The 55,763-nt window shown below is 42.9% G+C and carries 62 protein-coding genes and 1 riboswitch (1 of these 63 only partly in view); of the genes, 47 read left to right on the forward strand and 15 right to left on the reverse strand.

Annotated elements, in window-relative coordinates:
* From NRIC_RS13710 to NRIC_RS13730, 5 genes are all read left to right on the forward strand, one after another.
* A protein-coding gene (locus NRIC_RS13710; RefSeq protein ID WP_146623268.1) for a 6-phospho-alpha-glucosidase crosses the window boundary here: on the forward strand, positions 1-60 show its end. 1,272 nt of this gene lie to the left of the window's left edge; only the last 60 of its 1,332 coding nucleotides appear in the window; its start codon lies beyond the left edge, outside the window; its stop codon occupies positions 58-60.
* A 79-nt stretch (positions 61-139) separates the two neighbouring features.
* Positions 140-1,714 (forward strand): alpha-glucoside-specific PTS transporter subunit IIBC, encoded by a 1,575-nt coding sequence (locus NRIC_RS13715; protein WP_146623269.1) that lies wholly within the window; start codon positions 140-142, stop codon positions 1,712-1,714.
* Positions 1,715-1,756: 42 nt separating this feature from the next.
* Positions 1,757-2,512, forward strand: a complete 756-nt coding sequence (locus NRIC_RS13720; protein ID WP_146623270.1) for a MurR/RpiR family transcriptional regulator — start codon at positions 1,757-1,759, stop codon at positions 2,510-2,512.
* A 12-nt stretch (positions 2,513-2,524) separates the two neighbouring features.
* Positions 2,525-2,950: a hypothetical protein gene (locus NRIC_RS13725; RefSeq protein WP_146623271.1), complete on the forward strand. Its 426-nt coding sequence runs from the start codon at positions 2,525-2,527 to the stop codon at positions 2,948-2,950.
* A 15-nt stretch (positions 2,951-2,965) separates the two neighbouring features.
* Positions 2,966-3,427, forward strand: a complete 462-nt coding sequence (locus NRIC_RS13730) for a PTS sugar transporter subunit IIA (RefSeq protein WP_146623272.1) — start codon at positions 2,966-2,968, stop codon at positions 3,425-3,427.
* A gap of 81 nt (positions 3,428-3,508) precedes the next feature.
* Here the strand turns inward: NRIC_RS13730 and NRIC_RS13735 are convergent, their stop codons facing one another.
* On the reverse strand, positions 3,509-4,750 hold the full coding sequence (locus NRIC_RS13735) for an MFS transporter (RefSeq protein WP_146623273.1): 1,242 nt from the start codon (positions 4,748-4,750) through the stop codon (positions 3,509-3,511).
* Positions 4,751-5,032: 282 nt separating this feature from the next.
* Between NRIC_RS13735 and NRIC_RS13740 the strand changes: the two genes are divergently transcribed.
* Genes NRIC_RS13740 through NRIC_RS13755 form a run of 4 tightly spaced genes read left to right on the forward strand, consistent with a single transcriptional unit; the run spans position 5,033 to position 8,342 of the window.
* Positions 5,033-6,145 carry an ABC transporter ATP-binding protein gene (locus tag NRIC_RS13740; RefSeq protein ID WP_146623274.1) on the forward strand — a complete coding sequence of 371 codons (1,113 nt, stop codon included), beginning with the start codon at positions 5,033-5,035 and terminating at the stop codon, positions 6,143-6,145.
* Positions 6,146-6,154: 9 nt separating this feature from the next.
* Positions 6,155-6,781, forward strand: a complete 627-nt coding sequence (locus tag NRIC_RS13745) for an ABC transporter permease (RefSeq protein WP_146623327.1) — start codon at positions 6,155-6,157, stop codon at positions 6,779-6,781.
* A gap of 4 nt (positions 6,782-6,785) precedes the next feature.
* A complete protein-coding gene (locus NRIC_RS13750; RefSeq protein ID WP_146623275.1) occupies positions 6,786-7,697 on the forward strand; it encodes an osmoprotectant ABC transporter substrate-binding protein in 912 nt (303 codons plus the stop codon).
* Positions 7,698-8,342, forward strand: coding sequence for an ABC transporter permease (locus tag NRIC_RS13755; protein ID WP_146623276.1), 645 nt, complete (start codon positions 7,698-7,700; stop codon positions 8,340-8,342).
* Positions 8,343-8,370: 28 nt separating this feature from the next.
* On the opposite strand, the gene NRIC_RS13760 is transcribed toward NRIC_RS13755, so the two are convergent.
* Positions 8,371-9,084: a MurR/RpiR family transcriptional regulator gene (locus tag NRIC_RS13760; RefSeq protein ID WP_146623277.1), complete on the reverse strand. Its 714-nt coding sequence runs from the start codon at positions 9,082-9,084 to the stop codon at positions 8,371-8,373.
* 210 nt (positions 9,085-9,294) lie between these two features.
* On the opposite strand from NRIC_RS13760, the gene NRIC_RS13765 reads away from it, so the two are divergent.
* The 5 genes from NRIC_RS13765 to NRIC_RS13785 all read left to right on the forward strand — a co-directional run bounded on the left by NRIC_RS13765 (position 9,295) and on the right by NRIC_RS13785 (position 14,970).
* Positions 9,295-10,782, forward strand: a complete 1,488-nt coding sequence (locus NRIC_RS13765) for an FAD-binding oxidoreductase (protein ID WP_146623278.1) — start codon at positions 9,295-9,297, stop codon at positions 10,780-10,782.
* 70 nt (positions 10,783-10,852) lie between these two features.
* The gene (locus tag NRIC_RS13770; protein ID WP_146623279.1) at positions 10,853-11,656 is read left to right on the forward strand and encodes an electron transfer flavoprotein subunit beta/FixA family protein; all 804 of its coding nucleotides are present in this window, start codon (positions 10,853-10,855) and stop codon (positions 11,654-11,656) included.
* Positions 11,641-12,567, forward strand: coding sequence for an electron transfer flavoprotein subunit alpha/FixB family protein (locus tag NRIC_RS13775; RefSeq protein WP_146623280.1), 927 nt, complete (start codon positions 11,641-11,643; stop codon positions 12,565-12,567). Before NRIC_RS13770 ends, NRIC_RS13775 begins: the two co-directional genes overlap by 16 nt.
* Positions 12,568-12,660: 93 nt before the next feature.
* Entirely contained in the window at positions 12,661-13,437 is a 777-nt protein-coding gene (locus tag NRIC_RS13780; protein WP_146623281.1) for an SDR family oxidoreductase, read from the forward strand.
* Positions 13,438-13,524: 87 nt separating this feature from the next.
* A complete protein-coding gene (locus NRIC_RS13785) occupies positions 13,525-14,970 on the forward strand; it encodes an FGGY-family carbohydrate kinase (protein WP_146623282.1) in 1,446 nt (481 codons plus the stop codon).
* Between the two features lie 39 nt (positions 14,971-15,009).
* Here NRIC_RS13785 and tenA read toward each other — a convergent pair whose 3' ends face one another.
* Positions 15,010-15,663, reverse strand: a complete 654-nt coding sequence (gene tenA, locus NRIC_RS13790) for a thiaminase II (protein WP_146623283.1) — start codon at positions 15,661-15,663, stop codon at positions 15,010-15,012.
* A 131-nt stretch (positions 15,664-15,794) separates the two neighbouring features.
* Positions 15,795-15,886: riboswitch (TPP riboswitch) on the reverse strand.
* Positions 15,887-16,059: 173 nt separating this feature from the next.
* On the opposite strand from tenA, the gene NRIC_RS13795 reads away from it, so the two are divergent.
* Positions 16,060-16,920, forward strand: coding sequence for a Cof-type HAD-IIB family hydrolase (locus NRIC_RS13795; RefSeq protein ID WP_146623284.1), 861 nt, complete (start codon positions 16,060-16,062; stop codon positions 16,918-16,920).
* Between the two features lie 317 nt (positions 16,921-17,237).
* On the opposite strand, the gene NRIC_RS13800 is transcribed toward NRIC_RS13795, so the two are convergent.
* Positions 17,238-17,477, reverse strand: coding sequence for a DUF3788 family protein (locus NRIC_RS13800; protein ID WP_227873810.1), 240 nt, complete (start codon positions 17,475-17,477; stop codon positions 17,238-17,240).
* Between the two features lie 315 nt (positions 17,478-17,792).
* Between NRIC_RS13800 and NRIC_RS13805 the strand changes: the two genes are divergently transcribed.
* From NRIC_RS13805 to NRIC_RS13820, 4 genes are all read left to right on the forward strand, one after another.
* Positions 17,793-18,779, forward strand: a complete 987-nt coding sequence (locus tag NRIC_RS13805) for a DUF4767 domain-containing protein (RefSeq protein ID WP_146623286.1) — start codon at positions 17,793-17,795, stop codon at positions 18,777-18,779.
* A gap of 156 nt (positions 18,780-18,935) precedes the next feature.
* On the forward strand, positions 18,936-20,180 hold the full coding sequence (locus NRIC_RS13810) for an MFS transporter (RefSeq protein WP_146623328.1): 1,245 nt from the start codon (positions 18,936-18,938) through the stop codon (positions 20,178-20,180).
* Between the two features lie 77 nt (positions 20,181-20,257).
* Complete coding sequence (locus tag NRIC_RS13815; protein WP_146623287.1) at positions 20,258-20,779, forward strand: GNAT family N-acetyltransferase; 522 nt, start codon at positions 20,258-20,260, stop codon at positions 20,777-20,779.
* Between the two features lie 8 nt (positions 20,780-20,787).
* Positions 20,788-21,360 carry a GNAT family N-acetyltransferase gene (locus tag NRIC_RS13820; protein WP_175580110.1) on the forward strand — a complete coding sequence of 191 codons (573 nt, stop codon included), beginning with the start codon at positions 20,788-20,790 and terminating at the stop codon, positions 21,358-21,360.
* Here NRIC_RS13820 and NRIC_RS13825 read toward each other — a convergent pair.
* Positions 21,357-22,820 (reverse strand): helix-turn-helix domain-containing protein, encoded by a 1,464-nt coding sequence (locus NRIC_RS13825; RefSeq protein ID WP_146623289.1) that lies wholly within the window; start codon positions 22,818-22,820, stop codon positions 21,357-21,359. The genes NRIC_RS13820 and NRIC_RS13825 overlap by 4 nt on opposite strands.
* 217 nt (positions 22,821-23,037) lie before the next feature.
* Between NRIC_RS13825 and NRIC_RS13830 the strand changes: the two genes are divergently transcribed.
* Positions 23,038-23,607, forward strand: coding sequence for a hypothetical protein (locus NRIC_RS13830; RefSeq protein WP_146623290.1), 570 nt, complete (start codon positions 23,038-23,040; stop codon positions 23,605-23,607).
* Positions 23,608-23,862: 255 nt separating this feature from the next.
* Here the strand turns inward: NRIC_RS13830 and NRIC_RS13835 are convergent, their stop codons facing one another.
* Complete coding sequence (locus NRIC_RS13835) at positions 23,863-24,192, reverse strand: hypothetical protein (protein ID WP_146623291.1); 330 nt, start codon at positions 24,190-24,192, stop codon at positions 23,863-23,865.
* A 331-nt stretch (positions 24,193-24,523) separates the two neighbouring features.
* Here NRIC_RS13835 and NRIC_RS13840 point away from each other — a divergent pair, with 331 nt between their 5' ends.
* The 8 genes from NRIC_RS13840 (at position 24,524) to NRIC_RS13875 (ending at position 31,301) form a co-directional block, all read left to right on the forward strand.
* Complete coding sequence (locus NRIC_RS13840) at positions 24,524-25,012, forward strand: hypothetical protein (protein ID WP_227873811.1); 489 nt, start codon at positions 24,524-24,526, stop codon at positions 25,010-25,012.
* 6 nt (positions 25,013-25,018) lie between these two features.
* On the forward strand, positions 25,019-26,245 hold the full coding sequence (locus NRIC_RS13845) for an efflux RND transporter periplasmic adaptor subunit (protein WP_146623292.1): 1,227 nt from the start codon (positions 25,019-25,021) through the stop codon (positions 26,243-26,245).
* A complete protein-coding gene (locus NRIC_RS13850; protein WP_146623293.1) occupies positions 26,246-26,932 on the forward strand; it encodes an ABC transporter ATP-binding protein in 687 nt (228 codons plus the stop codon).
* Positions 26,929-28,128 (forward strand): ABC transporter permease, encoded by a 1,200-nt coding sequence (locus NRIC_RS13855; RefSeq protein ID WP_146623294.1) that lies wholly within the window; start codon positions 26,929-26,931, stop codon positions 28,126-28,128. Before NRIC_RS13850 ends, NRIC_RS13855 begins: the two co-directional genes overlap by 4 nt.
* Positions 28,129-28,222: 94 nt before the next feature.
* Positions 28,223-28,453, forward strand: a complete 231-nt coding sequence (locus NRIC_RS13860) for a hypothetical protein (protein WP_146623295.1) — start codon at positions 28,223-28,225, stop codon at positions 28,451-28,453.
* Between the two features lie 96 nt (positions 28,454-28,549).
* Complete coding sequence (locus NRIC_RS13865) at positions 28,550-29,044, forward strand: Lrp/AsnC family transcriptional regulator (protein WP_146623296.1); 495 nt, start codon at positions 28,550-28,552, stop codon at positions 29,042-29,044.
* Positions 29,041-30,201 (forward strand): aminotransferase class I/II-fold pyridoxal phosphate-dependent enzyme, encoded by a 1,161-nt coding sequence (locus NRIC_RS13870; RefSeq protein WP_146623297.1) that lies wholly within the window; start codon positions 29,041-29,043, stop codon positions 30,199-30,201. The genes NRIC_RS13865 and NRIC_RS13870 overlap by 4 nt, the downstream gene beginning before the upstream one ends.
* Positions 30,202-30,353: 152 nt before the next feature.
* On the forward strand, positions 30,354-31,301 hold the full coding sequence (locus NRIC_RS13875) for a hypothetical protein (protein ID WP_146623298.1): 948 nt from the start codon (positions 30,354-30,356) through the stop codon (positions 31,299-31,301).
* A gap of 154 nt (positions 31,302-31,455) precedes the next feature.
* On the opposite strand, the gene NRIC_RS13880 is transcribed toward NRIC_RS13875, so the two are convergent.
* Positions 31,456-34,047, reverse strand: a complete 2,592-nt coding sequence (locus tag NRIC_RS13880) for a transglycosylase domain-containing protein (RefSeq protein ID WP_146623299.1) — start codon at positions 34,045-34,047, stop codon at positions 31,456-31,458.
* A 184-nt stretch (positions 34,048-34,231) separates the two neighbouring features.
* Between NRIC_RS13880 and NRIC_RS13885 the strand changes: the two genes are divergently transcribed.
* The 5 genes from NRIC_RS13885 to NRIC_RS13905 all read left to right on the forward strand — a co-directional run bounded on the left by NRIC_RS13885 (position 34,232) and on the right by NRIC_RS13905 (position 37,840).
* A complete protein-coding gene (locus NRIC_RS13885) occupies positions 34,232-35,188 on the forward strand; it encodes a hypothetical protein (RefSeq protein ID WP_146623300.1) in 957 nt (318 codons plus the stop codon).
* Positions 35,189-35,421: 233 nt separating this feature from the next.
* On the forward strand, positions 35,422-35,778 hold the full coding sequence (locus NRIC_RS13890; RefSeq protein WP_175580106.1) for a hypothetical protein: 357 nt from the start codon (positions 35,422-35,424) through the stop codon (positions 35,776-35,778).
* 150 nt (positions 35,779-35,928) lie between these two features.
* On the forward strand, positions 35,929-36,048 hold the full coding sequence (locus NRIC_RS19590) for a helix-turn-helix transcriptional regulator (protein WP_227873812.1): 120 nt from the start codon (positions 35,929-35,931) through the stop codon (positions 36,046-36,048).
* 455 nt (positions 36,049-36,503) lie between these two features.
* A complete protein-coding gene (locus NRIC_RS13900; protein WP_146623302.1) occupies positions 36,504-37,058 on the forward strand; it encodes a helix-turn-helix domain-containing protein in 555 nt (184 codons plus the stop codon).
* Between the two features lie 101 nt (positions 37,059-37,159).
* Positions 37,160-37,840 (forward strand): CPBP family intramembrane glutamic endopeptidase, encoded by a 681-nt coding sequence (locus NRIC_RS13905; RefSeq protein ID WP_146623303.1) that lies wholly within the window; start codon positions 37,160-37,162, stop codon positions 37,838-37,840.
* A 46-nt stretch (positions 37,841-37,886) separates the two neighbouring features.
* On the opposite strand, the gene NRIC_RS13910 is transcribed toward NRIC_RS13905, so the two are convergent.
* Entirely contained in the window at positions 37,887-38,423 is a 537-nt protein-coding gene (locus tag NRIC_RS13910) for a prolyl-tRNA synthetase associated domain-containing protein (RefSeq protein WP_146623304.1), read from the reverse strand.
* A gap of 131 nt (positions 38,424-38,554) precedes the next feature.
* On the opposite strand from NRIC_RS13910, the gene NRIC_RS19330 reads away from it, so the two are divergent.
* Positions 38,555-38,725 carry a hypothetical protein gene (locus NRIC_RS19330; protein ID WP_175580107.1) on the forward strand — a complete coding sequence of 57 codons (171 nt, stop codon included), beginning with the start codon at positions 38,555-38,557 and terminating at the stop codon, positions 38,723-38,725.
* A 97-nt stretch (positions 38,726-38,822) separates the two neighbouring features.
* On the opposite strand, the gene NRIC_RS13915 is transcribed toward NRIC_RS19330, so the two are convergent.
* Complete coding sequence (locus NRIC_RS13915) at positions 38,823-39,191, reverse strand: YccF domain-containing protein (protein ID WP_146623305.1); 369 nt, start codon at positions 39,189-39,191, stop codon at positions 38,823-38,825.
* A gap of 84 nt (positions 39,192-39,275) precedes the next feature.
* On the opposite strand from NRIC_RS13915, the gene NRIC_RS13920 reads away from it, so the two are divergent.
* Entirely contained in the window at positions 39,276-40,211 is a 936-nt protein-coding gene (locus NRIC_RS13920) for an alpha/beta fold hydrolase (protein ID WP_146623330.1), read from the forward strand.
* Positions 40,212-40,257: 46 nt separating this feature from the next.
* Entirely contained in the window at positions 40,258-40,905 is a 648-nt protein-coding gene (locus tag NRIC_RS13925; RefSeq protein WP_146623306.1) for a carbonic anhydrase family protein, read from the forward strand.
* Between the two features lie 82 nt (positions 40,906-40,987).
* On the opposite strand, the gene NRIC_RS13930 is transcribed toward NRIC_RS13925, so the two are convergent.
* Both NRIC_RS13930 and NRIC_RS13935 read right to left on the reverse strand, forming a co-directional pair.
* Positions 40,988-41,398, reverse strand: a complete 411-nt coding sequence (locus tag NRIC_RS13930) for a YjdF family protein (protein WP_146623307.1) — start codon at positions 41,396-41,398, stop codon at positions 40,988-40,990.
* A gap of 132 nt (positions 41,399-41,530) precedes the next feature.
* Positions 41,531-42,163 carry a pentapeptide repeat-containing protein gene (locus tag NRIC_RS13935; protein WP_146623308.1) on the reverse strand — a complete coding sequence of 211 codons (633 nt, stop codon included), beginning with the start codon at positions 42,161-42,163 and terminating at the stop codon, positions 41,531-41,533.
* Positions 42,164-42,359: 196 nt separating this feature from the next.
* Here NRIC_RS13935 and NRIC_RS13940 point away from each other — a divergent pair, with 196 nt between their 5' ends.
* The 4 genes from NRIC_RS13940 to NRIC_RS13955 all read left to right on the forward strand — a co-directional run bounded on the left by NRIC_RS13940 (position 42,360) and on the right by NRIC_RS13955 (position 47,132).
* Positions 42,360-43,733: an InlB B-repeat-containing protein gene (locus NRIC_RS13940; RefSeq protein ID WP_146623309.1), complete on the forward strand. Its 1,374-nt coding sequence runs from the start codon at positions 42,360-42,362 to the stop codon at positions 43,731-43,733.
* A 420-nt stretch (positions 43,734-44,153) separates the two neighbouring features.
* Positions 44,154-45,149 (forward strand): YeiH family protein, encoded by a 996-nt coding sequence (locus NRIC_RS13945; RefSeq protein WP_146623310.1) that lies wholly within the window; start codon positions 44,154-44,156, stop codon positions 45,147-45,149.
* Between the two features lie 169 nt (positions 45,150-45,318).
* Positions 45,319-46,368, forward strand: coding sequence for a YibE/F family protein (locus tag NRIC_RS13950; RefSeq protein WP_146623311.1), 1,050 nt, complete (start codon positions 45,319-45,321; stop codon positions 46,366-46,368).
* Positions 46,365-47,132 (forward strand): YibE/F family protein, encoded by a 768-nt coding sequence (locus NRIC_RS13955; protein ID WP_146623312.1) that lies wholly within the window; start codon positions 46,365-46,367, stop codon positions 47,130-47,132. The genes NRIC_RS13950 and NRIC_RS13955 overlap by 4 nt, the downstream gene beginning before the upstream one ends.
* A 35-nt stretch (positions 47,133-47,167) precedes the next feature.
* Here NRIC_RS13955 and NRIC_RS19335 read toward each other — a convergent pair whose 3' ends face one another.
* Genes NRIC_RS19335 through NRIC_RS13965 form a run of 3 tightly spaced genes read right to left on the reverse strand, consistent with a single transcriptional unit; the run spans position 47,168 to position 48,223 of the window.
* On the reverse strand, positions 47,168-47,332 hold the full coding sequence (locus tag NRIC_RS19335) for a hypothetical protein (protein WP_175580108.1): 165 nt from the start codon (positions 47,330-47,332) through the stop codon (positions 47,168-47,170).
* Positions 47,329-47,913: a DUF1700 domain-containing protein gene (locus NRIC_RS13960; protein ID WP_146623313.1), complete on the reverse strand. Its 585-nt coding sequence runs from the start codon at positions 47,911-47,913 to the stop codon at positions 47,329-47,331. Before NRIC_RS13960 ends, NRIC_RS19335 begins: the two co-directional genes overlap by 4 nt.
* Positions 47,900-48,223: a PadR family transcriptional regulator gene (locus NRIC_RS13965; RefSeq protein ID WP_146623314.1), complete on the reverse strand. Its 324-nt coding sequence runs from the start codon at positions 48,221-48,223 to the stop codon at positions 47,900-47,902. Before NRIC_RS13965 ends, NRIC_RS13960 begins: the two co-directional genes overlap by 14 nt.
* A 162-nt stretch (positions 48,224-48,385) precedes the next feature.
* On the opposite strand from NRIC_RS13965, the gene NRIC_RS13970 reads away from it, so the two are divergent.
* The 6 genes from NRIC_RS13970 to NRIC_RS13995 all read left to right on the forward strand — a co-directional run bounded on the left by NRIC_RS13970 (position 48,386) and on the right by NRIC_RS13995 (position 53,562).
* Positions 48,386-48,967, forward strand: a complete 582-nt coding sequence (locus tag NRIC_RS13970) for a DUF6434 domain-containing protein (protein ID WP_146623315.1) — start codon at positions 48,386-48,388, stop codon at positions 48,965-48,967.
* A complete protein-coding gene (locus tag NRIC_RS13975) occupies positions 48,968-49,681 on the forward strand; it encodes a DUF5131 family protein (protein ID WP_146623316.1) in 714 nt (237 codons plus the stop codon).
* Between the two features lie 24 nt (positions 49,682-49,705).
* Complete coding sequence (locus tag NRIC_RS13980; RefSeq protein WP_146623317.1) at positions 49,706-50,152, forward strand: GNAT family N-acetyltransferase; 447 nt, start codon at positions 49,706-49,708, stop codon at positions 50,150-50,152.
* 549 nt (positions 50,153-50,701) lie between these two features.
* Positions 50,702-51,754, forward strand: a complete 1,053-nt coding sequence (locus NRIC_RS13985; RefSeq protein ID WP_146623318.1) for an ornithine cyclodeaminase family protein — start codon at positions 50,702-50,704, stop codon at positions 51,752-51,754.
* A gap of 167 nt (positions 51,755-51,921) precedes the next feature.
* A complete protein-coding gene (locus tag NRIC_RS13990) occupies positions 51,922-52,584 on the forward strand; it encodes a response regulator transcription factor (protein ID WP_146623331.1) in 663 nt (220 codons plus the stop codon).
* A gap of 84 nt (positions 52,585-52,668) precedes the next feature.
* Positions 52,669-53,562, forward strand: a complete 894-nt coding sequence (locus NRIC_RS13995) for a D-alanyl-D-alanine carboxypeptidase family protein (RefSeq protein WP_175580109.1) — start codon at positions 52,669-52,671, stop codon at positions 53,560-53,562.
* A gap of 24 nt (positions 53,563-53,586) precedes the next feature.
* Here the strand turns inward: NRIC_RS13995 and NRIC_RS14000 are convergent, their stop codons facing one another.
* The gene (locus NRIC_RS14000; protein WP_146623320.1) at positions 53,587-54,702 is read right to left on the reverse strand and encodes a sensor histidine kinase; all 1,116 of its coding nucleotides are present in this window, start codon (positions 54,700-54,702) and stop codon (positions 53,587-53,589) included.
* Between the two features lie 204 nt (positions 54,703-54,906).
* Here NRIC_RS14000 and NRIC_RS14005 point away from each other — a divergent pair, with 204 nt between their 5' ends.
* On the forward strand, positions 54,907-55,179 hold the full coding sequence (locus NRIC_RS14005) for a hypothetical protein (RefSeq protein ID WP_146623321.1): 273 nt from the start codon (positions 54,907-54,909) through the stop codon (positions 55,177-55,179).
* Positions 55,180-55,763: the final 584 nt, after the last annotated feature.

The following is a 55,763-nucleotide window of genomic DNA, read 5'->3' on the forward strand; positions in this document are numbered from 1 at the left end:
AAACAATTATTGGATGATCTTTATGAAGTGAATAAGGAATTTTGGCCAACGTTGAACTAGACCGGCTGGATAGAAGGTGTTGAGGGGCATCTTCTATCTTTGATCAAATTGTAAAGGCATTCAAAGGAGGAAAAAAGCTATGATGGAAAAGTTTCAAAAATTTGGTGGAGCTATTTTTACCCCGGTCCTGTTGTTCACATTTTCTGGGATTATGGTGGCACTCAGTATCGTGTTCACCAATCCAACCATTGTTGGCGGCATTGCCAATGAGGGAACATTATGGACCAGTATCTGGACTATTTTTCAAAATGGGGCGTGGACTGTCTTCACGCAGATGGAGATCTTATTTGCGATCGGTCTGCCTTTAGGATTAGCGAAAAAAGCTTCAGGCAGAGCAGCATTGTCATCATTCGTGTTATACATTACATTCAGTTATTTTGTCAGCTCGTTTATTGAATTATTTGGGCCGTTTTTCGGAGTTGATTTTGCAGCCGAGCCTGGTGGACAAAGTGGATTGAAGCTGATCGCAGGTATTAAAACGTTAGATACTGGTGTCTTAGGAGCAATCTTGGTTGCGGCAGTGGTGGTTTGGGTCCACAATCGCTATTTTGAAAAGAAATTGCCGGACTTTTTAGGGATTTTTCAAGGGTCCTCGTTTGTGTGTATCGTTGGCTTTTTCGTGATGTTTGCATTGGCCTTTGCGACTTGCTTGATTTGGCCTAAAGTGCAAAACGGAATTGTTTCTTTGCAAAGCTTGATGACCAGCTCGGGAGCATTTGGGGTTTGGCTCTTCACCTTTTTAGAGCGAATATTGATTCCGACCGGGCTGCATCATTTTGTGGCTACTCCGTTTCTTTATGGTCCTGCAGTCGTTGAGGGCGGGATCACACGGTATTGGATGGAACATGTCAATGAGTTCGCCCAGAGCACACGACCAATGATCGAATTGTTCCCAGAAGGTGGCTTCGCATTGACTGGAAATGGAAAGATCTTTGCACCACTAGGAATCGCTGCAGCCTTTTACGCGACTGCTATGCCTGAGAAAAAGAAAAAAGTATTGACACTTTTGATTCCGATTACCTTGACAGCCGTTGTTGCTGGAATCACCGAACCGCTAGAGTTCACTTTCCTGTTTGTGGCACCGATCTTGTTTGCAGTTCATGCCTTTTTGTCTGCGACTATGGCTGTGGCCATGTATAAGTTTGGAGTCGTTGGTGATTTGGGAGCCGGCATGATCGAACAGGCCGCCAAAACTTGGATTCCTTTGGCCCAAAATCATTGGCAAACTTATGTCTTGCAAGTGATCATCGGGTTGGTTTTCGTCGGTATTTATTTCATCGTCTTCCGAACATTGATCTTAAAGCTCAACCTGGCTACGCCTGGAAGAGAAGTCGATTCAGGGGATGTGAAGTTTTACAGCAAGAAAGAGTACAAAGAAAAACAAGCACAAGCAGGCGGAGACGCTTTTCAGCAACAAGCGCAGGGATTTATTGACGCGTTGGGCGGCAAGGAGAATATCGAAAGCATCGCGAATTGTGCAACGCGACTGCGTGTGAAGGTGCTCGATGGAGAAAAAGTTGACTCGGATGCCGCATTTCGCGAGTTGGGTGCACATGGAGTGGTCCGTAAAGGAAACTCGATTCAGATCATTGTTGGATTGGACGTGCCAATGGTCAAAGCGCAGGCAGATTTGTTGATGAAAGGCGCAATTTAGCAAACCTCTTTTGGTATAATAAAAATAAAAGGGTGTTTTCTAATGGACATTGAAACCAGGGCCCGAGCCTATTCTTCAGAATTAAGTACCACAGATAAAGAGATTCTGGCTTACATCTTAAATCATAAAGCAGCGATCATATCGATGGGCGTCAGTGAATTATCTAAGAAGGTCCACGTCTCCAATTCTTCGATTGTTCGCTTGACCAAAAAGCTGAAATTTAAAGGTTTTTCAGAAATGAAATTTTATTTAGAACAGTCACTCAAGGTGAAAACAGAGGAACCCACTCAAAGTACACTGGATTTGCAAACAAAGGATTTGGAGCAGACACAGCGGTTGCTGCAGCAAACGGATTTTAGCGAGCTGGTGGAAAAGATGTATCAGGCCGAAACGATTTATTGTTACGGGACTGGTTTTTCTCAGAAAAACTCGCTGTCGGAACTGTCACAAGCCATGATGTATATGAATAAACGAGTATTATCTTTTCCAGCAAAACGAGAATTCGACATGAATATGCCGCTGATTACACAAAAAGACCTCGTGATCATCCTTTCCTTAACTGGAGAGACCGATGAAATCAAAGAGAATATACACATGCTGAAGCTGCGCAGCATTCCATTGGTATCGATCACCAATCTTGCAAAAAACTATTTAGCAGAGCAAGCCGATTTTAACTTGTTTTATGCCGCCACACCGTTTCCTGGCATCGCTAATCAGCAGGAAAGCTTTTATTCATTTATCTCTTTAAAATTAGTCATTGACACATTGATTAGGAAATATTTTGAACGGTTAGAATGAAAGGGGACCACCATGTACCAATCGATGATTCAACGCATTTCCACAAAGCAGTTGACCGGATTTTTGATTTTTTTCTGGTCATTGACCATGATCGCCTCGGGACTTTGGCTCTTTTTGCAGGTTCAGCAGCAGGGATTAGTCACCCTATTGCAGCATTCTGTATTTGCTTTGTATATTTTCTTGCTCCTATTTTTATCGCTTCTGAAGCTGCTGGTATTGGTTCAGTTCCAATCTACCGTATTTAGTGCAACTGTTCTTTTGCTGGTGGAGCTATTATCGTTGAATCTCATGATGATTTTGCCGCTTTGGCTGTTGCGAAATCGCATGTCGAATCAAGAAAAGCATCGATCAGTGCAGGATATCTGCCTCTTAGTCTTGTTGTTGGCAGCCGTACTTTTGCAACTACTGCTGCTTCTGCAACTTTGTCAGTTAAACTAAAAAAGGAGGAAGCGTATGTTCAATAAATTATTCAAAAAGAAAACCTCTGTTTACCAACCCGTCTCTGGGACAGTCATTTCCTTACAGGAGGTCGACGATGAAGTCTTCTCCAGTGAAATGATGGGGATAGGCTTTGCTGTCAGACCAGATAGCAGTGAAATCGTTTCTCCGATTGCGGGAACGATCGATAGTATTTTTCCGACGAAACATGCCTTCACGATGAAGGGGCCGCAGGGAATCGAGCTGCTAGTCCATATTGGAACAGATACCGTCGAACTAAACGGTGAAGGCTTTGAACTGTTGGTCAAAGCAGGCGATCAAGTGGCTGCGCAACAGTCCATTATGAACGTTGATTTCAAAGCAATAAAAGAGGCAGGAAAGGGGACCGAGGTTATGGTGGTTTTTCCTAATCTTGAAAAAAACCGAAACGAACAATTCGACGTATCCAATCAGAGAACATTGGTAGCCGAATTGTAAAAGAAAATAGGAGAAAAACCGATCGAGGGCTTATTACAAGCACTCGGTCGGTTTTTTGGTCAATCCATCGTAAAAGATTATTTATTCAGGCAAGTTTTTGCCTTTTTTAATGACGTTTGAAAGGATCATACAAGATACGATACAGCCAACCGCCATCACGATCGCGTAAATGAACATCATGTTAAAGCCAGTTTTCCCCTGATTGTTGTCCAACCAGCCGCCGATCATAGTGTACATGAAAATATCCGGCGTATACCCAAGACAAGATACGATTCCGGAAACACGCCCGGTTTTTGACATCGGAATTCCTGCGTCATCGATAATTGCAAAATATTGGCTGCGCAACAGGTAAATAAAGAACATACCGGCAACGAAATTTCCCAAAATGATCGGCAATAATGAAGCGTTAGGCGGCAACACCAGGAACAAACCATAAGAAGCAGCAGTCAGAGCTGCACCACCAATGATCACCTTCAAACGAGAACCGATTTTATCTGCTAAAAAGCCGCCGATGATTCCGCCGAACGCTTGGATAATATAACGTGTTCCTCCTAAAGTAGAACCACCAGCTACCGATAATCCATACACATTGATCGCCAATGTGTTGATGTAGCCGAAGATACCGTACAAGCTGTACCCAAAGAATACAATTGCGACCAGCAACCAAACGCGGGGTAAAGCCAGTTGCTTGAAGGTGCCGAGAATCACGTCTTTCAATGGTTCGACATTGTCTTCACGGGCCGTATCTTCAATGATAAACCAATTTAAAATTCCAATAATAATAACAACAATAGCACACGTCCGAATCGCCCAAGCTGTGCCGAGAATATCGTTGGCAAAACGTCCATACACGGCAGTCATCCCAAATACCAGCAGAGCATTTAAAATTCCCCGCAGACCTTCCTGCAGCCCGAATAGACGGCCTTGTTCAGAAGAGTCTCCCAGCATCCGCGTAGCTTTGATCATCGCAGACCAATAGGTGATGATTGTCGATACTCCCATTAAAATGAAGATCAAACGAGCGGTATTAAAAGACGGGAATGTAGAAAACCAGATCCCTAAAGCACCAGTGGCTAAAAAGGAGATTGTCAACAGCTTGCGGGCAGAAAACTTGTCCGCCACCATTCCGCCTACAAAATAGGAAAAGGTCGCCATCGTGGCATAGCCAGAAGACAGCATCCCCATTTGGGCGTTGCTCAAGTTCATGGCTTTCTGGATTGGTACGTAAAAGGTTTCCCGGATATAAGGCAATTGGAAAATAATTCCTGCTCCGGCGGCTAAGAGAAGTAGCGTCCCATATTTTTTCACAAAATCTTTATTCATCAATGTTTCCCCTCCAACATGTATTTTTTGTCGAAAAAAATTACGACAAATCGGTCCGTAATTCGGCACCAATAGTTTGCCGCTACACTTCTCTAGTCTCTAGTAACACGTTTAGTGTAAAGGCTTTCCATTTTTATGTCAACGGTTTTATTATAATAAAATATTCAGCAAATTATAATCTTATTTTAATTTAATGGGGTTGAAAAAGATTGTGAATGGCTATATTCTGAGGATGATACAGAAAATTTTACCCAAAATATTTTTATTAAAGGAAAATGAGATATGATAAAATTTGAGCAGGTAGACAAGAAATACGGTGATAATTTTGCGTTGAAACAGATAGATCTTGAGATCAATCAGGGTGAATTTGTCTGTGTGATCGGCACCAGCGGAAGCGGAAAAACAACACTGATGCGCATGATCAATCGGATGAATGAGCCGACGCAGGGAAAGGTTTTGATCGATGGAGAAGACGTGCAGACCTATGATGAAGTGGAATTAAGACGCAAGATCGGCTATGTGATCCAGAACATCGGGTTGTTTCCGCACATGACCATTCGCGAAAATATTTTGATTGTGCCAAAACTACTAAAGTGGACGGAGGCGCAAAAGGCTGGTATTGCAGAGGAATTGATTCAAAAAATTGAATTGCCTTTAGACTATTTAAACCTGCGACCGAAAAATCTTTCTGGCGGTCAGCAGCAGCGAATTGGCGTGATTCGAGCATTGGCAGCGGACCAGGCGATTCTTTTAATGGATGAACCTTTTGGTGCATTGGACCCGATTACCCGAGAATCGTTGCAGGAGCTGATCAAAAAATTACAAGCTGATATGAACAAAACCATCGTGTTTGTGACTCATGATATGGATGAAGCGTTGAAGCTGTCAGATCGAATCGTAATCATGGACAAGGGAGAAATCATCCAATGCGATACACCAGAACATATTGTCCAGCACCCTGTCAACGAATTTGTAGAAACCTTAATAGGTAAAAATACCAAGTGGAAAAGTTTCCATGATGCATCTCTTGCTGTTCGCGATATTATGCAAACGGATACATCCGATATTGGACCGGAACAGACGTTGATCGAGGCATTGGAACAAATGGACGCAAAGCAAGTTGATCACTTATGGGTTGTTGACCAGCACCACCTTCTTTTAGGGATGCTTCAGCGGTCAGCTATTTCACAAACTACTTTAGCAACTGGGACTGTTCAGCAGCAGATGCAGCCGATAATTGACAACATTACTGTAGAAGAGACAGTTAACGAACTGGTCTATCGCTTTTTGCAAACACAGCAAAACATACTGCCAGTGATTGATGCGCAAAATCAATTGGTCGGACAGGTCACGAGAGAATCAATAGCCGAGATGATCTACGAGCAGATGGGATAGGTGAAACAGATGATGGACTTTTTAACGAACTACGGTGGTCAACTATTGCTAAAGACGTGGGAACATCTTTATATTTCCGCCTTGTCTGTGGCACTAGGAATTATAGTTGCAATTCCGTTGGGAGCACTTTTATCAAGAGGAAGGAAAGTATCAGATGTTGTGATGCGGATTGTTGGATTTTTGCAAACCGTTCCGTCATTGGCGCTGCTGTCGCTGATGATTCCTGTTTTTGGAATCGGCAAGGCACCTGCGATCGCTGCATTGTTTCTTTATTCACTACTGCCGATTTTAAGAAACACATATGCTGGATTGACCAATGTGGATGTACTTTACGCGGACGTCGCGAAGGGTATGGGCATGTCTTCAATTCAAAGCTTGATTCAAGTGGAACTGCCTCTGGCTTTGAGCGTGATCATGGCTGGGATTCGAATTTCGTGTGTTTATGTGATCTCGTGGACGACCTTGGCTGCCTACATCGGTGGCGGCGGACTGGGGGATTTCATTTTCCAAGGATTGACACTTTATCGGACGGACCTTCTATTAATGGGAACGATTCCGGTAACATTGCTGGCTCTGATCATTGATTTTTTGCTCAAGAAACTGGAGCAAGCAATGGACAAACGTGTGAGAGGGTGAAGATATGATAAAAAAAATCGCACTCAGTGCTGGACTGATTTTGTTGTCGCTCTTTCTGGCTATCCGCGGCTTTTCCAATCAAACCGAGGAAACGATCACGGTTTCCGGCGGAGTGACTTCAGAAAGTCAAATCATCGGCAATATGATCGTGGAGCTGTTAAAAGCGGAGACGGATCATGATGTGAAATTCCTCAACAATCTTGTGTCGGCTCAGGTCAATCAAGTTGCAATGGAACGCAAGGAGTTAAGCATCGCTTCAGTCCGCTATACTGGAACTGATTTAGTCACCACGTTAGGCTTGCCGATCATCAAGGAGCCTGAAAAGGCCCTGTCCACAGTCCAAAAGGAATTTCAAGAACGCTATCAACAAACTTGGTTTCCAAGCTACGGCTTTGCCAATCAGTTTACATTTATGGTGACCAGAGAAACGGCTGAAAAATACCAGCTGGAAAAAGTCAGCGACCTGCAAACGTACGCCGGTGATTTTACACTTGGAACGGATCAAGGCTGGTACGAACGTGAAAATGATGGCTACCAAGCTTTTTCCAAAATGTACGGGATGGACTTCAAACGTGTTTTCCCTATGCAGATCGGGCTATTGTATGATGCGGTTTATGCCGGAGAGTTCGATGTGATCTTAGGCTATTCGACAGATGGCCGAATCAGTGCCTACGATCTCGTCATGCTGGAGGATGACCGAGTGTTCTTTCCACCGTATACCTGCAGCATGGTGGTAGATAATGATGTGCTGAAAAGATACCCGGACATTCAAGCGATCCTTAGCAGATTGAATGGTAAGATCGACACAGAAACCATGCAGCGTATGAATTACCAGTCTGATGGTGAACGGATCGAGCCGAAGATCGTGGCGCAGCAATTTTTAGAAAAACACAATTATTTTCGGGAGGACAAGTAGATGACGGAATTTTTTGTACAATTTGGGCAATACATCACACAAAATGCCTCCTATCTGCTGGAGCAGATTCAAACACATTTGTCGACCTCTTTGATTAGTGTGTTGCTGTGTATTTTGATTGGTTTTCCCATCGGGACTTTATTAGATTTATATCCTAAAGCTGTGGATTATGTGATCGGCGTGGTCAATATCATCCAAACCGTGCCTTCGATGGCGATGCTGATCATCGTGCTGATTCTGTTTGGACTAGGAACCAAAACAGTGATTTTGACGGTGATCATGTATTCGATTCTGCCGATCATCAAAAATACTTATGTCGGCTTAAGCACGGTCGAGCCGATTTATATCGACAGTGCCAAAGGGCTTGGGATGGACAAATGGCAGATTCTTTTCATGGTCAAAATTCCGTTAGCGCTTCCGGTTATTTTAGCTGGAGTCAAGAACGCACTGGTGCTGGCTGTTGGGACGACTACGATCGGTTCCTTTGTCGGGGCAGGCGGATTAGGCGATGTGATCCTCAGAGGCATCAATACTGTTGGCGGAACTTCGATTCTGGTGACAGGGGCTTTATTATGTACATTGATCGTCTGGCTGTTTGAGCTGCTGATCGACTTGGCCAGCAGACTGGCTCAAGCCAATGACTAAAAAAGAGGAACATTGACCAAATGTGCGGTCAGTGTTCCTCTTGCTTTTTGCTTAGTTCTCGGACGACTTCCTCGATGAACATTAGGAGGATCGTTCGGGTTTTTTCATGGGATTGCAGGTCGCTTTCTTGTTTGGATTTGGTCAAATAAATGATTTCACTGGATTCGATCGACAGCTCAGTGTTGAGTTCTTCGATGATCAGCAGTGATTTGGCCTGTTTGCGTTTGGCTTCTTCAAATAGAGCATCGAAGCTGGCAAATTTACCCGCCACTGAGAAGACCAGCAGTAGCGAATTGTCCGTTAGCAGATTGGGAATCAGATTCGGCTGCGGTGCTCGAATCACATTTTTGTCCAACGTGAAATTCAGCTTGTATTCGAAATATTCCATGCAAATATTGGTCGGTCCATAGCCGAACAGAATGATTTTCTCATACTGTCGAATGAGATCGGCGAGGTATTCCACAGAAGAATAATCGAAATTTTCCATGAACTCCTGCACCCGGGCAAATTCTGTCGTCAGTTTTCTTCGTTTAACCAGCTCTTTCCCCGTTAGGAAGCGAAAATACTCCTTATAGCCCAAAAAACCGAGCTTTTTGACAAATTTGGAAATTTTTGACGTAGAGACACCGGTCAGTGCAGCGGCCTCAGTGATCGTCATATTGGAGCGGGTCTTGCTTTCTTCGCTTAACGTTTTGTGGATCTGGATCTCTAGGTCATTTAAGCGTTCTAGCTGTATTCTCATAGCATCCACCTCATCATTGATTGCTTGTTAAGAGTACCATATCGACTGTGAAAAAAGCAAGAATATTGGAAAGTTTTCCATATATTATCGTTTAATTGAAATTAATTGGAAAATTTAATCAAATTTTAATGACGCGGACGGAAATTTTCTCTATACTAAAGCTCGTAAGAAAAAACGCTTTCTTAAAAAAATAGGAATGGAGCAGATGGAATGAATTCTGACACGTTAGTAAAAGAAGCGATCGTAAACGACATCAAACAGATCGTTTCTGAGCAACAGGTCGTTGTCGATCACGACACATTGTACGATGCCGCATCAGACCGTTACAGAAAATACGCAAAGGCAAAAGGGGTTTTAGATAATCCGCTTCCGACAGCCGTTGTTTATCCAGAGACTGTCAATGAGGTTAAAGCATTGCTGATGTATGCCAATGAAAATGATATCAACGTGATCCCACGAAGCGGGAAAACAGCGACTGAAGGCGGCTTGGAAAATTGGAAAGATTTGGCTCTAGTGATTGATGGATCACGTATGAACAAGATTCTTAATATCGATCCTTACAACATGCAGGCAACGGTTCAAGCCGGTGTTCCTTTACAGGCTTTAGAGGATGAATTGAGAAAAATCGGCTATACGACAGGGCATTCCCCTCAGTCCAAACCGGTAGCTCAATATGGTGGGCTGGTTTCTACACGTTCGATCGGTCAGTTCTCGACCTTGTATGGCGGAATCGAAGACATGGTGGTCGGGCTTGAGTGCGTTTTTCCCAATGGTCATGTTTCTCGCATTAAAAATGTTTCTCGCCGCGCAGGTGGACCAGACATCCGTCATATCGTGATCGGAAATGAAGGCACGCTATGCTACATCACTGAAGTGACCGTGAAGATTTTCAAGTACTATCCCGAAAACAACAAATTCTTTGGCTACTTAGTCAACGATGTGGAAACCGGGATCAAAGTACTGCGCGAAGTCATGGCCAACGGGTATCGTCCATCGGTGGCACGGACTTATTCACCAGAGGATGCACGTCAGCATTTCTATCATTTTTACGAAGATAAATGTGTCTTGATCTTCATGGCAGAAGGACCTAAAGGCATCGTTGAAGCAACGGGCGCTGGGATCGAAGAAGCGGTAGAAAAATTCAAAGACGGCGTGTACAAACAAGTCGACAGCCAGCTGATTGCTAATTGGTTCAACCAATTGAACTGGACGCAGCAAACGATCGATGATGAAGTTCAAGGCATGATCGATAATGATAAACACGATGGCTATACGACAGAGATCTCTGCTGATTGGGAAACTATCCCTAAGATCTACAACAACGTGATCGACCGCATCCGAAATGAGTTCCCGCGGGCGAACGATCTGACCATGCTGGGAGGACACTCTTCTCACAGCTACATCAACGGGACCAACATGTACTTTGTCTATAACTACACGATCAACTGCGAGCCGGAGGATGAAATGCGCATCTACCATCATCCGATCCAAGCGATTATCGTAGAAGAAACTTTGAAGCTAGACGGCTCCATGTGCCACCACCACGGAATCGGCAAATACCGAAACGAGTGGACGAAGCAAGAACATGAATCAGCTTATTATATGCTGGAAACGTTGAAAAAGGCCTTCGATCCAAAGGGGATCATGAGCTATGGCAACATCTATCCAGTTCAAGAAGGCTACAAGTACCAAAAATAGCAGTATCCTTCATAAGAGTGTGGGGAAAGATACTCCTGTGAATTTGGCAAATAGTTAGGAAGGGTTGGCAATGCGGATCATTTGTTTAATCAAATATGTTCCTGATACGGAGCAATTTGAATATGACTACGAAACAGACAAAATCAATCGAGAAAAATCACGCATGATTTTAAATCCCGATGACCGAAATGCGGTTGCTTGGGCACTAAATCAGAAGAAGCAAGAGACATCGATTTACGTTGAAGTGGTGTCGATGGGACCAGCTTCGACAGCGGAAGAACTGAAAAACCTGGTTCGCTTAGGGGCGGATCATGCTACGTTGATCAGCGATCGTCAATTTGCTGGCAGTGATTCGTTGGCAACCAGTGTGATTCTCTCCGAATATTTGCGATCAAAAGACTTTGACATCCTGTTAACCGGTACTCACACGTTGGATGGTGGGACCGGGCACGTGGGTCCTCAAGTTGCTGAATGTTTGGAAATCGATCAGTTTTCCAACATTCGAAGCATCGAAGCGATGACGAAAGACCATTCAATCGTGGAAGCCGTCCATGAAGAGAAAACACTGCGCGTGAAGCTTCAAAACCCCTGTGTACTAGGCCTGACCAGTCAGATGAATCTGCGTTTAGGTTTCGTTAGATATGAAAATATTGATAAAAACGTCGATACACATTTCACTCTAGTAACAAACGAAACCTTAAACCTGTCAGAAGAGGAAGTCGGCCGCAAAGGGTCACCCACCAAGGTTCGCAAAACCCGCGTAGCCAAACGGGAGAAGCAAGAAAGCAAAGTGGTTCAAGTGGACGAACAAGGCATCGAGGAAGTTGTTCGCTTCTTGCAGGAAAAGGGGTATATCGCATGTTCAAGACATTGATTTTAATTGATTCTGAGTTTATGGATTATTCATTGGATCTGATCGAAGCAGCCGACCGCTTAGCGGGAGAAGAGGAATCTGTGGTGTATGGTCTGGGGATCAACCTGCCTGACAAAGCGTTGAAGGGACTGGATTATCTGATTTGTGTCGATGATCCAGCCCTTCAAGTTAAGGACAGCCGGGTAGTGACCGACATCATTGAGCGTGTTTACCGGAATTATCAATTTGACAGTCTGATCCTTCTAGCCACTGATTTCGGCCGGATGGTGGCTCCACGAGCAGCAATGCGGCTAAAAGCGGGTTTAGTCGCAGATATCACCGGTATCGAGGTGGATCGTAAGGGCAGACAACTGATTCGACCAGCATTTTCTGGCAATATTCTGGCGAACATTATATGCGACTCAGAACCGATCATGGCCAGCGTTCATCCGAAGGTCTTTCATGCACAAACACTGACCAAGGAACCAGAAATGATTCCGTTCACACTTGAGAATTTGAAAGCGTCAACAATTGAAATTCTAGATAGTTCAGAAAATAAAACAGCTATAGATATTCGTGAGGCTGATGTTTTAATCTCGGCAGGTGCGGGGTATTCAGCAGAAATGGCAAGTCTGCAGGAACTGGCTGATAAAATGGATGGCTCCCTGGCTGCTTCCAAAGCTGTCGTCGAACAGCAGCGGGCACCTCGGGAGATTCAAGTCGGACAATCGGGGAAAACGGTCAGTCCGGACTTATATCTGGCATTAGGGATTTACGGATCGATTCAGCATGTGGAGGGTTTGAAAAATGTCAAAGACCTGATCTCTGTCAATACCGATCAAAAAGCGCCGTTAAACTACTTAGCCAATTTAGTGGTGGTAGGAGATGCGGCTGAATTCGTCCATAAGCTGACGGCACGGTTAAATCAATAGCAGTCAAAGGGGAACGATTGTACCAAAAAATGGGTTTAAGGATAACATCGAAGCGAAAGTTGGCTTCGAAATAAATAAAAAGAAGGTAAAGCAATGGAAATCAACGAATTTAATATGGACATGTTCCACATCAAAGGCAAAAATGCCATCGTCACTGGCGGAAATACAGGGTTGGGACAAGCCTTTTCTTTGGCTTTGGCTGAAGCAGGCGCAAACATCTTTATGCCATCGATCATGCCTGACGATCCCGACTTTAATGCAGTCTTACAAGCACGTGGGGCGAAAACCGCATACATGGAAGCAGACATTACCAAAGACGGTGTTTGCCAAGAAGTTATCGAAAAATGTGTTGCTGAATTTGGTTCAGTCGATATTTTGGTCAACTGCGCCGGTATCTGTCCTTGCGACGATGTTGTCAGCTACGGCCGCGACAAATGGGACCCAACGATCAACATCAACTTGACTGCAGCCTTTGATATGAGCCATGAAGCAGCCAAAGTAATGATCCCGCAAAAGAGTGGAAAAATCATTAATATCTGTTCAATGTTCTCCTTCTTAGGCGGCCAATGGGCACCTGCTTATGCAGCATCTAAGCATGGATTGGCTGGTTTGACGAAAGCGTACTGTGACGAATTGGCCCAGTACAACATCCAAGTCAACGGAATCGCACCGGGTTACTTTAAGACGCATGCGGCCAAAGCTTCGATCGAAGACCCGGAACGCAGCAAATGGATCGTGGACCATACTCCTGAAGGACGTTGGGGCGATGTAGCCGATTTGATGGGAGCGACCGCTTTTCTTGCTTCGGAAGCATCACACTTTGTCAATGGACATATCCTGGCAGTCGACGGCGGCTTCCTCGTACGTTAATCTTGACGAACACGAAGAAAGGGAGAAGACAGTCTCAGTCTTCTCTACAGCAACACGTAATGACTACCATGAGAAATGAGGAGACGTATGGAGAAGAAATATATTGTCGGGATCGACGGCGGCAGTCAAAGTGCGAAAATCGTGATTTTTGATCTAGAAGGCAACATTGTTGGCGAGGGGAAAGAAAGTTTGCGGCCGATGCACTTGGGGGAAGACGTGGTCGTTGAGCATCCGGGAGATGATCTGTGGGATGCGCTTTGTGCGGCATCGAACAAGGCGATGGATGCGTTTGGGATACGCAAAGAAAACATCGTCGGCATTGGATTAGGTTTTATTCGCTGCTGCCGTGTACTGTTGAAAAAAGACGGGACCTTAGCCCAGCCAGTGATCAGCTGGATGGACAAACGAACAGCCACACCTTATGTACATGAAAACCCAGATGTCCAATATGTGACGTCGACCAGCGGTTATATTACACATCGATTGACTGGCGAATTCAAGGACAACATTGGGAACCACTTTGGGCAATGGCCGGTGGATTATCAAACTTGGGAATGGTCGACAGACGCGGAAGTATTAAGGCAATACAATCTTCCAAAAGAGATGCTGTTCGAAGCAGTCAAACCGGGAGATCAATTAGGAAGCATCACAAAGGAAGCCAGTGAAAAAACCGGTTTGCCGGAAGGCCTGCCCGTCTTTGCAACCACCAGTGATAAAGCTGTTGAAGCGCTGGGAGCGGGGCTGATTCAAGACACCAGTGCCGTTATTTCTTTAGGAACCTATATTTGCAGTATGATGATGGGCAAAGAGATGCCGCCAAGCGATGCAGTCAGCTATTGGGGGATTATGTCCTCCATGCCGCATCGGTACATTTATGAAGGCTATGGGATTCGCCGCGGCATGTGGACGGTCTCTTGGTTTAAAGAACTGTTAGGCGAAAAAATTAGTATCCGTTCCAACTACCAAGGCATCAGCGAAGAAGAATACTTGAACGAGCAGGCAGCCAATATTCCGGCAGGAAGTGACGGCTTGATGACCAAGCTGGACTGGCTAGCTAATCCATGGGAACCGTTTAAACGAGGGGTAATGATCGGCTTCAATGCTCATCACGATTACCGGTACATGTATCGATCGATATTGGAAGGTATCGCCTATACGATGAAGAACAATGTGACCAACATGACAGATGAATTAGGCAAATCAATCAACGAGGTCATCGTTACTGGCGGCGGATCAAACAGCGATTTGCTAATGCAAATCTTCGCCGATGTCTTCAACCTGCCGATCAAGCGCAATGTCGTCAACGGCAGTGCCAGTGTCGGAGCCGCGATCAACGCAGCTGTTGGGTTAGGCATCTATTCAACTTATGAAGAAGCTGCTGAAAAAATGGTCAAGGTCAAAGATGTCTTCACTCCGGTCCCAGAAAACGTGCAAATCTACAAACAATTGAATGAAGGTGTTTATCAAGGCTTGACGGAGTATACCGACGAAGTTCTGAAAAAAACGCACAAAATTTTACATCCAGAAAACTAAGCAATCCCCCTAGCATTCGTTTTGCTAGGGGGTGTTGATTTACCATTTTTCAAGTTGTGTCGCCATCTCCCAAAAAGCATACTCCATTTTACTGCTGATTACGAAAGCCTCCAGCATTTGCTTCTGTTCACCCTCGGCGCTCTCTTCATATAAACGATCCAGCAACGCCCGTTCTTTGCAGATCGCTTGCGCCGATTCCTCACCAGAATAAGTCTCGATCCAGCGCTGATACAAAGGGCTCGGAGATCCACTCTCGATTAGCCGTGTGCCAATCTCCTGATACAACCAGGCACACGGCAGCATACCCGCAAAAGCAGTGTTCGGCGTGCCATCAATCAATTGTCGGTACATGTGCGAAACATAGTGATAGGCCGTGGGAGCGATTGGGGTGTTGACGATCTCTTCTTCTGTGATCTTCAACTCGTTAAAAAAATCAGTCCGAATCGCGACCTCTCCCAGCATCAAATTCTGTGCATTCTCCAACAACTGTTTCTTGACTGCCGGATCATTCGTCTGATCCGCGATCAAGCCGTAAAGCTTGCTGAAATGCTCTAAATAATACCGATCCTGCAAGAGGTAATAGCGAAATACCTCTGCAGACAAGTTACCTTCAGCCAATGAACGCACAAAGGGATGTTCAAAACTTCCATCCCAGTACGCTGCAGCCTCTTTGCGTGCCATCTCTGTAAACATCTTTTTTCCTCCTTCTGAATGGGTTTTCCATCAAAAAACCCCTCTTCTCCTCGAAATGAGACAAAAGGGACGCTCAGCTAATAAAAAAAAACGACCACAAAAAAAGCAGCCGGGGAAATAACAACTATCCTTTCATCATGGTCACACTTTCCCTGCGTCAGTCCTAACTGTTTCAGGTTCAATGGGTATTATCTCAGCTTATCAAGCACCCCTCGTGTCTATTCAATTGTTAAAAGTATAGCATACCTTTTTATCAAATAATACATGCGAAAAAAGAATCAATATTTACAAAAGTGGGCTGGTTTTATGCACGAAGGATAAACGGTGTTTGAAATTCTCAAAATCTCAGGTTACTTCCCACAATTTCATGCTATGATGGAAAAAAGGGGTGGAGATATGCCGATCAAAGCAATTATTTTAGATATGGATGGGACCTTATTAAGTGATCAACAGCAGATCAGTCCTCGTACCAAGGAAAGCTTGATTCGTGCTCAACAAAAAGGAGTCAAAGTCGTTTTGGCGTCAGGACGTCCAACATCAGGAATGATGGCCTATGCCAAAGAACTAGAGATGGAAAAGCATCATGGCTTGCTGGTCTCCTACAATGGGGCTAGAATCATAGACTGTGAAAATCAAAAGGAGCTGTACAATCAGTCTCTAACAATCGAAGAGGGCAAAGCAGTTTTAGAGCACCTGAAGCAGTTTGATGTCAAAATCATGATCGATAAAGAGGAATACATGTATGTCAACGATGTATTTGACTGCTGGGTGACTTATCGCGGAGAACCATTGAATATCATCGAATATGAATCACGAGCGGGCAATTATTTGCTCTGCGAAAAAAAAGATCTTGCCGATTTTCTTGACTTTCCAGTCAGTAAAATTTTGACGGCAGGTGATCCTGAGTATTTAAGGGAGATGCATCAAGAAATGATGGCACCCTTCAAAGACGATCTCCACTGTGTCTTCACCGCTGATTTTTATTTTGAATTTACAGCGAAAGGCATCAATAAGGCGAAAGCGCTGGAAACGGTGTTGGTGCCGTTAGGAATCGAACGTGCAAACATGCTGGCATTCGGTGATGGGCATAATGACATTACTATGGTGGAATATGCAGGGATTGGTGTAGCGATGGACAATGCGGTTGGGGAATTGAAGCAGACAGCAGACCGTGTGACCGACTCCAACAATCAGGACGGCATCGCTCTCGTAGTAGAGGAACTGGTGCTTCAGGCATCGACGCTGGATGCAAAATAGAAAGATAAGACAGGAAATCAGTTTGGTTTCTTGTCTTTTTTACTCTTTCATATTAGCAAGAAAATTTATGCATGGCGTTTGTCACGATCAAATGGTGATAAGAAATCAATGTTAAAAGCATTGGGTATTACTTGATAACTATTGGGAATCTCCTTCATATAATTACTGTTCTAGTACACAACATATGGGAAATTACCCTTTCTGTGCTTTAAGATCGCTTCAAAAAATCAATCGTTGAACGACTGCGCGAAGTGGAAAATTAATAGAAGAAAAAGACATGAACTTCATCGTATAAGTTCATGTCCTTTTCAAAAGTGTCAGCGAGATGTTGGTGGAGCCACCCTCAAGGCAATCAACAATTGAGCATCATGCAAAATTTCTTCGCTGGTCACTTCTATAGGCGGCGATTTGCCAAAAGCGCCAGTACTGGTTTGCTTGAACAACGCTTGAGTATACCTGCTGCAAGGAGAGATCATCGATTCGGCTTCTTTCATATTTACGGCAATTAAGGTGTTAAGATTACGAACCAGGCTTTGATCTAGGAGATGACAAGACAATACCGTAGGGACAAAAGATAGTCCGACTGTATGATCTGGACAAACACATTATTGAATAGGTGAAAATCTCGGTGTGATGATGAAACGTCTGCAGACGACCGGATTAGCGGAACAGACATTTTTAAGCCCGAAAATGGTTCAGCAACTATTGAAATAAAAGATGACTGTACCTGGCTAACCGATTGCTGTGTACAATTTTTATATAGGCTCATCGGAATAGCAAAGGGATTACCCGCTTTAAATAGCACCCTATATGTGACCCAGATTTTTTGATAAGCTTAGCTCTGATACGTTAACGATCAGGAGGAATAGAAAATGAAACGTTGGATGATAGGAGCAGGTCTGCTCTTCATTTTTTTAGGAACTGCCGGGTGCAGCAATAACAAGACGACCGATAGTCAGACCAGAACACTCGAAACAAAGAACCAAACCACAGAGAAAAAAGAAAGCTCAGAAAAAAGTTCAAGCACGATACAATCCTCTCAAACGACCGCTGAAAGCAGCTCGGATCAGCCAACTGCTGTCTGGGATACGAACAAAGCAACAGCTCTTCAACAGTTTATGGAGAATTGGGGTGAGAGCATGGGACAATCCTATCAAGCGTATCAACCAGGAAACAGTGTTGATTTTTATGGATTGAAGCTGCCTGATGGTATTTTAGGTCCTAACAAAAATCAGCCGATGGCGGTGAATGATACCATCGTCTCTGCTGAATGGTCTCAAAATGGGACATCCTCTGCGGACTACTCGATCGTTGCGAGTTATTCTGATGCGGAGTCTGCACCTTATGCAGGAAAGCACGTGTATTTTTTTGCGATTTATCAACAGCAGCCAGTTGTGCTGATGTCAATGCAAAACCAAGAGATGCCAGATGGCGCGTTTCATTTTAAAGCGACAGACAACCAAGATTTAGCAGCTGGTTTTCAACAACTATTTGAAGGACAAATTCCTGAGCTTTCGGCCAAGCCCCAAACGAAATGGACCTCGATGGAGGAAGCGATCCAATTTTATGAAGCAACTTATCGGAACACCGCAAATGAAATCAGTCAGCATATCCTGTGGGAAAACTACGATCGAAAATGCTGGAATCTAGTAGAACATAACGGCAATCGTATCGTGCTGCATTGGAGCAATATCAGCGGAGCCGGAGGAAGCTATAACGAATTCGTTAAAAATGACACAACAACGGACCTGATTTTTTATGATGGCAATACATCTTATCCAGATCGTCCAAGTCGCAAATACACCGTTCAAAACAGCGACCATAAGGTGATTGCAGAAGAAGAACTTTGGAACAAATAAGAAGAGGTGCTTCTGAAATGACGGAAGAAATTTACAAAATGAACGTATTCAACTGCTCCTAAAGTATCATTCGACAATGGGTCCTAAGGCGGATGAGCTCGTGGGGAATATCACATACACTGAACTTGTAAATAAATGAAGAGAGTTGGAGTGAGTGTGAAGGGAAACAGGTTGAATATTCTTTATTTGATGTTGGGGCAGTTTATTTCTGTGTTTGGCGGATCGATTTTACGTTTTGCACTGTCATTATTTGTATTGGATGCGACTGGGCGGGCCGATGTCTTTGCGACCGTGCTGGCGATTTCAAGTATTCCGGTATTATTTGCGCCGATCGGCGGTGCGATCGCGGATCGGTTTGATCGCAAGCGGCTGATGGTTTTGATGGATGTCGCCAATGCGGTGATCGCTTTGCTCCTATTTTTAGTAATCGGCACTTCAGAGTCGATTTTAGGGATCGCTTTATTGATCTTCGTATTGTCGATCGTAGGCAGCTTCGATACACCCGTTGTAGGAGCGAGTATTCCATTATTGGTAGAAGAGCATGAGCTGGAAAAGATGAACGGCTTGTCAAATGGCATCCTGCAACTGTCAAACGTGGTCGCACCGATCATTGGCGGTATTTTTTATGGGCTCATCGGAGCAAAGGTTTTGGTAGCCAGCAGTATTCTCTTCTTCGTGATTGCCGCGATCATTGAGAGTTTTTTGAAGATTCCGTTTACCAAAAGGACTCAGACTGGTAGTCTGGCTTCTATGCTGACGGCTGATTTGAAAGATGGTTTTCGAGAGGTCAAAAACAATCAGGTGATGCTGAAAGCCATCGTGATCGCTGCGTTGATCAACTTTTTATTGACGCCCTTCTTTATTGTGGGACTGCCGATCATTTTGCGGATGGGCCTTCAGGTCAATGATACCTTGTATGGAATCGGAATGGCCGTATTCAGCTTGGCCAGTATCGTCGGGGCTGTTTTTGCAGGTCCTTTGACTAAAAAAATTCGATTCAATAATTTTTACTTGATCTTTACTGCTTCGGGCATCGCATTAATTGGAATGAATGTTGTAATGAGCTTGGCTGGAGGAACGATCGGGTACCTGGCAGTCGTGGTAACTGAGATCATCGTAGGAATCATGCTGAGTGCGATCTCGATCTATTTGATCTCTCTTTTGCAGAAAATCACACCGAAACACAATTTGGGAAAAGTGATGGCTACGATCATTGCTGTAGCACAGTGCGCCGTGCCATTAGGCCAATTATTGATGGGAGTACTGTTTAAAAATACAACAGTTTCGGTGTTTGTACCTGTTTTATTTATCAGCGGTATCGTCTTACTGGTCTCTTTTTTATGCTTCTTGATGTTCCGCGAGACCAAAGAGAGCGATATTTATGTAGTCAAGGAGAATTAAAAAGAAAAACGATAAGCGGGCTTGCTTATCGTTTTTTCTTTTTGTAAGATAGTCAAAAAAGCAAAGGAGTGTTTTTGATGGCAATATCAATCGTTCCTATTCAATTAGACGAAGCGGAAATTTTACAAGCGTTAAGTATCCGTATTTTCACTGAAACCTTCAGTGCCCAGAATACTCCGGAAAATATGACAGCCTATCTGACTGAAGCCTATCAGCTGGAAAAATTGCAAAATGAGCTGCAAAACCCAAACTCCAGTTTCTTCTTTATTTACTCGGATCAAGTGCTGGCAGGCTATTTAAAGGTCAACATCAACGAGGCCCAAACAGAAACCATTGCCGACAATGCACTGGAGATCGAACGAATCTATGTAGATCATGCTCTAAATGGGCAAGGACTGGGACAGGCTTTGATGAAAAAAGCAGAGGAAGTCGCGAGAGAAAAGGGCAGAGAGGCAATCTGGCTGGGCGTTTGGGAAAAAAATACGCGTGCCTTGGCCTTTTATCAAAAACAAGGCTTTCGTCAGGTGAGCACGCATTCCTTTTTGATGGGTGATGATGAGCAAACTGACTTGATCATGAAAAAGGAGCTGGGCGAATGACAAATCAAATCAAGCTGCGGGTGGCAAAACCAGCAGATGCAAGCAAACTATTGGCGATCTACAAGCCTTTTGTAGAAAAAACCGCAGTAACTTTTGAGTACCAAGTCCCAACAGTTGAAGAATTCCGTCAGCGAATTGAGACGACCCTGCAGACGCATCCTTATTTGGTAGCTGAAAATCAGGAGGGTGCGCTTTTAGGCTATGCCTATGCTCATGCGTACAAAGAACGAGAAGCCTACGACTGGAGTGTTGAAGTCACTATCTATTTAGCTGATCGCGCTCAAGGTTTGGGAATCGGTACGAAACTGTATCGGGCACTGGAGCAGGAGCTGGCAAAACAGCATATTTTAGTTTTAACTGCTTGTATCACTGGCGGCAATCAGAAAAGCGTTGCTTTTCACGAAAGCTTTGGCTATACGATGGTCGGAAATTTTAAAGCCATCGGGTACAAATTCGGGCAATGGCACGATGTTTATTGGATGCAAAAACAGCTTGAAGCTCCGTGTGCGACTATCGAGAAAGTCATTCCTTATTCAAAAGTGATGAATCAATTGAATGAAAAGCAGCGAACGGTGGGTTAAAGACCACCATTCGCTGCTTTTTCTAATTGCAATTGCAGGATCAGTGACAACAGCTGCTGCTGATTGGCCAATTGATAGATCTCAGACGTTAGGGGAAAGCAATCCACGGCTACATTGACACAACGATCGCTTAATAATAGGTCCACCTCATCATCCAGGCTGGCTGCCTGATATTCCACAAAAGGCAATTGATCGAACAGTTTTTTGACCTGCAGCGACAAGATCGGATCTGGATTTGAGAGAATACCCACGAGTAATTTAACAGGACGTATCCAATAAGGCTCCAACAATACTGCCAGATGCAGCACTAGATTATTCATACAACGTCCGACCCAAAAGAAATTTTTTCGCCGAGAGACGTTCGTTAAAAAGGTTTGTAAAAATTCGATCAAAGACGTCGGGAAAACTTGATCCTTCCATTTTACATCGATTAATTCACTGGAGTCGGGAACAGTACGTTGATGGAATCCGAAATTCAGCAGAGTCAAAAAGGAGTTCGTTCGGATCAGTTCTCGTTCGTCCGTCGTCAAGCGAACACCTGTGTTTTGACTATAAAAGTTGCTGATGAATTCTTGGCACAGTAAAAAGAGCGGGTTCTCCTGCTCCAAAAGATTGTTTTGATAACTAATCAAATAAGGCAGACGAACATCTTTGGTGGTTAAACAGCATGAGGTGCACATCAGCAGCCAAAAAAAGAATTTGATTTCGTTCGTGTAATCTTCTCCCTCAGCAAACCAATTCGAAAAGTAGGCATGCAAGGGAGCATCCTGTTTGCTGACTGGCATGTTTTCCAACAATGGACAAGCTTCGATCGTATGCCCAGCAAGGATACGCAAGCGGGCTATCAATAGATGACACAACGTTTCTTCCTCGTTAATAACGATTTCGGAGGAAGACAGCTGCAGCAGCAGAATTTCCTCATGACCAAAAGAAATCAACAATTTTTTTAGGTCTTCGCCACGAGAGCCAGCCCAAATCAGAGCAAATAGGAAACGACGAATCGTACGTTCTTCGCCTTCGAGAGAGGCCTTAGATAGATTTATTTTGATCCCGTTTTGCAGGAGCAGGTTGACAAGCGGGCGTAACCCGCGACGCACAGAAGAATGGCTAATAAATAGTTGTTTGCTGAACGTGGCCAGATCGGCTTTTGGCTGAGTCAGCAGAAAGATGGCAAATTGATAGGACAGAGATTTTTGAAACAAAAAGCGCTGATATAAGGGATGACGATACGCTATTGGTTGCCAGTTGATTTTTTGTTTTCCTATTAATAGTTCGTAATCGAAGAGTTCATAAAATTCTCGATCCATATCCAACAACAAACTATGAACTGTTTTGAACGAGTACCCTACAGACTGACTAATGAAGTGAATAGTATAGACGCCTTCTTCTAAGGTCAGCAGAAGATCAATCACAGACATTTTCTTTTTTTCTGAATCGTTCAGCAACATTCTACGCATCATACAACCCTCCTTTAATGAAATTAACAAATAAAAGAAAATAAATCTTTTCAATAATAATAAAATAATCAATTTTTTGTGGAAAATACTGATTTAACAGCGTTATGTCGGTTTTAAAAACATTGAATATAAATTAAAAAAAGTTAGGAAATATTGTGAATTGCCGAAAAAAATTCGAAGTGTCATAATAAAAATATCGCAAAAGAAATAGGTGAAATTTATGAAATTTAAACCGTCAGAAATCGAACACCCAATCAAAATGTACATTCGAAGAGACCTTGGGATCACAGTTGAGCAATTTGGAAAACTGGCAGGGATTCCTCAGTCCACACTGGCTACTTGGATCAAGCGCAATCGTCGAGTAGAAAAATTGCCAATCAACTTTTATAGTGCTTTAGCGATTGTAGGCCGCAAAAAAATTGAAGTCGTCTATGCGGATCTGTTATCCTGGCAACAAAAATATGACCAATACATTCAGGAACGCTTGCAAAAAATCGCTGATGAAAAATCCTTGTTTGTTCTTGCTGCCAAAGAAGGCAAGAAGGTTGCAGAAGCTTATCGAGCGAAGAATCAAGAAGATGCTTTGTTGGAGCCTGTCAAAAGACTGGGAAGAGCGGTTGAAAAACTTGATAGTGATCGCTTCATTCAGACAATGATCGAGATCTATGGAGAGATCGCCGAACCGATCCCGACGTGGCTGGCAAAGACGGTGGGGAAAAAGCAAGTGTTGAAAGAAGTCGGACAAGCTTTTTATAATGAGGTGTTGATCAATCGATGTCGTGTAGAGTAATCGACCAATAAAATGCGGTTGGATAGCTGCCGTATTTTATTGGTCGATATAAAAAGGATATCCAATTGTTCGCGGAAATGGCTTCAAGAGTTGACGTGTTTCAATCGATTGGCGGCGAATCTATCCGAACGAAGATGACATGGAGCGAATCAAGCAGAAACTGCTGACTATCAAAGTCTCGTGAACCAATGGACGCAATCATCCAAAAAACAGGCACTGCTAGAAATTTTCCAGCAGTGCCTGTTTAGCAACTTTTTATAATTCTTCTTGGATCGTACGGGTAATTTTTTCTAGGTCAGGTGTCATGTTTCCAGTATGTTTGGCAATATCAGAGACACGCAGGAAGCTATTTTTATACATCGCAACTTCGCGGAATTTGGAATATTTTTCTTCGATCTCGTTAAAAGTGGTTGGTTTTTTATCATTTTTTTCCACTGTTTCAGAGCCGTTCACATAATGCATCTCTAAAAAAGACAACGCATCGTTGACGCCATCCAAAAAAGCTTCATACTCTTCTTGGCGGATTTTCCCGTCGGCTAAGCGTTTCTTTTGTTTTTCGATAAAAAGTTCAACTACTGTTTCCATTTTATTCCCCCAATTGTTTGCCCATGGGCAAACGCGTTCTCCTTAATATTGTACTATGAATTGATGGTTTTGTGTCAGGAAAACGCAAAAAGGTGTTAAATTTTTCTCATTTTGATGGATAACAGAAAAAGGAAATTTTGAAAAAAGATAAACTCTCTTTTTTTGTTGTGGTAGAATATGTTAAGTGCTCAAGGAAACTCGTTCCCGTTTGTCCTTAAAAAACAAAAAAGGATTTTTTTTAAAATAAAAACGGGTATAAAATGCATTTAAAAATTCAAAGGAAGAGTGTCCTTGATAAAAAATCTTTATTTTCAAAAAGGGAGTGTAAAAAATGGAACAAGTGGAAAAGCATTTAAGAAAAGCGAAAACTTGGAATATGGTCTTGTTGGTATTAGGGTTGATATCAGTTATTTTTGGAGTGATTAATTTGCCTAGCTTATTTAAAGTGCCGGATAAAGCTCCGTACGAAGCAATGGGCAGTTACGGGCTGGAGCTTTACGAACAAATTACCGGCCCATTCCAAAAGGTGAACACCATTGTTGGATTGATTGTCTCGATTATTTTACTTATCTGCTATTTTAAGGCAAACAGTGCGTTAAAAGAGAACAAGGTTCCTACCAAAATTCCTTATTATGGGTATCTGGCATGGACAATCATCAGTCTTATCATCGCATTTATTACGACACCTAAAGGGTCAGTGATGGAAGGAATCGATATTTCGAAAATCACTATGATCATTGGAACAGTTTTCCAATTTATAATTGCCATTCCTGCAATCTTAGTCATCGTCCACCTCTTTAAAGCGGAACCTGAGGAGTAAGCTAGAATGAAAAAACCTTTTGCAAATGTTACCCGAAAACAGAAGATACGGATGAGCATCATTGCTGGTATTTTAGGATTGCTTCTATTGATCGGGGTCTTTGTTTATTCTCAGACCCGTACTACCAGCAAAGAAGCGGAGAGCGACTACCAAACGACTGTCTTGAAAAAATCGGAGCCCTTAACTTTCAAAGGAGTGGTCGATGCTTCTGAAGTGCGAGAATATTCCAATGATCCTACGATGGGCAAGCTCAATACGATCGATGTTACCACTGGTCAGCAAGTGGATATCAATACGGTATTGATGACCTATACGAATGAGGAAATGACGGATCAGGCGAATGAACAAAGTACTAGCTTAGAGAAGTTGAATTTGGCTGTCGCCAATGCGCAAGAAAATTTAAATTTAGCAGCAGCTAAGCGCGACAAAGCCCAGACCAGTTTGAATGATTCTGAATACAATTACAACAACACCAATGAACACAGTAGTGAAGAAGCCGCTATGAAGAAGCAAGAATATAAGCAAGAAATCACGCAATACCAAGCAGAGTTGGATGCCGCTCAAGACGGAGTCGTCCAAGCTCAGCAAATGCTGGAAAGTGCTCAGGTCGATTTACGTGCAGGCAATCAATCGTTGGAAACGATGCGCGCCCGAGCCACTAAGACAGTCACCAGCACGACTGCGGGAATCGCTTATGTCAATGAGAAGGGACGGACCGATAATTCGGTCCCGATTGTTCAGATCATCAGTTCTGATGTGACGATCCAAGGAACGGTCACTGAATACGATTATGACCGTTTGGCGGCGAACCAGCAGGTGACTATCAAACCGGTTACTTCAGAAGAAGAAATCTCAGGAACCATCACTCAGATCGATCAATTGCCTGAATCACCTGCCGTAGCATCTGCACAAGGCATGACTGGGGGCGCAACAGCAGCTTCCGTATCGAATTATCACTTCACGGTCAAGCCGGAGAAGGTATTGCAGTATGGCTACAATGTGCAGATTACCTTGCCATTAGACGAAATTCGTTTGCCGAAAAACAGTGTCGTCAAAGAAGAGGATAAACGATATGTGTTTGTTCATCGAAACGGGAAAATCCATAAAACCGAAGTTACGACAGAAGAGCGTGACGGTTATCTGGTCGTAACAGATGGTGTGAAAGAAAAAGACCGCATCGTTGCCAATCCTGATAAAAACCTTAAAGATGGTCAGGAATTGGCGGTGAACTAAATGATCGAATTGAAAAATGTCAATAAATACTATCGATCGGAAGAAGAGACTCTCCATGTTTTGAAGGATATCAATTTGAAAGCCGAAGCTGGCGAAATGATTGCAGTCATGGGTCCTTCAGGTTCAGGGAAATCTACGTTGATCAACACACTGGGATTTATCGATACAAAGTTCGAGGGCGAATATCTGTTTGAAGGTGAAAATCTTGTGACTTCGTCAGATGATCGACTGTCAAAAGTTCGAAATCAAGTGGTTGGATTCGTATTTCAAAATTTCAGTCTGATCGAAAACAATACCGTCTATGAGAATGTCGAGCTGCCGTTGCTGTATAGTGGACTCGGATTTAATCAAACAAAAAAAAGGGTCATGCAGGCATTGGAAAAGGTTGGTTTAGCTGATAAAGCAGAGAAGCATCCTAAACAATTGTCCGGTGGACAGCAGCAGCGGGTAGCAATCGCTCGAGCATTAATCAATCAGCCAAAGTTTTTGATTGCTGATGAGCCGACTGGGGCTCTGGACACACATACTTCGGCTGAAATCATGAATCTGTTTAAAGAGCTGAACCGTGAAGAAGGAGCAACGATCTTCATGGTTACCCATGACCCGGAAGTCGTGCCTTATTGTACACGGTTAGTATCGATCCGAGACGGAGCGATCATCGAGGACAAGGCGGTGATCAGCGAATGAAACTTTATGTAAACTGGCGTTCTTCTTTAGGTTCGATTTTTAAAAACAAAAAACGCAGTTTCTTGACGATGTTCGGGATCATTATCGGAATTGCAGCCGTGATCGCGATTTTGTCGATTGGTCGTGCGTATGAACGTGAAATGATCAAGAGCCTCAGTGCGAATGATTCCGATAAACTGGAAGTCACGATTCAGTTCACGCCAGATGATCAGGCATTGTATTTTTCCAATCTTGAAATGATTCCAGACACCGATTTTCACTTAATTGAAACCATTGATGGTGTTGAATCCGTAGAACATCCCAAGTCTGATCTTTCCTATATCTACAAGACACTGCCTGTTCGAAATAAAACGAAGCAAATGCAGATCGATGCCGTGACTGATGATGGCAAAGAAGCGGTTCATGGCCGTGGTTTGACTGACTATGACAACCTGACGCTGCAGCAAATCGTAACCATTGACGAGAATCTGGCGAAGGATTTGTTCGATACGCCTAAGGCAGCAGTTGGCCGCGGATTAGAAATGGATGGCTACACCTTTACAATCGTCGGCGTTTACGCTGGGGTTGAAGGAGATACTATGTTTTCGATGGGAGAGGCTGCCGTTCAGATTCCACGCAAAACCTATATTCATTTCTTTGGCAATGATGAAGACACCAGTGCGGTGAAATTGTCCTTACGAAATGGATCGAAACCAAATGAAATCACAGATAAAGCCATCAAACAGCTGCAGGAGCGCGGAACGATGCGCGATTCTGGTGAATATGGAGCTTCAGATATGGCGTTGTTAAGTGATGGCGTGAGCCAAATGTTGAGTACGATCACTCTGTTTATTAGTTCTGTCGCAGGCATCTCCTTGTTCATCGCCGGCGTCGGTGTAATGAACATGATGTACATCTCGGTTTCAGAGCGGACCAAAGAAATCGGGATTCGCCGTGCTTTAGGGGCCACCCGGGGAGCGATTCGCACCCAATTTCTACTTGAGGGGATGACATTGACCTTAGTAGGTGGAATCATTGGGTATATCTTCGGGATGATTTTAGCATACATCTTCGGATCAATCATGAAGCTGCCGATCTCGATTGACTTGTTTACGGTTGTTCTGGCGGTCGGTGTATCCAGCGGCATTGGGCTGATTTTCTCGGTTATGCCGGCATCCGAAGCTGCGAAAAAAGATTTAATCGACATTTTAAGGTAGGGGAAAAGCTTTCTAGATTTCATATTTAGAAAGCTTTTTTCGCTGTTTCCTTGGCATGTTATAATAGGAGTAACAGTTTTAGGAGGGTTTAAGAATGTTCCGTTATTCATATGAGGACAAACAGCGTATCACAGCTATGATCATCCTGGTCATTTCTTTTGCTTTTCCGATTCCATTGCTTGGAATTATTTCGGGCATTCATTTATTGCGGCAGGTTAATAGGAATCTGCTGCCTTCGGGGTTTAGAGTTGCCGGTATTCTATTGATTTTAGAGCAAACAGTGATTTATGTTCCGATGCTGGCCTATTTATGGATCGTCGGATAGTATTAGGCGAATGGGACACTTGTTTCCTTTTTGTAGCAACAATGATAAAATAGTAAGAAAATTTCGAAAAAAGTACTAGAGCAACGGGGGATGAAGATGGAAAAAGCAAAACAGCGTCAATTGTTGAAAATGATTGAACGAGACTGTCGGTTATCGACAAAAGAATATGCAATCATGTTAGGGGAAGAAGAAACCATTGTGGCTGCGGAAATCAAACGTTTGGAAGATGCGAAGGTGATCGCCGGTTATCGTGGTTTGGTGGACTGGGATCGAATTGAAGATGATTGGATCGAAGCCTTAGTAGAGATCAGTACGCTGCCGCAAGGAGAAGATGGATATAAAAATGTTGGTGATGCCATCCGTAAATTTCCAGAGGTCCAATCTCTGTTCTTCATCAGCGGTGGTTTCGATTTCATCGTACTGGTTCAAGGACGAAACATCAAAGAAATTTCCAAATTTATTTCAGCGAATCTGGCACCGATTCCTGAAGTGACAGGAACACGCACGCACTTTTTATTAGACAAATACAAACAATGGGGTATTGACTTGGAAGAAGACAATACTGATCCGCGGATCATGGTGTCACCATGAGGGATTTTTTAGCAAAAAAAATCAAGGAGGTCCAGCCATCAGGCATCCGAAAATTTTTCGACATTGTTTCCGAACAGCCGGATGCGATCTCGTTGGGGGTAGGTGAGCCGGACTTTGATACCCCGCGCCACATGACAGAGGAAGGCATCCGCTCTTTGCGAGAAGGCCGGACCTTTTATACAGCGAACGCTGGATTACTACAGTTAAGAGAGAAAATTTCTGATTATTTGGCTGAACGGGTCAAGGTTCGCTACGATCCTAAGACGGAGATCATTGTGACTGTTGGCGGCAGTGAGGCGATCGATTTGGCGATGCGTGTGTTTATTGAGCCCGGCGATGAGGTGATCATTCCTCAGCCGGCATTCGTGTGCTATGAACCGATCACTCGAATGGTCGACGGTACACCGGTTACAATCGATTTGCAGGCAGAAAATGAGTTTCAACTTACACCGGATCAATTGGAGGCAGCGATCACGGAAAAGAGCAAAATTTTGATCTTATCCTATCCTAGCAATCCAACTGGAGCAGTGATGGACCGCGATGCGCTGATCAAGATTGCAGATGTAGTGAAACGGCATGATCTTTTAGTGATTTCAGATGAAATTTATGCTGAGCTTGTGTATGATGAGGCCTTCATCAGCATTGCTTCTCTCCCTGAGATGAGAGAACGAACGATCGTAATCAATGGCTTCTCCAAAGCATTTGCTATGACCGGATGGCGTTTAGGATATGTTTCTGGTCCTGAGCTGTTTATCGAACAAATGTTAAAAATCCATCAATATACGATCATGACGGCACCAACAGCCAGTCAATATGCAGCATTAGAAGGGTTAAAGGATTGGAAAGACACTGTAGAAACGATGCGGATCTCGTATGAGGAACGACGGAATTTTCTGCACCATGAACTGACACGGATCGGTTTGCCCTGTTATCGAGCAAAGGGTGCCTTTTATTTATTCCCTCAAATCAGTCAGTTTGGTTTAAGCAGTGAAGACTTTGCTTTGCGACTGCTAGAGCAAGAAAAGCTGGCGGTGGTACCAGGATCGGCCTTTGGTGCCAGTGGAGAAGGGTACTTGCGTTTATCCTATGCTTATTCTATTGAAGAGCTAAAAGAAGCTATCAAACGAATGGAACGTTTTGTGCGGCAATTTAAATAGGAACGCTCAAAAAAGACAAGCAGACGCTTGTCTTTTTTGAGTGGAAAGGGCGTTCATTTTTCTAAGAGTTGGTTTAGTTTTTATGATTTTGCATTTTTTTTGAAGGAAAATTTGTTATACTATTCGAGAATAAATGGATTGGAGGAGGAAGCTTGAGCAGAAAAACGATCATTTGGGTCGTAATCGGTGTTCTTGTCACAGGGGCGTTGTCCTTTGCAGGGTATCGAGTGTATCAAGACCGTAAGATCGAGACCAAGATCGAAGTCAACAAGGCGTTCAGCCAGAAATTAAAAAAATTATATAGTGATCAAGAGAGCGGCTATTTTAAATCAGATCTTTCAGAAGAGGCATTCGATTCTCTATTGACTCAGGTCAGCAACAGCAGTGAGGCAGATGAAAGTCAAATGACAACAGCAATTGATCAAGCCAAAAAGGATTTCCAGATCCAATCACAGGTGAACGAGCTCTTTGAGACAGAAGTATTGAATGGGATGGCATTGTCTGCCAAACCCGTGCTTAAGGCCCCAGATTCACAACAAACAATTCCTGATTTAGAGCAGCAGATCGGTGAGAGTCCAGCCAAAGACAAAAGCTGGGGACAGGATATTCAAATGATCTTGTCCATCGCCAAAGAACAATCGGTACAATTTGACGAGGCGGAGAAAACCATCGGTGATTTGGCCGATCAGCGGGCTGTGAGCTTATCTGATTATCTAACCGGCGTTCAAACGGTTGCTTTGCTGCCGGATGGTGATTACAAGGAAAGTTTGCTGACCAAATTGGATTCAGTGAAAACGGAGCTAAACAATGCAAATGCTCAATTTGCTTCCAGCATTGCGCAAGATGAGCAGAAAATTGAAGCAGAAGCAGAAAAATACCGCAAAGAAAAAGCTAAAGTTTTGGAAGCAAAAAGCAAGGAATTGAGCAAACTGAAGACCGAGATCAATCAGAAACGACTCACTTATGAATCGTATGCCCGAATCAGCCGCAGTCGTGAACAAAGCGGCAGCCGATCGAGTGAGAGTGAAGATTCTGTTGATTCAAGTTCCTCTTCAAGCAGCACAACAGAGTCTACCAGCGAAGAGTCATCTAGTGAGTAAACAGCGAGCATTTTCAAGGATTTCACGATCTTGGAAATGCTTTTTTCTTTTGGATCGTATTTCGAGTTGGTTTCCACGATAGAGCGAAGAAAAAGGAACGCTGATTCAATAAAAAAACCACCAAAGTCAGGCAAGGCAGCTTTGGTGGCTGGTTTTAAGGTCGGGCAGTTCTCGTAGAATTATTCGAACTGCTGCTAGTTGTACTGCCGCGCAATTGTCGTTCCAGTTCTTCGATGCGTTTGTCTAATTCTTTGCTCTCTTCTTGTGCAGACTTGATCGCTTCATCGGCATTTTCCACATCTTCATTTAAGGAGTCCTTCTCCTGTTCATATTCGGTTTGTTTGTTTTGGTAAACGCTGGAATATTGCCGGGTCAATGGTCCGCCGGCTGGTTCAACCGTTTTGATCAATGAAACTACTTGCTGTGCATAGTTGTCAAAAGTTTCCCAGTTATCTTCTGTATCAGTCACGATCAGTTCAAATTGGCTCAAGGTTTGGATACGATCGGACAGTAGCTCGTTGCTGAATGAAGCTGCTTCGGCTACTGTTGGATTGTTCAATTTGGCTGCTACGAGTTCATTGGTCTTTTCTTTTGCCAAGATATCTAGAGACTGAGTCGCTGCTGTCAAGGCGTTTTGACGTGCGGCTAAAACTTGCTTGGCTTGACTGGACCGAGAGATCAACTGTCCATTTTGCTTGGAAACCGATGTCGGCATTTGAAAATCAACGTCTTCTTTGCCTTGGTTCAATAGATCCATCGTTTCTTTAAAGATCTGTCTGGTGGCTTTTCCTACACTGGTATTGTCCTGCGGCTGCGGGGTATCGTCTCCGATCCATACTGCTACAGTGTAATGAGGCGTGGCGCCCACTGTCCATAAATCTTTTGCTTCGTCTGTTGTCCCAGTCTTGACTGCCCAGTTTTTGTTGTGCGCAAGTTCGATATCGTTCGCTGTCCCATCTCGTTCTTGATGGACAGCCTTCATCGTATCGAGTGTTAAATAAGCAGCATCGTCACTGTAAACTTTTCGTTGTGGGACGTCATTTGACGTAAAAATCTGTTCATTTTTGTCCTTACGAGTGATACTTTCGATATTCGTCGGCATTCGATAATTGCCTTGATTGACTAAGGTGGCAATCCCAGAAGCCATTTCTTGAGTGGTCGCACCATAAGTCATTCCGCCAACAGCGATGATCGGATTGTCATCGGCAACATCTAGTCCGGTGAACTGCATTTGAGCCAGAGACTGATAGACAGGCTCCTGCAGCTCTTGACTGTTTTCCATCGCTAATTTATAAGCGACGACATTAGAAGAAACAGCTAATGCATCCCGCAATGTCATGTTGCCTTTTGATCCATTATAAATGTTGTTCGGGTAGTTGTTGTTCGGCCGATCGTCAGATACCCGACTGGTTTCCAGCAAGCCACGTTCGTAGGCGGGTGCAAAGGAGACTAACGGCTTGATGGCAGAGCCTGGTTGACGATAAGAAAGAAAGGCCCGATTATAGGTATTGCCTTCTTCACCGCGCCCCCCGATACTCGCGACGACATTGCCGGTTGCATTGTCGATCACCGTAACAGCTCCTTGTTTAGTAAAGATATTTTTTTCAGGATCCCGTTCGGACCAGCCTTCCATCACGCGAGAAACGATCTCCTGCAGCTGGTTGTGCAAGTCCTGATTGATATTGGTGTGGATCTCATAGCCACCAGACAAGATGCGTTGGTAGACCTTATTGTAGGCATCTTGGTACTCCTGATTGTAACGTTCTTCTTCTTCTTTGCTGTCAAATTGATACTGGAAGCGAAAATCCTGCTGACGCATTAAAATTTTGGTCGCAGAATCCACCGCCAAGGCGATTTCATTGTCACCCAGATCATTGTTGAGCGCGTCTGAGTGTACACTGGCCTCGATATCGTCTTGAAGTGCTTTGTCATAATCGGCTTCGGAAATGTAGCCCTGTTGAAGCATTTCCTTTAGAATCAATTTAGCCCGTTTTAGCGTATTTTTTTTGTTTTTCACTGGGTCGAAGATTTCCGGATTATTGGTGATCCCGATCAAAGAAGCTTTTTCTAGCAAACTTGTATCGTTGATCGATTTGCCAAAATAAACGCGAGAGGCCGCATTGATGCCATAAGCACCATACCCGAAATAGACATTGTTCAAATAATATTCTAAAATCTGATGCTTAGTGAATTTCTTCTCTAACGACTGAGCCATCACCATTTCTTCGACTTTTCGAGAAATCGAGACTTCTGGTGTCAGGTAGATATTCTTAACAAGCTGTTGGGTAATCGTAGAAGCTCCGCGAACACCGCGCCCGAGCAATGCATTTAAACCGACCGTCAGCAGTCCTTGGGTATCTACTCCATGATGCTCATAAAAACGCTTGTCTTCAATGGAGATCAGCGCTTCTGAAACCAATGGGTCCATATCATCGTAGCTCAAATAGTCACGCTCCTGTGTTTTGAGCTCTTTGAGAGGCTGCTCATTGATATCCAGAATCGTGGTGGGTCGAAATTGTTTAAAATCACTTTCTTCAATGGTCTTTGCGTGGTTCTCTCCGGCATCGATCGCTGCCGTTACTACACGGCCATAACGTTGAAAAAAGAAGATTCCTCCAGCGACTGCTGCAAAGAACATGAGTGAGAGCACTGCAAGGGAGATTTTAGTGGCTCGTTTCATTTTTTTCGCTCGTTTCGGTTTGGCGGAAGCTGGTTCACGTTTTTGTCTTCGTTCTTTTCTTGGCATGCTTATCCCTCAAAAATTAGTTTTCTCTAGTGTAATAGATAACACAAGGCTTGACCATGCTATTTAAAATTTTTCAGGCAAAATTTAGAAAAAATAAGTAAAATTCGCTAATAATTCATTTTCAAGCCTTGACGAAAAAAACTTTAGTCGCCACAATGAAAGGGACTATAAAACGAGGTGACACATGAGTATAACAAAAAAATGGTTGCTTTTTTGGGGCATTTTAGGCGTATTGTTTGTGGGGATGTTTGCGATCGTGCTGACGGGGAATTTTCCGCAGTTTACGATTCCCTTTAGCGTTTTTGCCAGCGATGATCAAGGACAACAGGAGGAAGTATTACCTAAACTGCCATCTTTGGCATTAAAGGAAGTCAACGATCAAAACCTGCTGAGCGATCAAATGGCTATCGTTGAAAAACTAAATCGGGAACTGCAAGATGCTGAAAGCTTGGCCACATCGCAAGATTTAGATCATTCCTTACAAATGGTTTTTGGCGACACTGGGGACGAAAAGGGTGTATTTTCTCTTTATCGAAAGATCTACCCAGTCATCAGCTCGGAAGAAGCGGAATTTGTTCAGATCAGTTTGCTTGGATTTGGTCAAAAACTTCAAGGAGAGACAACCGTTACAACACAGCGACAGTTATGGACATTTACGAAAACCGATGGCTCACGGCAAGACTATCAAGTCGATCTAAGCTATGATTCCAAAGCACTCAAGACCATTGCTGCTGGTGATGCAGCAGATCCAAACGCGTTGACGATCACTACAGGGGATACGTACTTGGACAAATCGGCCGATTTTGAAACCACTTGGACGGACATGGCTGATAACTCTTCAGATACACGGTTGTATCAGGAAATGAAGAAGGCTGGATTGGATCCTAATCAAATCGAGTTTCAAGCACTGGAAAAAGAAATTCCAATCAAAGTAAAAGACGGCTTTTTTGAGTTATTCTCGGCTGCAAGAGGAGATTTGCACCATGCCTATTTGTCTGAGTTCTTCCATTCTAATACGCCAACAGATGGAGCAACAGAGTATACATTTAACGTTCCAACTAGTGAGAAGGATGTTGCAAGCTTTAAAGTTTCATATGATCGATTGAAGCAAACAATTACGTCAATCACGAAAGAGCAGTAGTCGAAGAGCCGCTGCTTTTTTGATCAAAAAACATTTAAAAGACTCTCGTTTGATTTAACAAGGGTTCTTGAGAAAAGACACGCTTAACAAAAACTTTTTAGTGTTTTTAAAAAGTCTTTAAAAAGATATCTCTCTTTCAGCAATTTTTATACCAATATTTTTAGAACAGATTTTCCCAACTCCAAATTTGTGGTACCCTATTTATAATAAGGAGTATAGAATCGAGGAAGATGATGAAAAAATTATTGCTGGGTTTGCTGGTGATTGTGCTAGCTGGAGGAGCTTTTCACTTCTTTTGGGACAGAAAAGAGCCAGCTCCTGTAGCAGACACTACCAATACTGAATATATCGAGGTTCCCTTTGCTGTGGATGGTGAAGATGAACGCAGCTACTTGTCAGATCTTTTACAAGAGAAGGGTCTTGAAACCATTGAAAAAGTGGCTTATGACAGTTATGATGCCTTATTTGAAGAGGGAATAGAGACTCGTGAAGATGGCCGTTCGTTCAAAAAAGGCACAGAGCAGGAATTTGTCGGCTCGCATGTCAGTCAGTCAAATCCTAAACGCTGGTACGGTTATTTTGCCAAATAGCACATGACACGATTAATGTTCAGCTTAATCGTGTTTTTTGGTTTGATGAACGAGAATGTACGGCGATTTAGACATCCTTTGGTTCGTTTTTTGATAGATAATACGAGAAAAGAAAGAGACTAGGGGGACAGACAGTGCAATCGACTTCAGATGACACAAGATGAGAGTGCAGAAGTATTAGGAGCAACCCGCCAAGCGATCTCAAATTGGAAAAATGGACGGAGTTATCCAGATATCGAACGAATTATCCATTTGTTTGACCTCTATTAGTGTCTCTAAATGTTAAAATGGTGCGTCATTTGCAAAAGAATAATCAGCACAACTGCTTTAGTAGACAATTAGTCTTAAACCTAATGGCAAATGGGTGTTTTTCGCTTCTTTTGTTCAAAACGGCCACGGTACTTAATCCAACATAGAAAGACCGACGTACACTTGAGTGCTTTAGATTTGAAACAGCTGCGGAAGCTGAAGAGAAAAAATAGTTGCTTTGTTGCTGGTTGATTTTTGTGCAGCGGCCGATTTTGGCTTTATCATGATTGGAGGGAAAGCGTTTAGTCATTTATAATGATTGAGTGCTTTCTTTTTTTTCTGAATGACTACCAAAGAACCTTGGTCTATCAAGGTTGATAAAAACTTTTGACAAGCAAAAAGGGGCAATGATAAAGAGTTTTGGTCGTCAAGAACCATCATTTTCGATAATCTAAAGTCACAAAGGAGCGAACAAAATGAATCTTAACAAACAAATCAAACATTTTCGTGACCGAGAAAAATGGTCACAAGAGGAATTGGCGGAAAAAATTTATGTTTCCCGCCAAACGATTTCCAACTGGGAGACTGGGCGCAGTTACCCAGACGTTCAAAACTTACTCTTGTTAAGTGTTCTTTTTGGCGTTTCTTTAGATGATTTAGTGAAAGGAGACGTGGAAATGATGAAACAGGAAGTAGAAAGAAAAGAAATGAACAAATGGTCGATCGTGATGATTGTTTCCTTAGTAATCGCGACGGTGTCCTTCGGTGCAGCTTCCAGTAGTGCCGGGTATATTTTTTCTTTGGTTTCTTTTTTAGTGATGTTTTATGCGGCATTCAAGCTCGAAAAGCTGAAAAAGAACAGCAAGATCAAAACCTATTCAGAGATTCTGGCATTCATGGAAAACAAAGAGATCGATCAAGCCACGATCGAAAAAAATCGACGCAAAGATTTCCTGATTAAAGGGTTATTGGTGATCGGTTTTGCAATTGGCGGGGCCATTCTTACTTTACTAGGGATCTATCTTTTTTAGAGTTACTGGGCCGTTTAGGATAAAAAAATGACCATTCAGGACAAAATTATCAAAAGTCTGCTTTTATTCGATAAGATAGAAAAAAGAAATGAGGGATAAACATGGATCACACAGCAGCAAAACATTCGATGCGTTTGGTCACTCGAATTCTTGCTTTCATTGTGCTACTAATCGGGGCAATTATGCCGATCACTGTGGTGGTTTTAGTGGGACTACTAGGTGAAACAACGGGGGTGATCGTAGGATTAATCGGTTTTGCGATCATGCTAAGTGTCTTTATCTATCTTGCGAACAAAGCAAAATTGTGGACAAAAAATGGGTTTTCCAGCATAGGTAAAACCATGACAATTGGAAAATCGATCGGATTTGCAGTTGCCGGTTTTGTGATTGTCAGATTGTACGTCGCATTTCTCGTGTTGGTTATACATATGCCGCCCACCGCGAATGATCAAGGGATTCAAACGATTTCAGGTACTGCATCACCGATTTTATTTTTCTTGGCATTGACAGTTATGGCACCGATCATGGAGGAAATTGTTTTTCGTGGATTTCTTTTTAAATTCTTTTTCCGCAATCAACCAGTTTTGGCCTTGCTTTTGTCAGCCGCCTTGTTTGGCCTTGTTCATGGTCCGACAGATTTATTAAGCGCAGCAACCTATGTAGGAATGGGCGCCGTTTTCGCGTTGATTTACTACAAAACAGGACGTTTGGAAATGTCTATTTTGGCTCATGCTTTGAACAATCTACTGCCTGCGGTTACCTTGCTGATGATGCACCAATAAGCGAAAAAAGCCGAAAATCTTTTACGAGATTTTCGGCTTTTTTTGTTTAATCAATCAATGTAACTTCGTGTCCAGTGTAAGGCAAATACTTGTCAAACAAATCCTTTGTTTTGATTTTCATGTAGTTCGTTACAGAACCTGAACTACAGCCGTACCATTCACGTTCAGAGACCGAGCGATCAAATACTAGCTGAATCTCGTGCTCCGGATCCAGCAGCAAGCCAAAAATTGTTGCTGCTCCAGGAATCACTCCTAAACGTTCCTTCAGTAAATCTGCTGAGGCGAAAGAGACCCGCGGAATCTCCAATTTTTTACCAAATTCCTTGGTTACAAATTTGAAATCTGCTGGCGTGATATAAAGATAGAACTTTGTTTTTTTCTGGTTACACAAGAAAATCGTTTTTACGACCTCACAGCCTAAACGGTTGTCAATATCGATACAATCTTCCATAGTAGTCGCTTCTCCAGTGGCAACTTGATAAAAAGGGATCTCTAATTTTTCCAGTGTTTCATAGGTTTTTGCTTCTAAGTCAGAACCAAATTCTTCTGGCACCGTGGTGCGCATTTCACTTACGTATACCATAGCAGCCTCCTTTTTTCAGAGTATTGTATCATAGATTGCTAAACGATGAGAAGAAAATGTGATAAAAAAAAGGGTAATCTTGTTGAGGGAATGTCGAAAGAGTATAATAAATTGAAAAGGATGTGAATCTAATGACAATCACTTTGCTGTTGATTTTTGTACTGATAACGGTAGGATACAACGCCTACTTGTTCTCAATGAGACGACGAAAGAGAATCCCTTCACGTCAATTAGTGGCACTGCAGATGATATTGAACATGATTTTGGTGGTTTGGGGCGTGACTTACTTATTTTTAGGTTAACAAAAAAAGAAATCAGTTAAAAAGACATCCCAAACTCGTACGTTGAGTTTGGGATGTCTTTTGGCTACAGTCCTGGGAAGACCTGGGAATCTTCTTTTTAGTATCTATACACAATCTCTGCTCCAAACGGCATCAACGCCAGCTGGGCCATTTTTAGTGATTGAATGGCAAAAGGGATGCCGACAATGGTGATGCACAAAAAGAAGGCACTGACCAAGTGACCAAGAGCCAATGGAATTCCTGATACGATGATCCAAATGATGTTGACGATCAGGTTGATCCCGCTTGGGCGATATACGATCTCTTTGCCAAAGGGCGCAAAGCTGAGGCTGGCAAACTTAAAGCACTGCAAGCCAATTGGAATCCCGATGATGGTAATACACCACAGTATACCAGCAAGACACCAAAGCAATCCTCCGACCAACCCGCCAAAGATAAACCAGATAATGTTTCCTAAACAAGACATAGTTGTCCTCTCCTTTGGTCTTAGTGTATCATAAGGAAAATCATTTACCTCCGTCCAAGGATGTAAATGGAAACAGGTGAGACTATGAAAGAGAGTTTTCAACTTTTATCAACGGATGGTAAGACTCGCTTGCAAGGGTATCTCTGGACCTGCGACGATCCGAAATGGATCTTGCAGCTGAGTCATGGCATGGCTGAACATATTTTACGTTATGCGCCTTTGGCGGAATGGATGAATCTGCGAGGGATCTTAGTAGTTGGACATGATCATTTGGGTCATGGAAAATCGGCGAGAGCAGATCACCACGGTTATTTTCATTCCTCGTCAGTGGAAAAAGGGTTGGTACAAGATCTCTATCAAGTGACCAAATACGTAAAAGGCCGGTATCCAGAACTGCCAATAGTAGTTCTGGGACATAGCATGGGGTCTTTTGTGCTGCGCAATTATTTGTATACCCATAGCCGAGCGATCGACGGAGCTGTGATCGTCGGTACCGGGCAACAGCCAAATTGGCTGACACGTGCAGGAAAGACAGCAGCTAGCCTAATCGGATCTGTCAAAGGGGACTATCATAAAAGCAAACTGATCGATCGTTTGGCCTTTGGCGGAAATAATCGAAAAATCAAGCATCCGCGTACGGATAAGGATTGGCTGGTCAGCTTACCGCATGAGGTCGATGCGTACTTGGCGGATCAATTTTGCGGTTTTCTTTTTACGGTAAATGGATACCAAGAACTGTTTTCCTATATTATTGACTCGCAGGACAAGGAAAAGATCAGAGAAATTCCATCGGAACTGCCACTGTTATTTCTTTCCGGTATGGAGGACCCGGTTGGCGAGTATGGAAAAGGGGTACTAAAAGCGGCAAAAAGTTACCGAAATGCCGGGATCAAGCAGATTGAAGTGCGACTTTATGAAAACGCTCGACATGAAGTATTGAATGAACGTCAGAAGGAACAAGTCTTTTGTGATTTATTCAAATGGCTGGGAAAAATTGAAGCAAAAGAGTATTCAAGCTGAGGCATCCATGATATGATTGTAAAAATTTATTGAGCGGAGTGGCACTTTGAAGGCAAAATTTACAATCGACTATTGTCAGCAACAGCAATGGGGATCAGAAATCGGCCTGCGTCAATCACCCATCGACATTCAAACGGCCAGTGTGGAACCATCCACCGATCGACAACTGACTAAATTGGATGTAACGATCCATCAGGAAAATGCCAGCTTTTTTAACAATGGGCAGAATCTTCAATTGCTGTGTCAGGGGCAAGCTACATTGAACAACCGGCCATTCCAATTGATTCAAATGCATTTTCACACGGATTCGGAACACTCCATAGATGGAAAAAAATTTCCAATGGAAGGACATTTTCTGTTCCACGGAATCAATCAACAAATTGCAGTGATTGGAGTCTTTTATGAGATTGGAACAGAAAATGCCGCTTTCGAAGAAGTTTTAGATCATTTTGATACGGAGACTGATTGCGGGTCATTGGATTTCAATCTGCTTTTACCGGAAAATAAAAGCTATTACCACTATTTAGGTTCCTTAACAACACCGCCATTGACTGAAAATGTGGAATGGTATGTGCTAAAACGAACGGTCGAAGTCTCCGCGCAACAAATCGACCGCTTTAAAGAAATGCATGGCCATAATTGCCGTTTGCAGCAAGCGATCAATCAACGGACTGTCTTGTCTTACAACGAATAGGAGAGTTTAGAGCAACTCGTTGATTGCTCCAACTTCTAAAATAAAAAAACCACCGGTCTGGTGGTTTTACAGTCCACCGAGGTCAATGACCTCGGTGTTTTTGACGCCTTTTTTCTTGGCGCATTTCGAAGCGTTCCTTTTCGCGCTGCAGCTTGTGTTGCTTGTTGCGAGATTTTCTCTGCAACTTCACCGTTTTGCGCATTTCGCTGATCGCCTGCTGCGCTTTGGTCGAGACCACCGGCTGGTTCTTTTCTCGATTGATCATTCGCTGCATCCGTTTTGGATTGATCCGCTTTTGCGGCTGTTCCTCTGCCGGTTGACAAGTAGTCGCAGCAGCAAGCAATTGCGGCAATACGTGATACACAAATGCAAACACGTCCGCGTCTTTTGGCTCTGGTCCAAAAACATGGCGAATCGCTTGGTAGCTTTCAGCAGTGCTGAACTCGATCAATCCGCACCAAAAACTGCCATCGAAGTAAATCGTTAACTTCATGATGACACCTCCCATTTGTAAACTAAGCAATGGACGACCCGGGAGGGAAGGTTACTGACATTTTCATGCGGCGGACTACCAACCGCCTTGTGTTTTTATGCTCAGAAATAGTGTAATAGTTTTCTTTTGATTTTACAAATAGCTTTCTGCTTCTTCACGAGTCATGAAAAAGTTGATGCCGCCGGTGGAGTCCACCCAGCGATCTGGATTGAAGTTTTTTGCTTCGACCCATTCACCGCGGCGATAGACAAAACTGCCGTCTGCATAAGCAATTGCTTCATCATAGTCTTCATTCGTATACATATCCTTGATCGTTAAAACTTTTGCTTTGTCACACCGGCACGTATTATTGGTGGCAGATGTTCTTCTTGCATCTGCAGGGATCAGCAATTGAACGATTCGAAAGCCAAAGCATTTTTTATAGCCCAAGAACGGTCCTTCTTCTGGGCAATACAGCTTGAAATATTTCGTATTATCATCATATACGAGGTCAGTTAAGTTCGCGCCTTCCAGCATTGAAAAATACATATCTGCCCCGGAAATATCTGCTCCTTGTAGATTGCAGCCGCGAAGATCCGCACTGGAAAAAGAAGCCTCTTTCAATACGGCATAAGAAAAATCGCACTCGATACACAAGCAATTTGAAAAATCAGCCTTAGTCAGATTGGCATGGGAAAAATCGACTCGTTCAAATTGAATGTCGTGAAAATTAGCTTCCGGCAAATTACGGTAGCTATAATCGTGGTCAGTTAAGATCGCGGACATGCCTTCGCCTTCTTTCGATTTTTCTTATATTTTAGCACTGCCATTCTGGTGAACACAAGACAAGAAAAAAGGATTAAAGTTTAAGGAAATGAATGGTGCTTTTTTTGCGTACGCCAGACTCTCAAATCTTATAGAAAAGATTGCAAAGAATCCCCGCTTCATGATACGCTTTATAATGAAGGAGGGATAAAGAAAAATGAAAAAGGGTATGATTAAGACCTTAGCGCTGCTTGGTTTGCTGCTATTCCCCTTGTGCTCTGCAGCCACCTTCGCTTTGGCAGAAGAAACGACGGGAGCCACCGAACCGCTGGAAACACCTATTGAAACACCTGCTGTAACAATCTATCAGGTTACGTTTGATACGGATGGCGGAAACGAACATATTATGCCAGTCGATGTAGAAGAGGGCACCACGGTAAAAATGCCAGAAGACCCGACGAAGGACAATAGGATTTTCATTGGTTGGTATACAGCAGCTGGGGTGAAGTTTGATCCAGCTACAAAGATTATGGGAAATACGGACTTAATTGCTAGGTGGGTCGATAAGGATCATGAGTTTAAGATCGATTTTGAATTGAATGGTGGAGAAGGTGAAAAAAGTAAGAATGTCTTAGTAAATAAGACGATCGCTGATCAACCTGATCCAACAAGAAAAAACCACCGTTTTGACGGGTGGTATACTGACTCTGGGCTGTCAATGAAGTATGATGTTACTCAACCAGTCTTAGGGGATCTCACACTATATGCTAAATGGGTAGAGCAGATAAAGATAGTTAGTGTCACAAAAGGCACAGACGGCACCTGGTCAACATCCGATGAACCTATTACTGTAGACAAAGGTACGGAGTACAAAGATGTCCCAATTATTCGACCGTCGAGCCAGATCCTAGGCTTTGAGTTTGACGGCGATTATTGGGATAAAGAGTTTAAAACGTCAATTAAATTAACCGATGCATTTGACAAAGATACTGAAATTTATTCTTATTGGAGACGAGTAGGGTATGTTTTAACCTTTAATGTCAACGGCGGCAAAGAGGATTCTTATGCACCACAAGTCCTAAAAGAAAACGAACTGATCAAAGTTGCTGATCCAACACGTGAAGGCTACGTTTTTGACGGCTGGTACAATGGAGATGTCAAATGGGATATGCGTGTAGGGATGCCAGCGAACGATATGATGCTGACTGCACACTGGAAAAAAATTCATACGATCACTTTTGATCTGAATGGCGGAACCGGAAATGCACCGACAAAGCAACTGACAGTAGGGCAAGTGCTGACTAAACCGGATGATCCAACGCGTGAGGGCTATGATTTTCTTGGCTGGTATCTTGGCGACGAGAAATGGGACTTCCGCAAAGGGATCTTAGATCAAGACATGCACTTAGTAGCAAAATGGCAGGCGAAGTCTGCGGGGACGACTGCGAATACGGACAATCCAACGACCTTGAAGAAAAACCTGCCGAACACAGGAAGCCAGCGAAACACTTTATTAATGATCGCTGGAGTGTGTATCCTGGTGATCGTGATTGTAATTGTATGGGTGCGACGTAAGAAAGATAGTAAATAAAAATATTAAGCAAAATACGTTAGCCCTGCTCAACTGAGCAGGGCTGTTTATGTTTTTTTTAAAACTGAAAAGCTTCAGCAAATTTTGCTGAGAAAGTTCTTTACAAGTGTTATATTTCCTGCTTGATCAATGATCTATTTGCAGTTTTTGGCCCACAGCGACAAACAGTCGAGTTGAGAAGTTTTGCGATCGGAGCCAGTTTATTCTTTTACACAGCGCCAGATTTTTACATTGAAACGTGCGATGTCCGATAAGCGACTCAACAACTATGATAAGGAATTTTCTTACTTTCCTCATCTGACAGGCGTTGACGAATCGCTTCTTTATTCGATTATTTACGTAGTAACTATTGTAACAATCATTTATATAAATAGTTATAATTATGTATAATAAAGACTGTAATTGAAAGGGGCAAGAACAATGGTTCATCACAAAAATCCCATTCTGCCTGGGTTGATCTTATCCGCAACAGTGGCAGCAGTCAGTAAGGCTTTGGCATTGATTTTTCCTAGTATCGGCGGAGCGACGATCGCGATTTTGTTGGGTATCCTGTTAGGCAACATTTTTTTTAGACAAGCTGAATTGGCGGCTGGAACGAAATTTGCGGAGAGCCGTTTGTTGGAATATTCGGTCGTGCTGCTGGGCTTTACAGTGACGTTTCAAACGATCAGTGAGATTGGCGGAAAAGGGATCGGATACGTTTTGTCGATGATGACGAGTACGATCGTATTTGCCTATTGGATCGGGCAACGTTTAGGATTCAATGAAAAAATGGCCCTGATGATGGCAGGCGGCAATGCGGTCTGCGGGTCATCAGCGATTGGTGCGATTGCTCCGGCGATTGGTGCAAAGGAGGAAGAGAAGGGTCAAATTATCACATTGGTCAATCTTTTGGGAACGTTGATGATGCTGACGCTGCCGTTTTTAGGGGCGGCAATTTTTGGTGAAGGCCTATTTGCAACCAGTGCGTTGATCGGCGGAACGCTGCAATCGGTCGGCCAAGTAGTTGCTGGAGCAAGCCTGATTAATCCGAAGACAGTGCAGTATGCGATGTTGTTTAAAATCATGCGCATCATGATGCTGGTAGTGGTGGTGTTCATTTTCGAACGAAAGGCAGGAAAGCCTGCTTCGACACCGACTGCGCAAAGGAAAAAAATGCCCATTCCTTGGTACGTACTTGGTTTTTTAATCGCCTGTATCTTGAACAGCTTCGTTCAGTTGCCACAGGTATTCGACACGACTTCCCATTTTGTCAGTACATGGTTCGAAACGACGGCGTTGGCAGCGATCGGTTTGCGGTTGGATTTCCGTAAATTTTTGAAAGAAGGACCTAGATTTTTGATCTATGGTCTTTCTGTTGGAGCCGTTCAGACAGTTTCAGCAATCATACTAATAGTTATTTTTTCAATTCGATAATCAACACAAAAAGGGTCAAGAAACTATACTGTTTTTTGATCCTTTTTTGTGTCTTAAAAGAGACCCAATTTTTTCGGTTAAACCTTTATATTTTTTTTAATCCCGACCAAGAAAACCTGTAATAGGAGAGGACGTGGTAAAATAGAATCAATCTATTTTGGAGGTTTTTATGAGGAAGAAGCAACTAGGTTTTCTTATCGCTTTTGCAGGCATTTTTTTGATTGGTCTGCTGATCCAGTCAAGAAGCAGTGTGTTTTATTCAGATACAGTAATGCGCGTAGAAGAAACCACGATCGATCAGGAGAGTCAGCAGCAAATTATTAAGGGGAAATTACTTAATGGTACAGGAGCTGTGACGATCCACCAAACTTATTATAAAAACGAGAGTACTGCACCTGCCTATCAAAAAGGAGACCAGCTGATCTTGCAAGAACAAGGGAACGGATGGCAGATTTTATCCGTAAAACGGGATGGCTATGTCTTTATTTTGCTGGGGTTATTTGTCTGGATCGTAGTACTGATCAGTGGAAAAAAGGGCATACAAGCATTGATCGGTCTGGGGTTTAACAGTTTGCTGCTTGTACTTTTCCTATGGATCAACCAAAAAAATCGCAATCTGCCTCTGCCATTTTTATTGTCGATTTATACGGTTTTAGCGGTACTGATTGCCATGGGCACATCCTATGGCATCAAGAAGTTGGATTTGCGCAAAATCGTTGGAACCTTACTCAGTGTGTTCGCGGCTTTTTTGATTTGTTTGATCGTTCTAAATGGTCTGAATGATCAAGGAATCCGTTATGAAGAAATGCAATTTTTGACTCGTCCTTACCGATCGGTTTTTCTTTCTGGCTTGCTGATCGGGGCGATCGGTGCCAGCATGGACAACATCGTTACGATTATCTCCAGCCTTGATGAGATCCGTACCCAAAATCAACAGCTTTCTGTAAAAAATCTGATTCACTCAGGACAGGAGATCGCCCAGGATACTGCTTCATCAATGATCAATGTATTGCTGTTTGCTTATCTAAGCGGGGCGATCCCTTCGTTTATTTTCTATCATGCCAATGGGTGGAATTTTACTGACAATTTTAGTTTGCATCTGTCTTTAGAAATTGTCAGGGCCTTGTGCGGCGGCTTTGCTATCGTATTGTCTGTACCGATTGCTTTGGGGGCTTTTATTTTTGCAGAAAAGTTGAAGAAGAGAGAGGACTTATCATGAATGCATTGCTGATTCTAACCATGATCTTGATTGGACTAATGGTTCTGATCTTTCGAAAGAATTCGTTGTATATGATCACAGGAACCTTTGCGAATTTTTTCTTGTTTGTTGCGCTACTGTTTCTCTTAAGCCGAGGTGTGTCCGTTTACCTTGCAACTTTTTCGATTTTCTTAGCAGTTACAGCAGTAACCTTGTTTTATATCAATGACGTCAATCCGAAAACAAAAGCAGCCTTTTTGTGTGTCGTCCTTTTTTTGATTCTTTTCACAATAGTGACCATGCCGACTATTCAGGTCTTCAAAGTACACGGCTTTGCCCTTGAGGAGCTGGATGAGCTGCAAATGATGGATTTTTCAGCAGCTGTGCCATTTTCGGCCTTGAATACAGCGATCATCTTGATGAGCTTTTCTGGCGCGGTAATCGACAGCAGTATGGCTGTCAGCAGCTCCACCTATGAAATTTTTCGCCGGACAGAAAAGATATCTCTGGAGGGATTGATTTCCTCTAGCATGCATGTCGTGCATGAAATCTTGAGTTCTACCATCAATACATTGTTGTTTGCGTTTATGGGCTCAAGCTTAGCTCTGATCATTTGGATTCAGGACTTGAATTATTCCTTTTTGGAGGTGGTCAATTCGAAGGCCTTCGTAGGAGAATTGCTGATCAGTATCCTGACTGGAATGGCAGCAGTAGTGATTTTACCGATTACTTCGGCTGTTTCCAGTTATATTTTTTTCCATCGGTATTTTGACAAGGCCAGATAAAAAGGCTGTGACAGCGATGTCACAGCCTTTTTGGTCTACTCAGTATAAAAATCAACGACATCATACCAGTTGCGTTCGTGGTACATGTATCTTTCTGGCGAAAACCCAGAGAGAGCAAAGCCGAATAAGGTGACTAAAAACCCTCCTAGAACGAGACAGCTGCCTACTCTTGGCAATAAATGCTTTGATGTAGTTTTCATACGTTCACGACCTTTCTTTGGAAGATGGATTGACGAATCTTGCGTGTCAACCAACGGTGCATGTTGATGAATCCAGCACTGCATTTATAAGTTGCCCACAATGCCAGCAAGCCTAGACCAAAGATCAGCATTCCAACACCTAGCTGAGTGATGCCGTAAAACAAGCTGGTCATCATCGCTAAAGGACTTGTCAAAGTCGCTACCAGACCGCCAAACAAGAATCCTCCGGCTAAGCAAGCACCAGTAAAAGGAATACACCAGATAACGATATAAAAGCTCAACAAAATCATGAAACCGGCAAATGCCAAGCTGCCCCACAATGGAAATCCTAGAATCAGCAAAATAATCACTAAAGGACTAAATCTGCGTGGAACCTTGATTTCTGAAGGAATACCTGCAGCTTCATAAGCCAGCGCTTGGGGATCCCCCATTCTGCTAACGGCTTCCTCTTCAGAATAGCCATCTTCCATCAAATCTAAGATCATTTCATCGTAATACTCAATCAGACGATGCACTTCGCTTGGCCGCACCTCATTTGCTAAATAATTGCTTAATTCTTTGATAAACTCAACACGCTTCATTTTCTACACTCCTCTGGATAAATTGTTGAACATTTTCAACTTGCTGCCAATCAGCTAAAAACTTTTCAATGCTTTGAAATCCTTTTTCTGTTAATTGATAATACTTTCTTACTCGTCCCTGATGAATTTTGGAATAGGTCGTGACGCGTTCACTTGTCTCCAAACGTTTCAAGATAGGGTACAATGTCGATTCTGTGATCGAGATCTGGTGATTGATCTGCTTGACGATCTCATACCCGTATGAATCCTGCGAGACGAGAGAAGCCAGTACACAGTATTCGATCAAGCCTTTTTTTAATTGGCTGTCCATCTGTATCACCTCTCTATACCGTATACTATACATTGCATAGTAAACAGAAACATCAGACTTTAGGCCTAATTTGTTTAAGGCTATTGATGGAATTACGTCACACTGTTGAACATACGTTCTCTTTTGTGTGTTATAATGAAAAAAAGAGTCAAGGAGGAAATCATGCGACCAATACTTTCAAAGGAATTGCCGGGGAAAGATTTTGAAAACTACTATTATTTAAAACAGGAACTGACTGATTTTTGTCGTCAGGAGGGGTTGCAATCATCTGGCAGTAAAGAGGATTTGACAAAACGAATCAGCCATTTTTTAACGACTGGTGAGAGAAGAAGTCGAAAAGATAAACCCACTTTTGCTCGTTCAAGCGCAGTAGTCGGGATCATTAAACTGACCGATACTATTGAGGATAATTTCATATGTTCGGAACGTCATCGTGTTTTTTTTCGACAGCATCTTGGCTCCCGCTTCACTTTCAACGTGCCGTTTCAGAAATGGCTAAAAACCAATACGGGCAAAACCTATCAGGAGGCTGTCGAAGCCTATAAACGTTTGGCGCAAACGAAAAAGCCAAGAGAGATCGGCAAGCAATTTGAATACAATCGTTACATTCGAGCATTTTTCGCGGACAATCGAGATCGCTCGTTAAAAGAAGCAATCACGTGCTGGAAGAATAAAAAGCAGCAGCCGGGATCCAACGAATACCACCCGGCAGATTTGTCAGCATTAGCAAAGGAGCAAAGATAAATGGCGATTTGGAATCCATGGAAAGGCTGTCACCGTGTTAGTGATGGCTGCCGGTATTGTTTTATTCATGAAGGCGGAAAAAAAAGAGATCGCGATACCCATGTGATCGAAAAAACCGCCCAATTTGATGCCCCTGTAAAACAAACTAAAAAAAGCTACAAAATGGCTAGTGGTCAACAGGTTTTTGTGTGTTTCTCTAGTGATTTCTTTGTGGAAGATGCAGATGAATGGCGTGATGACTGTTGGAGGATGATGCGTGAGCGATCAGATCTCAACTTTCTTTTTTTGACGAAGCGAATCGAGCGTTTTTACGGGGTCATCCCTAAGGATTGGGGGAGCGGCTACGAAAATGTCACTATCGGAGTATCAGTTGAAAATCAGCAGTTCGCAGACCAGCGATTGTCGTTTTTACAATCGTTACCGATTAAACACAAAACAATTGCTTGTCAACCGATGTTGGGGCCGATCTCATTAAACGGTTATTTAGAGGACGTTGAGTTAGTAGTGGCTGGAGGGGAGTATCATAAAACTGCTCGACCGCTCGAGTTTGAATGGATCTTGGCTTTGCGTGAAGAGTGTATTGACCAGCAAGTTGCCTTTGAATTCCGGCAATGTGGAACGCATTTTATTAAGGATGGCCAACACTATCGGCTAGGCTATCGTCAATTGTTCAGTCAGGCCAAAAAGGCAGACATCAATTGGTACCCTGCATGAATGTAGAGAGGAGCAGCAAATCAAATGACAGTTATTCGTTACGTGCAATCCGCAGATGAAAAATTTTGGTTCAGTCTGGATCAACATCTCTCGAAAGCAGAGTTTGACAAGAAATGTCGCGATCGAATGGGCTATATTATTGAAGACGCAGGTAAGCCTGTTGGTCTGTTACGTTATAATCTCTTTTGGGACAACTTGCCGTTTTGCACTATGTTATACGTAGAAGAAAGCGCTCAGAAAAAAGGCTATGGCAAGCAGTTAATGTCTTTTTGGGAAGAAGAGATGAGGGTGCTAGGCTACGGTCTTTTGATGACATCCACGTTAGTCACAGAAGAAGCTCAACATTTTTATCGAAAGCTCGGATTTTGTGAAGCAGGTTCCTTGCTGCTGACGGCTCCAGGCTATCAGCAACCGATGGAGATGTTTTTGGTGAAGAAGATTGCAGATTCTGAAGCGACGATTTCTTTGTAAAAGATCAAGTATGGTATCTTCATAATAGATGATTTGTGAACAGCCTTCTCATTGGAGCAGGCTGTTTTTATGAAAGGATCTTGTTCTTTCTTCAAAACCTCCGCTAACGAATGGATGTATTCCTTAATAAGCGCACACCGATTCCAATCTTGCGACGATACAGCTCGTTTTTGATGATTTTTCATGGTACGAAGCAAAAAAGTAAGGGCTCGTTCTTACCTTGAGTGACATTTCTAACAATCTGCTTGTGGTGTTGCGTATGCCTGAATGCAATAATCAGGGCTTTCGCTGATGTGTTGTTGTTTGTTCATAATGACCTCTCGGAATGGAAAGTTGTTTCTACTGATGATGGAAGAATACAGCTTGTAGTGCTGATCAAATAAACAAGCGAAACAGTAGTCAGTAAAATCTTTTATTGACAGTAGACCAACACCAACCTTACACTAGAATTATAGTGAATTTATCACGTTTTTCTAATTATACTCATGAAAAAACGAATGCATTCATTCTATTCGAATGTAAATAGAAGAAAAATCTGGAGGAACTTACATGTCTTATGAAGCATCGGAAGAACAGCTGAAATCGTTTCAAGAACAGCACGAATATTTAAAAACGAAACTGGATTTAGGTAAAGAACTCCTTTGGCTAACCCAAGAGGAATGTAAAGCAGCGGGGCCGACTATCGACGAAACATTGGAATTAGTTCAACAAGCTCTGATCGCCCACGGAAATAAAGCCTACGAAATGCCTGCAAAAATTGGAATCCATCCTTACTCTGATGTGTTTTATCATGCCATGCCGGCGTATGTACCCGACAATTTAGCTTGCGGCGTAAAATGGATCGAATGTTATCCGCGCAATCCGAAAGAATTTAATCTGCCACAAACAACGGGACTGTTGATCTTGAATGATATTATGACCGGTGTGCCCATCACAGTGATGGATTCCGCTTGGCTGACTGCCATGCGTACGCCTGCGGTAACGGCCTTGGCTGCCAACGCGCTGCATCCAGATGCAACGACTTTTGGTATGTTCGGCTGTGGGATTCAGGGGGTGGCCCACGTCAGATATATCGTTAAAACCCTAAAAAATCTAGAAAAAATCTACATTTACGATGTTCGCAGCGAAACAATGGATCAGCTGATTGAAGAAGTCAAAGACGAAGTGAAGATTCCGATTGTCAAAGTGAATAGTCCTGAAGAGCTGGTGAAACAGTCTGAAGTAATGAGTTCAGCAACTGTCATTTTGAAGGATACTTTGAAGGTCGTGAAAAAGGAATGGGTTAGCAAAGGCCAAACGATTTTACCGTGCGATTTGAACACCTTCTGGGATCCGGAAATTTGTCAAATGGCGGACAAATATATCTTGGACAGCAAGGAAGAGCACGAGTTATTTGCAGATATGGGGTATTTCCCAGAGGGTCTGGCGCCAGTGACTTGTGAGACTGGTGAAATCTTGGCTGGGATCCATCCGGGACGGACTAGCAAAGACGATTTAATCGTCTGCAGCAATGTAGGGATCTCCGTCAGCGATGTGGTGATGGGGCAAGCAATTTTCTCTAAAGCTCTACAAGAAGGAATCGGCCGTAAGCTGCCGTTATAAGTTTATAGAAGCAAACTGCTGTACCAATTCGTGGTACAGCAGTTTTTTGTTGGCATGGAACCGAAGGAAGACAATTGAATTTTTTTAGCAAGCCGAATGTTGGTACCTCAAGTAAAAGGAATTTGCTATACTTTAAGGGAGGAGTGTGATCCCCAGTGAAAATTTTGATGGTAGAAGATGAGCAGGAAATCTCTGAACTTGTCGCTTTTTATTTGAACAATGAAAATTACGAAGTGGATACTTGCGAAAATGGGCAAACAGCTCTGGCCAAAATCGCTGAGACAGAATATGCGCTGGCGATTTTAGACGTGATGCTGCCAGACATCAGCGGCTTTGAATTGTGCAAAACGATTCGTGAAAAATATACCTATCCGGTGATCATGCTAACAGCCAAAGGTGAAGAGATCGATAAAATTACCGGCTTAACGATTGGGGCGGATGATTACATCACCAAACCTTTTCGACCATTAGAGCTGGTAGCTCGAGTCAAAGCCCAGCTGCGGCGAGCGACTCAGTACAGCGGCATCAAACGACAGGTGCTGGTGGTCAAAGGACTAGAACTGGATATTGAAAAGCGCAACGTTTTTTTGAACGAAGAGGAATTGTTTTTAACTCCGCTGGAATTTTCCATTCTGAAGCTGTTAATGGAACGAAAAGATCAGGTAGTCAGCTCCGAAGAATTGTTTAAAGAAGTCTGGGGCGAAAAATACTTTACCAATTCCAATAACACGATCATGGTTCATATCCGGCATCTGCGGGAAAAAATGCTAGACACCGGTGAAAAGCATCAATACATCCAAACGGTGTGGGGGGTCGGCTACAAAATCTGAAGATATCTTAAGATGAAACTAAGTGAATATTAAAACAGTGCCTGCTTGTAGATGGTTAAATCAATCTATAAGGAGGCATTTACTATGAATAAAAGGGGAAATAAACTATTGCTGGGCTTGTTGGTGGTGGTGATGATCTTAGCGGGTGGATTGGCCTACTGGTTTCTTACTACGATCGGCCTCTCTCACTCAAAAGAGTATGTCAACATTCGAGGAATTTCTGCCCACAGTTACCTATTGAAAAAACGCGACGGATCAGTGATTAATCAAAAGAATCCGCAGAAAAAAGTCGCTATCGCATCCTTGACGAAAATCATGACTGCACTTTGTGTGATTGAGAAAGCAGAAAATCTAGACCAGCTAACTGTTGTACCCGAGTCCATTTTTTTTGAGCTGCAGAAGAACAACCTGGCGGTGGCAGGACTGCAGCCGGGGGAGGAAATTAGTTATCGCGAATTGCTTTATGGCATTTTGCTGCCATCGGGGGCGGATGCGACATTGACGGCGGTGCTGTCATTAAGTGAAAGTGAAGAAGCCTTTGTAGTTATCATGAATCAAAAAGCGGCAGAACTAGGAATGACCCAGACACATTTTTCGAATTCAGTTGGCTTAGATGCCAACGATCATTATTCCACGGCTGGGGATCTGGCAATTCTTTTAGACTATGCCTTGAATAACCCAATCTTTTACGAAGTATTCACTCGTTTAACTTACCAAGGACAGCCGACTAATCTTCATCCAGAAGGCAATCATTTTACCAGCAGCTTAATTAGTCGTGGCGAATCGCTGGAGCTTTCAAACGGACGAATCATCGGTGGAAAAACCGGCTATACCAAAAAGGCAGGCTTATGTTTAGCTAGTTTAGCAGTAATCAATGGGGAAGACTATTTGTTGATTTTAACCGGCAGCAAAGGGGATAGTGAATCGGAGCAGTTTCATTTGATTGAGAGCCGAAAGCTGTATGAAGAGAGTTTGTAGTATAAAAACGCGCAGTAAAAAAATCTACGCGTTTTCTTCATGTAGCGGCAAAGTGAAGTGAAAGGTGGTGATCCCCGCTTCACTGACGGCTGCAATCGTTCCCTGATGTGCCAAAATTATTTCCTTAGCAATCGCCAAACCGAGACCGGCACCACCAGTCTTCGTAGAGCGAGATTGATCCAGGCGATAGAATTTTTCGAAAATCATGTCGATCTGCTTCTGCGGGATGGTGGCTCCTTGGTTAGAAATACTGAAAACGAGGCTGTTGGCTTCTACTTCCAGCTGAAGCTGGATGATAGAGTCTGTTGTGCCGTAGGAAATCGCATTTTTTAGCAGATTATTTAATACCCTTGCCAGCTGCTGATTGTCAGCCGTCAGCTTTAAGGAATCTGGCCCGTGGTATTCCAAACGTAATTTCTTTTCTTTTAACAATGGATAAAACTCATCGGTCAACTGCCTCAGCAGCAGCACAAAATCTAGTTCAGACTTGTAAAGCTGAATATCCTGCAAGTTAAAGCGAGTAATATCAAAAAAGTCATTGATCAGATTTTCCAGCCGCAACGATTTGTCTAAGGTAATTGATAGAAAATGATTCATTTGTGCTTGAGTTAAGTCCTGAGAATCGATCATCAAATTAAGGTAGCCGATCACCGAAGCCAAAGGTGTCTTCAAGTCATGAGCCAGGTAGGTAATCAAGTCCTTGGTCCGCTGTGTTTCGCGTTTCAATAATTCTTCGTTGTGTTCAATGTTTGTCTTGATCTTTAACAACTCATTGTCGATGATCAACTCCCCAGTACCCATACCTGCAGGGTCCGCGAAAAATTGAGCAATGCTTCCTGCCAGCATTTGAGTATTCTTTTTTAAACGACTGCGATAGATCAGGTAGCTGACTATCGAAACTACAAAACCCACACCCACAGCGAATAAAATCAAGAAGAGTTTTACATTTGGCCAATCGATATACGTTTCCGAGTAATACGTTCCTCCAGATTCATTCATGGCATTTCTCCGAATAAATGTGCCATAAACCACGTCTAAAATCGTATGATGCAAATTAGTTCGTACCAGTAGAAAATAGAGCCCGACCAAAAGAGCAGCTCCAGTTAAAGAAAAAAAGAGGACACTTGATTTTTTTCCCATGCGCTTCACCTTCTTTGCCTCATTTTGTTTAAGTGTATCAAACAAGCAACGATAAAAAAAGCCACCAAGTCTTAAGCTTTCTTCAGGAAATAATTCATTTTCTTTACACGATGTAAAAAGAGCGATCTTAGTTATGGAAAGCGCTAACAAAACATGGTATGATTATTGATAATTACTACAAAGAAATGAAAGGGGGAGCTGCTGATGACGATCGTGAATCGGTACATTACCGAGTGTTTGGCTGAAGATTTAAACCGTTTTACCAATTACTCAATTTTTTGTTGCGGAAAAAAAATCGAAACGACTGAGAGCGTTCGAATTTATTACACTGACTGGCTCTCCAGTAACATCGTTTATGAACTGGTCATGTCTCGCCAAGAGAGAGCAGAACGTAAAAATATCTATTTCTATTTACAGGATCGCAAACAATGGATCGCCTATGAGAACAATGAAGCAAAAGTGATTCATCAATTGTGAAATAATAAACGAGAGAAAACACTCTGTACCGACCCTTAAAAGTTAGACCAAAAATCTAATTTTTGGAGGACGATACAGAGCCTTTATTTTTTTTGGATTTTTGTCCACATAGGGCAGTTTCAGATAATATCAATCATGTTTTCTAAACAATACGTTGTTAACGATGGCAGAAGAGCTGCTCTAAAAAGAAAATGCATTGGACGTCCGGGAGCTATAATAATAAGCGTATGCTAGACGTCAAGCAAATCCACTTATCATAACTTTTCAAGAGGTGATAGGTGGGTTTATTTTTGTGAGCACAGGAGTTTTATCTCGTTACATGTTATCGTATTGTCAGATGTCGGGATCATCTAACTATCTATTAAGCCGTATAAGGTTTTAAGAATAAAAGAGTTAACTCAATCATGTGAAGATTTTTCTGCGTTATAGGCGAGTAATTAACGATAAATATTTAATGGGTTTTTGATTAAGATAAGATGTGTATAACAGCAACAAAACCATATACAAATTTTAATTTTGATGATAAAATGCATAATTGAGCCAATTTCATAATTCGCTTTTATAGAAAAGCCGACACTCATCCA

Origin of the sequence: Enterococcus florum (assembly GCF_004309355.1) — a bacterium.
GTDB classification, from domain to species: domain Bacteria; phylum Bacillota; class Bacilli; order Lactobacillales; family Enterococcaceae; genus Enterococcus_A; species Enterococcus_A florum.

Bases quoted from the DNA above. Each gene is read 5' to 3' on its own strand.
- NRIC_RS13715 (WP_146623269.1), top strand. From the start codon at position 140: ATGATGGAAAAGTTTCAAAAATTTGGTGGAGCTATTTTTACCCCGGTC.
- NRIC_RS13720 (WP_146623270.1), top strand. From the start codon at position 1,757: ATGGACATTGAAACCAGGGCCCGAGCCTATTCTTCAGAATTAAGTACC.
- NRIC_RS13725 (WP_146623271.1), top strand. From the start codon at position 2,525: ATGTACCAATCGATGATTCAACGCATTTCCACAAAGCAGTTGACCGGA.
- NRIC_RS13730 (WP_146623272.1), top strand. From the start codon at position 2,966: ATGTTCAATAAATTATTCAAAAAGAAAACCTCTGTTTACCAACCCGTC.
- NRIC_RS13735 (WP_146623273.1), bottom strand. From the start codon at position 4,750: ATGAATAAAGATTTTGTGAAAAAATATGGGACGCTACTTCTCTTAGCC.
- NRIC_RS13740 (WP_146623274.1), top strand. From the start codon at position 5,033: ATGATAAAATTTGAGCAGGTAGACAAGAAATACGGTGATAATTTTGCG.
- NRIC_RS13745 (WP_146623327.1), top strand. From the start codon at position 6,155: ATGATGGACTTTTTAACGAACTACGGTGGTCAACTATTGCTAAAGACG.
- NRIC_RS13750 (WP_146623275.1), top strand. From the start codon at position 6,786: ATGATAAAAAAAATCGCACTCAGTGCTGGACTGATTTTGTTGTCGCTC.
- NRIC_RS13755 (WP_146623276.1), top strand. From the start codon at position 7,698: ATGACGGAATTTTTTGTACAATTTGGGCAATACATCACACAAAATGCC.
- NRIC_RS13760 (WP_146623277.1), bottom strand. From the start codon at position 9,084: ATGAGAATACAGCTAGAACGCTTAAATGACCTAGAGATCCAGATCCAC.
- NRIC_RS13765 (WP_146623278.1), top strand. From the start codon at position 9,295: ATGAATTCTGACACGTTAGTAAAAGAAGCGATCGTAAACGACATCAAA.
- NRIC_RS13770 (WP_146623279.1), top strand. From the start codon at position 10,853: ATGCGGATCATTTGTTTAATCAAATATGTTCCTGATACGGAGCAATTT.
- NRIC_RS13775 (WP_146623280.1), top strand. From the start codon at position 11,641: ATGTTCAAGACATTGATTTTAATTGATTCTGAGTTTATGGATTATTCA.
- NRIC_RS13780 (WP_146623281.1), top strand. From the start codon at position 12,661: ATGGAAATCAACGAATTTAATATGGACATGTTCCACATCAAAGGCAAA.
- NRIC_RS13785 (WP_146623282.1), top strand. From the start codon at position 13,525: ATGGAGAAGAAATATATTGTCGGGATCGACGGCGGCAGTCAAAGTGCG.
- tenA (WP_146623283.1), bottom strand. From the start codon at position 15,663: ATGTTTACAGAGATGGCACGCAAAGAGGCTGCAGCGTACTGGGATGGA.
- NRIC_RS13795 (WP_146623284.1), top strand. From the start codon at position 16,060: ATGCCGATCAAAGCAATTATTTTAGATATGGATGGGACCTTATTAAGT.
- NRIC_RS13805 (WP_146623286.1), top strand. From the start codon at position 17,793: ATGAAACGTTGGATGATAGGAGCAGGTCTGCTCTTCATTTTTTTAGGA.
- NRIC_RS13815 (WP_146623287.1), top strand. From the start codon at position 20,258: ATGGCAATATCAATCGTTCCTATTCAATTAGACGAAGCGGAAATTTTA.
- NRIC_RS13825 (WP_146623289.1), bottom strand. From the start codon at position 22,820: ATGATGCGTAGAATGTTGCTGAACGATTCAGAAAAAAAGAAAATGTCT.
- NRIC_RS13830 (WP_146623290.1), top strand. From the start codon at position 23,038: ATGAAATTTAAACCGTCAGAAATCGAACACCCAATCAAAATGTACATT.
- NRIC_RS13835 (WP_146623291.1), bottom strand. From the start codon at position 24,192: ATGGAAACAGTAGTTGAACTTTTTATCGAAAAACAAAAGAAACGCTTA.
- NRIC_RS13840 (WP_227873811.1), top strand. From the start codon at position 24,524: ATGGAACAAGTGGAAAAGCATTTAAGAAAAGCGAAAACTTGGAATATG.
- NRIC_RS13845 (WP_146623292.1), top strand. From the start codon at position 25,019: ATGAAAAAACCTTTTGCAAATGTTACCCGAAAACAGAAGATACGGATG.
- NRIC_RS13850 (WP_146623293.1), top strand. From the start codon at position 26,246: ATGATCGAATTGAAAAATGTCAATAAATACTATCGATCGGAAGAAGAG.
- NRIC_RS13855 (WP_146623294.1), top strand. From the start codon at position 26,929: ATGAAACTTTATGTAAACTGGCGTTCTTCTTTAGGTTCGATTTTTAAA.
- NRIC_RS13860 (WP_146623295.1), top strand. From the start codon at position 28,223: ATGTTCCGTTATTCATATGAGGACAAACAGCGTATCACAGCTATGATC.
- NRIC_RS13865 (WP_146623296.1), top strand. From the start codon at position 28,550: ATGGAAAAAGCAAAACAGCGTCAATTGTTGAAAATGATTGAACGAGAC.
- NRIC_RS13870 (WP_146623297.1), top strand. From the start codon at position 29,041: ATGAGGGATTTTTTAGCAAAAAAAATCAAGGAGGTCCAGCCATCAGGC.
- NRIC_RS13880 (WP_146623299.1), bottom strand. From the start codon at position 34,047: ATGCCAAGAAAAGAACGAAGACAAAAACGTGAACCAGCTTCCGCCAAA.
- NRIC_RS13885 (WP_146623300.1), top strand. From the start codon at position 34,232: ATGAGTATAACAAAAAAATGGTTGCTTTTTTGGGGCATTTTAGGCGTA.
- NRIC_RS13890 (WP_175580106.1), top strand. From the start codon at position 35,422: ATGAAAAAATTATTGCTGGGTTTGCTGGTGATTGTGCTAGCTGGAGGA.
- NRIC_RS19590 (WP_227873812.1), top strand. From the start codon at position 35,929: ATGACACAAGATGAGAGTGCAGAAGTATTAGGAGCAACCCGCCAAGCG.
- NRIC_RS13900 (WP_146623302.1), top strand. From the start codon at position 36,504: ATGAATCTTAACAAACAAATCAAACATTTTCGTGACCGAGAAAAATGG.
- NRIC_RS13905 (WP_146623303.1), top strand. From the start codon at position 37,160: ATGGATCACACAGCAGCAAAACATTCGATGCGTTTGGTCACTCGAATT.
- NRIC_RS13910 (WP_146623304.1), bottom strand. From the start codon at position 38,423: ATGGTATACGTAAGTGAAATGCGCACCACGGTGCCAGAAGAATTTGGT.
- NRIC_RS19330 (WP_175580107.1), top strand. From the start codon at position 38,555: ATGACAATCACTTTGCTGTTGATTTTTGTACTGATAACGGTAGGATAC.
- NRIC_RS13915 (WP_146623305.1), bottom strand. From the start codon at position 39,191: ATGTCTTGTTTAGGAAACATTATCTGGTTTATCTTTGGCGGGTTGGTC.
- NRIC_RS13920 (WP_146623330.1), top strand. From the start codon at position 39,276: ATGAAAGAGAGTTTTCAACTTTTATCAACGGATGGTAAGACTCGCTTG.
- NRIC_RS13930 (WP_146623307.1), bottom strand. From the start codon at position 41,398: ATGAAGTTAACGATTTACTTCGATGGCAGTTTTTGGTGCGGATTGATC.
- NRIC_RS13935 (WP_146623308.1), bottom strand. From the start codon at position 42,163: ATGTCCGCGATCTTAACTGACCACGATTATAGCTACCGTAATTTGCCG.
- NRIC_RS13940 (WP_146623309.1), top strand. From the start codon at position 42,360: ATGAAAAAGGGTATGATTAAGACCTTAGCGCTGCTTGGTTTGCTGCTA.
- NRIC_RS13945 (WP_146623310.1), top strand. From the start codon at position 44,154: ATGGTTCATCACAAAAATCCCATTCTGCCTGGGTTGATCTTATCCGCA.
- NRIC_RS13950 (WP_146623311.1), top strand. From the start codon at position 45,319: ATGAGGAAGAAGCAACTAGGTTTTCTTATCGCTTTTGCAGGCATTTTT.
- NRIC_RS13955 (WP_146623312.1), top strand. From the start codon at position 46,365: ATGAATGCATTGCTGATTCTAACCATGATCTTGATTGGACTAATGGTT.
- NRIC_RS19335 (WP_175580108.1), bottom strand. From the start codon at position 47,332: ATGAAAACTACATCAAAGCATTTATTGCCAAGAGTAGGCAGCTGTCTC.
- NRIC_RS13960 (WP_146623313.1), bottom strand. From the start codon at position 47,913: ATGAAGCGTGTTGAGTTTATCAAAGAATTAAGCAATTATTTAGCAAAT.
- NRIC_RS13965 (WP_146623314.1), bottom strand. From the start codon at position 48,223: ATGGACAGCCAATTAAAAAAAGGCTTGATCGAATACTGTGTACTGGCT.
- NRIC_RS13970 (WP_146623315.1), top strand. From the start codon at position 48,386: ATGCGACCAATACTTTCAAAGGAATTGCCGGGGAAAGATTTTGAAAAC.
- NRIC_RS13975 (WP_146623316.1), top strand. From the start codon at position 48,968: ATGGCGATTTGGAATCCATGGAAAGGCTGTCACCGTGTTAGTGATGGC.
- NRIC_RS13980 (WP_146623317.1), top strand. From the start codon at position 49,706: ATGACAGTTATTCGTTACGTGCAATCCGCAGATGAAAAATTTTGGTTC.
- NRIC_RS13985 (WP_146623318.1), top strand. From the start codon at position 50,702: ATGTCTTATGAAGCATCGGAAGAACAGCTGAAATCGTTTCAAGAACAG.
- NRIC_RS13990 (WP_146623331.1), top strand. From the start codon at position 51,922: ATGGTAGAAGATGAGCAGGAAATCTCTGAACTTGTCGCTTTTTATTTG.
- NRIC_RS13995 (WP_175580109.1), top strand. From the start codon at position 52,669: ATGAATAAAAGGGGAAATAAACTATTGCTGGGCTTGTTGGTGGTGGTG.
- NRIC_RS14000 (WP_146623320.1), bottom strand. From the start codon at position 54,702: ATGGGAAAAAAATCAAGTGTCCTCTTTTTTTCTTTAACTGGAGCTGCT.
- NRIC_RS14005 (WP_146623321.1), top strand. From the start codon at position 54,907: ATGACGATCGTGAATCGGTACATTACCGAGTGTTTGGCTGAAGATTTA.